We start from the raw sequence: 57,671 nt of genomic DNA, 5'->3' as shown, positions 1-57,671 counted from the left end.
AGCACGCACAATACTGCATGTAGGCTGGTTAATCCATGCACGATAAAGAACTCATTATCGCTAGCGTACACCGCAGCCGCTGCAATAACTGTTAGCAATTCAATAGAAGCCGTTAAATCTTCACCAATCTTAGGTAACCTTAGTGTCACCATCTTGTTAAGAAACTGTGCCATAGGCTCATCAGGGTTATCAAAAGTAATCAATCGCTGCTGAAATTTTCCTCTATTTAACTTTTTATAATCTTCAGTCTTACTCAATATATAAGCTTGTTTCGTCAGCTTAGCAGTTCTATCATCGGTTAGAATTTGCTTAAGTGCTTCGAGTATATTTGGCGCATCAGGTGACCATAGCTGACAAGGTTGATAGTTACTATGATTTGCGCCAGTTGCTAATGGCTGAAAGGCTGTGGCCATATAAGCTAGTCCTTCGGCGGCCATATCATTAGACTCTACATCGATTGCCCAGCCTGTATGAATGACTGGATGTAGCGCTGCTCCTGCTAGGCCTTCAGACAATGTAGGGTAGTAGCGTTTAAGACAAGCGCTTAAGCCTAGCTCTACTATTTTTGCATCAAAAAAGTCTCGATACGACTCAAAGCCAATACGGGTGGATTGCAAGTTATTGAGCCAGTTGACGTCTGTTATTTGTGTATAGTCTATCGGGTTATTACGAGGAGCCTCTAGCATTGCCAGCTCTCTTGCAGAGTTAACAGGGGTGTTGTCGCTAGAGTTATTAGTCGCTTTATTAGTATAAACCTCTTCCCACCACTGCATCTTCTCATAGTCAGCGCCAGCAGCGTCTAAGGCTATCCAATTATGAGTGAGATGATTAGATAGATAACCTCCATATTCAATGTGCCAGTTTCGACCACGCTTAAGCCAGACATGTAAATGTTCAGAATAATGGGGCGTTGAATAAAAGGCCATAGGAATTCCTATTTGTTGATAAGTCGATAGCACTAGCCGAGTAAATGAATTCATAAACAGTTATGCAAACTTAAGATATATCCTAATAGGGAATAGCTTATTAAATCAGCAATCAGCAATCAGCAATCAGCAATCATCTACAAGATATAGCCTAACCATAGTAAATCTCCTGCATAAAAAAAGCCAGCAACGTAAAGTTACTGGCTCTTTTTTAGACTTAAACTAGCTATGCTAAAGATTACTCTTCAGAATAGTCTTCGCTTTCGTCTGCTGCATCTTCTTCTAGATCTTCGTCATCGCCATCTTCAGATAGGATAGTAACTAAGATAGTAGCAGTAACGTCATGATGTAGTTGAATATCAACACTATATTCACCCACTTGACGTAAAGTACCTTCTGGAAGTTTGATTTCAGCACGGTCAACTTCTAGGCCAGAGTTGGTTAACGCTTCAGCGATATCGCGAGTACCGATAGAGCCAAATAGTTTACCTTCGTCGCCTGATTTTGCACGCATGATAACATTAACATCAGTCAAGGCATCAGCACGTTCTTGAGCTACGCTGACTTCTTGTGCTTCTTCAGCTTCAAGCTCAGCACGACGTGCTTCGAACTTTTCAATGTTAACTTTAGTCGCAGGCAAAGCTTTGCCATGAGGGATAAGAAAGTTACGTCCGTAACCTGGTTTTACATCGACAGTTTCACCGAGTCTACCAAGGTTGACGATACGCTGTAACAAAATAATTTGCATGAGTCATTCCTAGTTAACGGTTAACCCTGATGGTTATCAGTGTATGGTAATAGAGACAGATAGCGAGCCTGCTTGATAGCAGTAGCTAGCTGACGCTGATATTTAGTAGAAGTACCAGTAATACGACTTGGTACGATTTTGCCATTGTCACTGATATACTGTTTTAGCAATTCAACATCTTTATAATCGATGTGAGTGATGCCTTCAGCAGTGAAACGGCAGAATTTGCGACGGCGATAGAAACGTGCCATGAGTATTCTCCTTTAATTAGTCATCACTGTTGTTGTCGTTGTCGTCATTATCATCACGATCTGGACGACGAGTAGTAGCTTTGCGTGCGCGTTTTTCATCGGCATTCTTGGCTAACTGCGACTCTTCAGTGACAGCTTCGTCACGGCGCATAACTAGACTACGAATGATCGCGTCGTTATAACGGAACAATTCTTCAAGTTCAGCTAAAGTATCACCGTCAGTTTCGATATTGAAAAGGACATAATGAGCTTTGTGAATCTTGTTGATTGGGTAAGCCAGTTGACGACGGCCCCAATCTTCTAAACGATGGATAACGCCATTGTTGTCTTGAACCAACTTGATATAGCGTTCAACCATGCCGACCACTTGGTCGCTTTGGTCTGGGTGTACAATTAACACCACTTCGTAATGTCGCATTTGGACTCCTTACGGATTAGTAGCTATCAACCCTATGTTAATAGCAAGGAGATTTATAAAGTAAACCTAATATCAAAAAAATCAGCTAAAAAAACGAAAATCAGCTAAAAAAAATAACAAATAAGCTTAGTATATAAAGCGCCGTATTATAACAGTAACTGGCTATTAATACAAAGTTTAATAAGCGGCTACTGTTAAATATATATGAATATTATTTATTCAAGATAGTAGGGCTAGAAGCAAACTAAGCCACTGACCATAAAAAAGCAACGACTAAGCGCTGCTTTTTACTATCTCTTAGACTATGAAAGCTCTTGAGCTATAAACTCTTTGAAGCTATCACTTAGGGTGTTTAACTAACTGGCTACTATCAGCTTTAACTACTAAGGTTTTGGCTAGTTTATCATGCCAACCGATATTCTCTGGGCTTCTTGAGGCCATGTAGTAATGAATAGCAATAACCACAAATCCTAAAAAACTAGTAAAAGAAAATAACAAGTTATAAATAATAAACAGCATCAAAGTGCGAGTACCGATGAGTTTAATAAAAGAAGGCAAGCGGTGTGTGGTCTGATCCACTACTCGAATACCAGTAATAACCTTACCTAATGACTGACCCCGTAAAGTAATAAATATCAGCTGTAGAGCGAACAAGCCGAATACTAATACTTGCGACATCATCAAAGTCCCACTAGGAATAGCTTCCATTAGGGTCAAAGAATACTGATAAGCGGCGTCCATATTTTGGATGTTTTGAAACTTAGTATAGTCAACATCCATCTTACTCAAGGCCAATACTAAGGGAAATATAGCCAACAGATACATCAAAGCATTTATCGCTGTGGCCAATATTCGCGACATAATAGGCGCTAGTATGACATCACCGACTACCACGTCTTTCGTTGTAGCATTTTTGCCAGCGTTAGGCTTTTTCAATGACATATTACCAGAAGCATGCTGGCGATTGCTGGTCATATCTACTTTAGTATTCGGCTTTGACTCAGGCTTACCATAGAGTCTATCTATGGATATTTTTTTGCCATCCTGGCTCTTTGAGGGAGCCTTAGTTTCAGAGTCTTCCGGAAATATAGTGACATTATTAATAATAGAATCATTGGCAACGACTGTACTAGTGGACGTAATATTAGTAGGGCGATAGATCTGTTGATTGCCCGTTAAATCACCAATACGCTGCCACTTATCTAAGCCTTCATGCCATACCAAATCATCAAGCGTTACCTCACCAGAGGTCAGCATGATATTGAGCTGATCTAAGTTATAAGGACCGGCTTGGACATTATTTCGAGCAAGGAAAATCTGCATAATTGCCTGTATAGTTAGTCATATCTTATTTTATTATATTAGGGCGTATTTACTATTCACAAGTAAAATGATGATATCACTATAACTGAATACTAAATACGGCTTAGGGTTTGTTTGCTAAGGCATCAAAACTACCGATGCTTAGCAAACAAACCCTAATGGCTCAGTATCATACTTTGACGCTTTTAGCCGATTACTTTGCTTCTTCACCTGCTAAGAAGAACCAAGTATCTAGTACTGAGTCGGGGTTCAACGACACCGAGCTAATACCTTGCTCCATCAACCAGTAAGCTAAGTCTGGATGATCAGATGGACCTTGACCACAGATACCGATATATTTGCCTTGCTTACGACAAGCAGCAATCGCCATCGCCAATAATTTTTTGACTGCAGGATCACGCTCATCAAACAGATGCGAAATAATACCTGAATCGCGATCTAGACCCAAAGTTAACTGGGTTAAATCGTTTGAGCCGATAGAGAAGCCATCGAAGTGCTCTAGGAACTCTTCTGCTAATAAACAGTTGGTTGGTAGCTCACACATCATGATGACGCGCAGACCGTTTTCACCACGTTTAAGACCATTTTTCTCAAGTAACTCGATGACTTGCTTAGCTTCACCAACCGTACGTACGAATGGAATCATGATTTCGACGTTAGTCAGACCCATCTCATCACGTACGCGCTTAAGTGCTTTACACTCAAGCTCAAAACAATCACGGAAGTTGTCAGAGACGTAGCGGCTAGCACCACGGAAACCGAGCATTGGATTTTCTTCAGACGGCTCGTATAATTTACCACCTAGTAGGTTAGCATATTCGTTCGATTTAAAGTCTGACATGCGGACGATAACCGGCTGATCCATAAAGGCTACTGCTAAAGTGGCGATACCTTCAACCAATTTATCAACATAAAAGTCAATCGGTGAGGCATAACCAGCGATGCGCTCATTGATCGCTTGCGCCACTTCACGTGGTAAGCTATTCATATTGAGTAAGGCTTTTGGATGAACGCCAATCATGCGGTTAATAATGAACTCTAAACGTGCAAGGCCAATACCTTCATTAGGCATTTGGGTAAATGAGAAGGCACGATCCGGATTACCAACGTTCATCATGATTTTAAAAGCTAGATCTGGCATAGATTCGATAGAGTTAGTCTGAATTTCAAAAGCAATCTGACTCTCGTAGATAAAGCCAGTATCACCTTCAGCACAAGAGACAGTAACGTCTTGACCGTCAACTAGCAATTCAGTGGCATTACCACAACCAACGATAGCTGGCACGCCAAGCTCACGAGCAATAATAGCGGCGTGACAAGTACGACCACCACGGTTAGTGATGATAGCTGATGCGCGCTTCATTACTGGTTCCCAATCCGGATCAGTCATATCAGAAACTAAAACATCACCATCTTGAACTTTATCCATTTCGCTAATATCACTAACGATACGCACTTTGCCAGCACCGATACGTTGACCGATTGAACGACCTTCACAAAGTACTTTAGCATTGGTAGTGTTAATGACATAACGTTCCATAACGTTGCTATCTTGGCGGCTTTTGACAGTTTCGGGACGGGCTTGAACGATAAAGATTTCACCAGTATCGCCATCTTTTGCCCACTCAATATCCATCGCTTGACCGTAATGTTTCTCAATGGTCATCGCTTGCTTAGCAAGTGAGGTCAGCTCTTCAGTAGATAGAGAGAACTGCATACGTTCTTGTTTTTCAACATCTACAATTTTCACCGATTTAGCAGTGCTGCCTTCTTCGCCATAGATCATTTTTTTATGTTTGCTACCTAAGTTACGGCGAATAACGGCTGGCTTACCATTGGTTAGCAATTTTTTAGAAAGATAGAATTCATCAGGGTTGACTGCGCCTTGCACAACCATTTCACCTAAACCGTAGCTTGATGTGATAAACACCACTTGATCAAAGCCACTCTCAGTATCTAGAGTGAACATAACGCCAGCAGCACCCGTTTCTGAGCGTACCATACGCTGAATACCAGCAGATAGGGCAACGCCTTCGTGCTCAAAGCCTTTATGAACACGATAAGAGATAGCACGGTCATTATATAGTGATGAAAACACTTCTTTGATAGCAATAAGGACGTTATCAATACCACGAATGTTTAAGTAAGTCTCTTGTTGACCAGCAAACGAAGCATCTGGCAAATCTTCAGCAGTGGCAGAAGAACGTACGGCAACGGCGATATCTTGACCATTGCTCATTTCTTCGAACGATTGACGCACTTGTTGCTCAAGGTCACTTGGTAATTGCTGGTCGATAATCCAACCGCGGATTTTTTTACCAGTAGCGGCCAGCTTATTAACGTCATTAACATCTAAGTCTCTAAGCTCGCTGTTAATTTTTTCCAACAGACCCGTTTCAGTCAGGAAACGATTAAAGGCATCGGCAGTTGTCGCAAAGCCACCGGGGACACTTACGCCTAAATCTGATAAGTGACTAATCATCTCGCCAAGCGAAGAGTTCTTGCCACCCACCGTGTCAACGTCGTGTTTTCCTAGCTGATCTAGGTTGACTACAAGTGCTGAAGATTGCTCTGCCATGATAACTCCAGAAAATAAGGTTATTTAGTAAGGATTATAAGGGTGTGATTATACCGCTATATTTCGGTAATTTCGAGGGGTGAAAGCAAAAAACCCTTCAAAATGCTGAAATTTTTACGTTTTTTAGGTAAATTATGGTTCAGTGATTTGTTTTTCGTTAAAGTTATATGATAACGATGAGTATTAATTGATACTAGCTGGTTAGAGACAAGCGCTTATCGGCTAGCTAAAAAAGGTTAGCACGACAGTCGATTTATTAACAATATTTTGTTAGGGTTGATGCAAGGGTGTTGAACCTTTGCAAGCAGACATTGCTAAATCAGTAAATCAGTGTTTTAGGCTAGAGGCAAATCTAAGATAATGCCGATGCCTATAATACTGATGCTTAGAGTATCGATGCTTAGTTAGAATATCGATGCCTAGATAGTATAAGACCGTGCCAGAAATGCGCTCAATTAAGCTCAGTGTTTTGCCAGTTATAGCAACTTTGATTCCTATTGGGTCGCTATTACGGGTATAATGTACAGCATAAAATATCAAGCGCGCGTCGACAGCTGCGCCGAACAATAATTCAGCGATGGCTCAGTGATTATCCATTAATGGCGAGTCAATTTTTGGTTGGTTAAATAAAGTCTATTATTGAGGTCCTTTAGTTATGTATTCTAATAGTCCATCTGAACAGGACATGCCCACTATCCAAAATCGACATGCTTTGAGGTTAGATAACTCACAAACCATAAGAAGCGCGTTTTTTATCTCTGATGGTACCGCTATCACTGCTGAGACGCTTGGACGTTCTATTTTGAGTCAGTTTGCTTCGGTGCCTTTTGAGACTCGAGTATTGCCTTATGTTGATAGCTTAGAGCGTGCTGAGGATGCCGTACAGCAGATCAATATAGCCTATCAGCGTGATGGTCTATTACCATTAGTATTCGATACTATTGTCAATCCTGAGATTCGTGAAAAGGTCAATTCGGCGCAGGGCTGTAATCTAGATATGTATGAAGGCTTAATTGGTCGTATTGCTGAGGAGATTGCTGTCGAGCCTGATGGCCATACAGGTAACGCTCACGATAATGTTGATTCTGAAAACTATAAAGACCGTATTGATGCGGTACATTTCGCTTTAGATAATGATGATGGTGCGCGTACGCGTCATTATAGTATGGCTGATATTATTCTTATTGGTGTTTCTCGTTCGGGTAAAACGCCCACTTCCTTATATTTAGCATTACAGTTTGGTATTCGTGCAGCCAACTATCCACTGACCGAAGATGATTTGTATGATAATCAGCTGCCAAAATCTTTACGAGAGCATAAGGATAAGCTATTTGGTCTCATTATCAATACCGACCGTTTAGTAAAAATTCGTCAGGAGCGCCGTGCCGGTAGTCGCTATTCTAGCTATCAGCAGGTTCAGCAAGAGCAGCGTGCCATACAAGGTATATATATATCGCAAGGCATTCCAAGCCTTGATGTCTCAGAGATGTCGGTAGAAGAGATTGCTACTCGAATCTTGCAAATGACCGGTCTTAAACGCCGAATTGGGTAAGTTAGAATACTTGCTCAATATTAGCTTACAGTAAGTTAGGTTTTTCAAACCTAACTTTCATACCTAGTTTTTAACTACGGTTTTTAGCTAAAGCTCTTAAATACAGCCCTTAAATACGGCTTTTCAAAACCGCTCTCAGCTCTTAAATACAGCTTACCAAAAACAACTTTTAAGCAAGGTTTTAACTCACAAAAATGAGGCTTAATAGATAAAAGGGTAAGCTAAGCTGATAATACAGCTCAATGATACACCACTACTAATAAATCGCTATTAGCAATCTTATAGCTCATATTTTATTTTAAAAATTAAAGCGTAGAAATAGCAGTGTAGCTGCTACTTAAATGAACGAATGAATAAAGAGGACGAAATGGTAAGCAAACGCAAAGATGATGCCACTAATAACACTGGCAAAGATACGCAAACCGAAGTTTCTAATAACAACAACGGCAATGCGCCGATTACTATGCCTGAAAAAACCAAAGGCATGGATAAACAAGAAAAAATCGAACAAACTCATGAGCAAGTCACTGATGACATCATGCATCATCCTGATCTAGTCAGTCCGCTAGATGACACACGAGTCTATGTTAAATCAGGCTTTGGTAAAGATGCTGAGCGCTTAAAAAAAGATAAGCACGAGTATACTTACGACGTACTAATATTAGGAGCAGGTCCTGCAGGTGAAGCGGCTGCTATGAAGCTTACTAAATCGGGAAAAAAAGTCGCTGTCATTGATCCCCGTGATCAAGTTGGCGGTAACTGTACTCATGTTGGTACTATACCAAGTAAGTCACTACGCCAATCGGTGTTTAACCTGATTAACTTTCGTCGTGATCCGATGTTCACTAAGACTTTGGATTACCACCGAGTACCCCTAAATAAAGTACTAGCTAATGCTCGTCAGGTTATTCGTCGCCAAGTCACTACTCACACCCGCTTTTATGAGCGTAATCAAGTAGAAGTTATTCACGGCTGGGCCAGCTTCGTTGATGCGCATACCGTAAAAGTTGAGACCGAAGAAAGCGTCTTTGAGACCATCACTTTTAACAAAGCTATTATTACTGTCGGTAGTCGTCCTTATCGTCCTGACCTATTAGATTTTAATCATCCACGGGTCTTTGACTCAGATAAAATACTACAAATGGATTATGTGATCAGAAAAATCATAATCTATGGTGCAGGCGTTATTGGCTGTGAGTATGCTTCTATTTTTACTGGTCTTGGCTGCAAAGTGGACTTGATCAATAATACTGACCAACTGCTTAGCTATTTGGATAGTGAGATCAGCGATGCGCTTGCCCATGACTTTAGACAATTTGGGGTAGTCATTCGTAACAATGAAGAGATCGATCATCTAGAAACTCATGATGATTATGTTATTCTGCACCTAAAGAGCGGTAAAAAAATTAAGTCCGATGCTATTCTTTGGTGTAATGGGCGTTCAGGAAATACTGAAGGGTTGAATGTAGAAGCGCTTGGTCTTAAACCTAATAGCCGTGGACAATTAAAAGTCGATGATACTTATTGTACCGATGTAGATAATATCTATGCTGCTGGTGATGTCATTGGATGGCCATCTCTAGCCTCAGCGGCTTATGATCAAGGTCGTTGTGCAGCTGCATTTATGGTCGGTGATAGTGACGCAGAGCCAGTCTCTAGTGTACCAACTGGTATTTATACTATTCCTGAGATATCCAGTATCGGTAAAACTGAGCAAGAACTTACTGATGACAAGATTCCTTACGAAGTAGGACAGGCATTCTTTAAAGACTTGGCACGTGCTCAAATCATTGGTGAGCGTACTGGAGTATTGAAAATCTTATTCCATCGTGAGACGCTAGAGCTATTGGGTATTCATTGCTATGGTAACCATGCCTCAGAGATTATTCATATTGGTCAAGCGGTGATGAAGTGTAATGCTACGCTTGAGTATTTTGTCAATACTACCTTTAACTATCCAACGATGGCAGAAGCTTATCGGGTAGCAGCATTGAATGGTCTTAACCGCGTGTTTTAACCCTTAAAAAAGCCAATTTGATAGCAATAAAAAAGCGTCTGTATATTTTACAGGCGCTTTTTTTGCTTCGTGGTTAGGGTTTTTGTAGGATGGATTGAGTCATTCAAAAAGACAGGCTTTATACAAAATACAAATTTATCCGATAAGTAGCGTGAGTGCTAACCTACGGATATTAAGATCATTTACTGTTTTCACAGTTAGGCTGAGTACGCCAGCGAAAGATAAGTAAGAGGATAAAGTAAAAACTCCACAATCCTGCCAGCGCATAAAATCCGCTAGCTACTTGGGCAACGCTAGCACCCATTTGATTCATTTGCACTGACATATTTAACCCAGGAGTAGTAGGTACTAGCCAGCGTATGATCTGTAATACTTCAGGCAGCTGATTGGCAGGCCATGGATAGCCGCTAACAAAGAATATCGGTAGCGAGCTGAAGACTAATATCTGCAAACTACGTTCACGCTGGCGAAACCATAAGCCAAGTACGCAGCCAAGCGTAGCGACCGTTGGGCAAAAAATCGTCAAGAATAACAAGCTACCCAGTATATTCTGGCCGCGCGAATAATGATGCAGCTCAAACGCCCAGCCATAATAAAAGCAGCCTACAACGAAGCTGAGCATACTCAGCGCCATAATACGACCCAGCCAGCCGCGCACGCTAGTAGCATGACGACGCTGCTCATACCAAGTACCAACTAACATAGCTGTCGCCATCAGTAAGGTCTGCTGGAGGATCAATATAGCCACTGCTGGCACTACATAAGCGCCATATCCTTCGGTTTGATTATACAGCGGGATAATCTGTAGCGGCACCGCTTGAGTCTTACTGGCTGCTGTTGCTAGATAAGCGCCTTGGGCGACATTTTTTTTGACTTCGATACCAGCTGATACGGTACTTACCGCTTTTAAAAATCCTAACTGTACGTTCTTATTTAAAATAAAATAGCCGCCATTACCTAAGACGCTGACACTAGCGGCTTTACCTGACAACACTTGCCGCTCAAGACCGCTTGGAATAATCATATAGCCAGCGATATCATTAGACCAAATAGCCTCTTTAGCCTGTTGCTCATTAATAAAGCCTTGAGTATCTAACTGCGGACTGGCATTAGCATAGCGCACGATAGTACGAGATAGCTGACTGTTATCGTTATCGATAATGCCGACTGGCACATGGTTGACTACCTCACTGGAGTAGGGCCATGGATAAAAGAAACCGTAAATAACAGGGGCGATAAGCAGCATCAGCACCACACCGCTGTCCTTAAAAACATCTTTAAAGGTTTGCAAAAAGCTCGTCCAAAAAGTAGTTGGCGAGGAGACTTTATTCAGATTTTTAGCGTTTTTAGTATTGTTAGAGGCTGACATTAGCGTGCCCCCCAGCGTTGAGGATTTGCCAATGCACGTTTGCTAAGTAATGCGGTCAGCAACATAGCAATGATAGTGGCTAGCGCTAACCCATAAACGATAGACAATGAAACGGCGAGTGGGGCGTGCATTTGTAATTGTGCTATATGTAATTTGAGATAATAGGTTAAAGGTAGCATATCTGACCAATGCTTAGCGCTATCACTAATAGCAATATAAGGAAAAGTAACACCAGCAAAAGCATAGGAAGGGGCAGAAATAAAGCCAGTAGCCGATAAGCCTGCACGCAGTGAGAAAGAGGCTAAAGTAAAGATAGCCCCTAGCCAAAGCGAAAGCATCATTAATAATACTAAGCCAATATAAGTCGCTAGTAAGGAGCTAAGTGCAGTAGGATATTGCGGGGTGGCTAACCAAATTGCTAGGAGCGCCCAGAGACTATAAGCCAGAGCTGGCCAACAGTACTTACCGGCTAAACCTGCTAGCAATACTGAGATACTGACTGATTTTGTCACAGCTGCTATTGGCGCCGTTAGGTTAGTAAGGGCCGACTGGTCTTTTATATTATTGCCATTGCTCACTGAACTGCTTGTTAAATGGTCATTTGCTGAGTTTTCAGCGCTTAAAATACTATCTGTAGCTAAGCTCAATTTAGAAGATCGACCCTCTATAAAGCGATACCAACGGCCCAGTTGCTTATCACGTAGCTCGCGACCAATAGTCGTTGCACCAATCACCATAGCCAAAATATGCAATAACGCTGGAATAACCGTTGAGGCCAAAAACTGTTGATAGTTAGTCGCCGCATTGAAAAGGCTAGTACGTTGGATATTAATAGGTGAGTAGGCGATAGCGGCTTGCGCAGGAGAGATACCCTGTTTGACTAAGCGCTGAATCTCGACGCCTGCGGACAAAGTACCGGCTACTGACTGTACGCTTTTTTGAATAATACCCGAATGGGTACCGTATTGAGCATTAACTTGTAAGATGATAGGTGACGGCTTACCAGATAAAATATTACGCGAGAAGTTCTCTGGAATAATAACTAGTGCATAGACATCACACTGCAAAACCCCATCCTTGGCCGCAGCTGGCGAGTTATAGAAGTTAGCGATGGTAATGTCAGGACTAGCTTCTAAGTAGCGCACTAGCGTATTAGCCATAGGGCTTTGATCTTGGTCAATCACCCCAATAGGCAAGTCACTGATTTGAGTCTGCGAAAATATCCACCAAATCAGCAACACAGTTGCCAAAGGAATCCACAGCACCATTGCCAAATCCCATGGGTTCTTGGCTAAGAATCGCCGCTCATAAGCAGCACTACGCACAAAAGCTTGAGTCAAACGCATCATTTACTCTGGGGTCTGCTTGCTAGTCGATGGACTGGCCGCTTGCGGAGTAATACGTACGATAACACTCATACCTGAGCGAATACGCGAGTCTGGGGTTGTTGGTCGTGCTTTGACCTCAAAGGTGCGTACATCAAAGCCATCGTCATTATTGGTTGGTCGCCAAGTAGCAAAGTCAGATAAAGTAGAGGTTGCATAGACGGTAAATTGCTTAGTATAAGGGCGCTCAGTAGAGGACAGAGCAGGAATAGTGCCAGTGAATTGCTGACCAATGGCGAATTGATTAAGATAAGTCTCAGTAACGTTTAACACTACCCACTGTTTATTAGTATCGACTAAGGTTAGTAAAGGTACGCCTTGACCTATAACCTCGCCAGGACTGACAATCACACTATCTACAATGCCAGCAATCGGACTTTTTAAGTTGGCTTCTTGCTTAGCGACTAAGGCTTCTTCTAACTTAGCATCCACTTGCGCCACTTGCGCTGTAGCAGCAGACTTATCTTCACTACGCGCCCCTTCCATCGCTATATCATACTGCAAGCGGGCCGCTTCCGTTTGTGCTTGGGTGGCTTGGTACTGGGCAAATGATTCATCACGTTTCTGCCGTGCCATTAGCCCCTCCTCATACAGGCGACTTATACGTTGATAAGTGTTTTCTGCCAAATCAGAGGCAGCTTTGTTGGCTTGCCATGCCGCTTTAGCTTGCGCAATCTCTTGCGGGCGTGCGCCATTTTCTGCTTTATCCAGTTGACTTTGTGCCAACTCCTTGCCGGCCTGCGCTTGATTAATCTTGGCATTAATCTCTGGCGAATCCATCTCGATGAGTTGCTGACCTACCTCCACCTTATCGCCTTCGGTAACTAATATCTGTGCAATGCGGCCGGGTACTTTTGCGGCAATAGAAGTTTGCTGCATCTGCATTTGCCCTTGCAGAGTAATCACTTCTGGTTCTTTACTTTGGTTGCTTTTGAACAGTCCGTATGCGATCACGCCTAGTACTATTATAGCTAATAGTGCCAAGATAGTTTTTTTGACTAACGAGGGTTTTTTAGCCTGTCCCTTACTACGGTCATAGGCAGGCACTGTTTGCTCCGTACTATTAGGATCAGAGGTGCTAACCGTTGGTTCGTTATCAACGATGTCTGCGTCATTTAAGTGGTCAGATTCATCATGAGATTCAGGCATAATAGCGAACTTCCTAGAGCAGTAAAGTGGATAATAAAAGGGTTGTTACAAAAGATGAATAATTGTTTTATAGATAATGATTGCGCTATAAATAATAGTGCTAAGTTTTTCTAACAGCCTAGTATCCCCAGACAGTAAGTATGACTTTTTATAGTAGCTTTTCATGGCCTAATCAAGCATCTAGTACGGGCTCTAAGGGTAGACTCGAAAAGCATGGGGTCTAGCGTTTTCGGCAATCTCAAAGTTAAAAACAGCCCCAAGTGCCACGATAAATGCTGAGTAATATAACCACATCATTATTACTACCGCAGCTGACAGCGCACCAAACTCGGCACTATAATTATTAAAGTTTTGTACATAGATTGAAAATAGGCCAGATAGTAGTATCCAAAGAACAGTCGCTAACAGAGAACCTGGTACTAGTTGGCTTAACTTTACGGTTTCACGGTTTGGCGCAAAGCGATAAAGGCCCAAAAAGCTAAAGAATATGATAATAGTCAAGATCGGCCATCTGCTCCAAAGCGCGATAGTCTTTACCAATGGTCCAAAAGGAAAATAACCAGCTATTAATGGCAGCGCAGCGATAGAGGACAGCGCTATAATAAATACTACGAGCGCTGCAAAGGTCAGACCGATCGCTCTAATAAGACTTTGCAGAAAGTTGCGCTCTTCGCCAATATGAAAAGCAAGATTGATTAGAATGATTAAGTTCTTGATACCACGAGAGCCTGCATAAAGAGCTAACGAGGTTGAGACCACTAGGCTAAAGGTAAGCCGGGTAGTGGTGTTAGAGATAAGCTGACTCAAACGCGCATCAAGTACTTCATATACCGTGGTAGGTATAAAAGGCCGCAAAAATGAAATTTGTTCCTGCATTTCGACAGGCGAAAAAGCTAGGCCATAAATCAGCACAAATACGGCCATTACCGGAAAAATAGACAAAAAGCCAAAAAATCCTACACTGGCGCAATGTGCCCAGACGTTAGAGTTACTAGTATTGCGCCATGCCTGCAGAAGCATTTGCATCCATTTTGATATTTGGGGGTGTTTCATAGTCATAGTGTTGGCAACGCGGTAAAGTTATCAGGGATGATGATAAAGTTTTTAGAGCTCATCTTCTTAGCCTTCTAATATTCGATATAAGGGATAAGGTTACAAAAGTTTGGCAGTGCATTATAAGGTGCTGACTATAAGTTTGCTACAGGCCATATTATTGGCTATACAAAGCCGGTAGGCGAATATCAGCAGCATTCACATAAGCGTTAAATGCCAAAGGAGTACCGCAGCTTTGCATTAACGCGGCTAACCCTTGTACATAGTCATTTGCTGCTTGTGCTTGCTCAGTACGAGCTTTAAGTGACTTGGTTTGGGCTTGCACCACATCGACAGTAGTATTAATCCCTTCTTGTAGACCCAAGCGCCGTAAACGCAATACTTCAGCCGCTAAGTCAACATTGCTCTGTAGCGCTTGATAACGTGATTGCGCATTATTAACATCGTGCCAGTTTTTTTCGACTAGTAATAACAAATTATCACTAACTTCGATCTCTGATAAGTCCGCTTGACGTATCTTCGCGTTACTAGAGGCTAAGGTTGCGGTTTTATCCAGCCCACCCCAAAGCTTCCAGCTGGCTGAAATCCCAGTAACCCAGCTCGGGTCTCTTTCTAATTGACCATAGCCATACAGCAGCACGGTCGGCTTATATCCAGTATCGGATAAGGCATGGAGTTGCTGGGCCTGCGCACGTTTGGCCGCAACTTTTTGTAATCCTGGGTGATTGGTTAGGGCTAACTCCTGAAAGTAGCTGACATCAGGCAGTGGTTTGCTAGATACGAATAGCGGAGTAGTCGGCTTAATGCGGTAATTGGTACGTAGTAAACGCTGTAAAGCGATCATCGCCAAACGGGCATCATTATTGGCATTGATAGCCTCGCTTTTAGCGTCAGCAAGTGCTGATTGTGCCTCTAAGCGCTCCACACGTGATATAAAGCCTTCTTCAAACAAACTCTGAGCCATATGATCAGTCTGCTGCAAAGTACCGTAAGCATCTTCACGTAAATAGGCGGCAATGATAGCTAGCTGCGCCTTAAAGTAGCGCTCAATTAAAGTATTATAAAGCTGATTCTTATCTAAGATACTATCAGCAACCGCCTCTTGAGTGCGGGCATCTGATATTCCCACTAGCGCTTCTGTGCGCCCAGCGGTATAGACTGGCCAAGCTACGCCAACTCCTGCCCCTGTACGTGTTCCTGAGCGTTTGAATTCAAAAGAGTCTGGTAGACGATCGCCAACCAGTTCACCGAAGTTTGGCAGTTGGGGTAAATTGGGAATAGGGGGAATAATCTCACCAATATTGCCCCCTGCATTATTGACGCCATTAATGATGCCGTTCTTAATATCGGAGAGGTCTACATCTCCTTGTAGAGTATAAGCACTGGCTGAAACTTGCGCAAAAACAAAAGGTTTGTCAATAGTGCTAAGCGCATCCGTTTGATAGTTGCTGGCAGCAATGGCGGCTGCGTTAGCAGCAATTTTTGGGGAGACTTGCAGCAGAACTGCTTGGGCTTGCTCTAGACTTAACAAGCTAGAAACTTCCAAGGGATAGCTGTTTTCAATATACTTATCAGTGATAGGGTCTCTTAAAGTCGCCAGCGTACTAGTCGGCGCAACGTCTGCCTTATTAAGAAGCCGTGTATTATTGGCAGCACTCGGTAGTCTGTCAGCATGGCTATCATAATCACTGTCAGTAATTTGAGTAGTTGCCACTGGCATTACCCCGTCTTGTACGTCGTTATCATAGCTACTAGTACTGATACTAGGAAGCGCTCCGACAGAGCTACTAGCTGATGTTTGACTTGACGTTCCTGCTAGCACAATCAGCGCTATAGCAGCAGGGAGTGCAGATAAAGCAAGTTTCATAGTATGAGAAGCCGATAATTAAAAAGCGTAGGTGAATAACCAAGCGTACACTGTAGTGCGACAATCGTGACGGGTCAATGCTCATTAGTTTCTATTTACGCATTGAATAAAAATATCGATTGTGTTAGCTCAATAGTTGCAGCCTTAATAATAGCATTATTATTAACTAAGCCATAAAAATTTATTAGTAGCTTAGCATTGGGTTTTGCTACAGTGGCAGGCATAGCCAGTAATTGCTTTTAATGTACTCAGCGCTATTAATAATAGATAAAAAAATGAGGAGAAAATAATGGCAGGCTATATATTAGCATTGGATCAAGGCACTACTTCCAGCAGAGCTATCTTGTACGACGATCAAGCACGACCTATTAAAATAGTACAGAAGCCTACCAGCCTACAGACGCCAAAGGCCGGTTATGTCGAACAAGATGCTAGTCAAGTTTGGCAGACTCAAATTAGCTGTGCTCATGATGTGATTAACCAAGCGGGACTGCTAGCAACTGATGTGACAAGTATTGCTATTACCAACCAGCGTGAGTCTATCGTTATTTGGGATAAAAAAACGGGTAATGCTTTGGCACCAGCGATTATTTGGCAAGATAGGCGCAGCGCAGATTATTGCCAAAAATTGGCTGACCCTAGTGCTTACAAGGGTAATGCTGACTTGGAAAATCAAGTGCAGCGTATTACTGGATTACGTTTAGATCCTTACTTTAGCGCTAGTAAGATTGCGTGGCTGTTGGAGCGTAATCCGAAGATTAGGGCGCTAGTCAACAGCGATCAAATCGGGCAGGTTGCTGTAGGCACTATAGACAGCTGGTTGATTTATCAGCTAACAGGCGGTGAGCATGTTATAGATGTTACTAATGCTTCGCGCACTTTGTTATATGATATTCATAAGTTAGCTTGGTCAGATGAGTTGTGCACTGTTTTTAATATTCCGCAGTCCATACTTCCTAAAGTATTACCTTCCGATGGCGACTTTGGTAAAACGAAAAAAGGATTGTTTGCCAAACAAATTCCTATTCAAGCGGTACTTGGGGATCAGCAGGCAGCCTTATTTGGTCAAGGCTGTCTAGAGGCTGGCATGGCAAAGAACACTTATGGTACGGGTTGTTTTATGCTGATGAATATTGGCAATACTGCCAAAATTAGCGAGCATCGACTGTTGACTACGGTCGCTTGGCAACGAAAAACCAGCGCAAGCAAAGCAGACAGCTCATCTATTGGTCAGATTATGCACTCAGGTAAGCGCTTGCTACAAGCTTCAAATTTTAAGCCGGAGCGTGAAGTCACTTATGCCTTAGAAGGCAGCGTGTTTATGGCAGGAGCAATCGTCCAGTGGTTGAGAGATAACTTAGGCATGATTGAACAAAGTTGCGATGTCGAAACCTTAGCCCAGCAAGTACAGAGTAGTGAAGAGGTGGTATTGCTACCAGCCTTTACTGGTCTAGGAGCTCCCTATTGGCGCTCTGATATTAGCGCCAGTATTAGTGGGATGAATCGTGGCACTACTAAAGCTCATATTGCTCGCGCTGCACTTGAATCAATAGCTTATCAGACTTACGATGTACTAATAGCTATGCAAAAAGACAGTCCGCATCCCCTAACTGAGCTACGGGTCGATGGCGGTGCTGCTAATAATGATCTGCTGATGCAATTTCAAGCTGACTTACTAGGCGTGCCAGTACTGCGGCCACAAGATACTGAGATTACCGCTAAAGGAGTAGCTTTACTGGCAGGGCTAAAAACCGGCTTATATGATCAATCGACGATGTCGTCGTCTTGGAAGGTAGAGCGGATTTTTGAGCCAAACATGGCTAAAGATAAGCGAGATACTCATCTGGAGAAATGGCAGCGAGCGCTTAGAAAAGCCATGATGGACTAAGATGACAAGTAGCTCTAAGTAACGCCTTTTACTTTAACTGCTAACTAGTTATGCAACTTTGTCATAAGTACACAAGCTGTAACGCAAGATAATCGAGATGCTGACATAGATTACATAATCAATCTAGCAGTCGATATTATAATATCCCTATACTAATAAGGGTAATCAAGCATAAGCTGTAATAAGTAAAGCGTCTAAAAAATATAAAGATTATTGATTTACGCTTGATGAGTTCGTTTTTAATTAGCCTGTTTTGATAGGGCTTCAATTTTGTATAAATCAATAAATAATAAAGGGATACTATTATGAAAGACAATGACAATATCATAGATAACACTAGCCATAGAGTTGATGCTAATGGCCGTGTCATCACTGAAACTGATCATGTACTCACTAGCGATAATATGGAAGTCGCTGACAAAGAGCGCATTATTGATGATAATGCCCGTAGGATGGCAGACCCAGAAGTGGTCGATAGAAGAGTAGTCACTAACGACCCTAGCAATATTGATCGTAGTGAAGTAAAGCACATGTCAAAAGAAACTAGAAAAGATTTGAATGCCGACATTATCACTGGTGAGCCAGGTTCACATCCAGTAGGGACTACTGTAGGTGGCGTAGGTGGTGCGATAGCAGGAGCCGCTATTGGTTCTATGGCTGGTCCATTGGGAACCTTAATTGGAGGTGCTATTGGTGCGGTTGCTGGTGGTACTGCAGGTCATGCCTCAGCAGAGGCTATTGATCCGACCCGTGAAGAAGCTTACTGGCGCGCTGAGCATGCCAATGTAGGTTATTATAAAGACGGTTATGAATTTGACCGTGATATGCATCCGGCCTATGCAGTAGGTTATGCTAACCGTGCTCGCTATCCTGCTGATGCAAATTTTGATGATCATGAAGCAGATTTAAGACGTTCATGGGAAGAAGTCAAAGGGGAGTCACGTATGGAATGGAACGATGCACGCATGGCTTCACGTGATGCTTGGAATCGGGCAAGATAGTTGAGTAGCAAAACTAATACTCGTCGATAATTTATATTATTTATATATATTGGTAATAAGTGCTGAGTTAGATAAAAATAAGCAAGTAAATATTGTAGAATCTTAATTTTTTGTAAATTACTGAGACTAAATGTAGCCAATTAAGTGCGTAGATAATATAAGAATATTAGTTATGCTATGTTAAGGCCTCTAGGGAGAACTCTAGGGGCTTTTTTTATAGCTGTTGAAAATTATCAGCTCAGTAATCCCTAATTTCTTAGCACAGCAAAAACTATAATATAAATTAGCTACCTAGCCCTCAGTTAAAATTGGGCATGTTCATTGTTTGTTTAGATAGCTATTACTAGACGTGGTTTAGCGAGTCACATTACTAGTTTACTATTTAATCAGTTATAGACAATTTTTTATTACCAGCAGCGCCTTCTTGAGAATGTTCAACAAGCCCTAGAATAACTAATAATAAGACAACCAATAATAAGAGGTAATATATGACTCGTTATAAGAATTTAGAGGGCAATAAACAGTTCTATATTGCTACTGCTAACTTGCTCAATCTTGCTAATCCTAAGCGTATCTTTTATGAAAATGCACCTGCTTATGACCAGCAGACTTACCAGCACAAGATAACCGGTATTACTGAGCTATTGTCTAAGGCTCATGCTGACATTATTGCGGTACAAGAGGTTTGGGACAGTAAAGCAATCGAAGAGATCGCCCTGAATTTAGGTTTTAGCCCTGAACAAGTAGTTATTCCGCTAGCGAGTAATGATAGTGCAAGTTTACACACTAAGGGTCATGGCGCTCAAGGCACTCCAGCGGTAGGAATTATAACTCACTTCGATCAGCTAGAGAGCCAGTTACTCGAAGACGTAGTTACTGAGGCGGTGATAGATATTCCTGATATTGGACCTTATACTCGCTTTAAGCGCCCGCCATTGTTACTACGAGTCGATGCTTATGGCCAGCCTATTACTATCATTACCGCGCATCTCAAAAGCAAACGGGCATTCTTTTTGCGAGATGACAATGGACAGTTGCTCGAAGATATGGATGATCCTAATATCAGAGTCCGTGCTAAGCTTCGCAGTTTATGCATGCGCGCGGCAGAAGCTGCATCGATTAGAATGACAATTATTGAGCGCCTACTGCATACTCGTGAGCCGTTAATTTTGCTGGGTGATATGAATGATGTCACAGGGAGCGTAACTACCCAATTAATGGCTGAAACAGGAGAGGTAAACTATGATAAAAGTATGCGTGATGTCGCACTATTCGATGCAGCACGTATTCAGTCTCGTTACGGTTGGATGAAAGACGTGGCTTATACCCACATCTATCAAGGAATACCAGAAGTTATCGATCAGCTATTCGTTTCAGAAGAGTTCTTAGCTGATAGTAAATTCACTATTGGAAACATTGAGAGAGTAGATTATTTCAATGATCATCTCAAATGGGATTATCCAGATAGGGTTATCGATCACGGTATCGTACGAGCAAAAATAAGATTGGAATAGGCATCAAAGACATGATTAATCGGTACATTATCTGGTAACTTATTCATGCCCCTTGCTTGCCAATGTACAAGGGTTTATGATGCCCTGTATTGAGCGTGGCCACAGTTATATTTTCTTTATAAGCTACCATTAACACGCAAATTGAGTGTTGATGTTGCTCAATAACGGCTTAATCATAAAAAAGAGCATTAAACTAAGAGGTTTGTAATGAGTGACTATAAAGACGACAAGATAGAAGATGTATTAGTAGATTCGGAACTGGCAAAAAAGCTAGTGCCTAATAAATTCAAATTTACCAGTCAACAAGGTCGTATTCGCCGTCAAAAATTACTGATGGGTGCTAAAAAGCTAAGTGAGACCCAACCTATTAATGATATCACTTTGGCTGCAGTATGTGAAGAAGCGGGTATTCCGCGAGCTTCAGCTTATCACTTTTTTCCAAATATTGAAGCTATATTCTTAGCTTTACGCTTCTTGAATGCTATTGAAATTCTAGAAGTACTAGGCACAGTAGAAAATGTAAATTATGATAGATGGCAGGGATATTTGACCGCGTTGATTGAACGTTGTGTACGCATATTCCATGCTGACCAAACCAAAGCTAAGCTAATATACGATACTAATACGCCAGATTTTGAAGGTGACAGTTTTGGTGAAGATATCGATCATCAAATCGTAAAGCTAATCTATGAACGATTATCTGAGGGCTATGAGATGCCTAAGTATGATGATATACAAGATATTTTGTTAGTAACTTATAGCATTATAAACGGTATATTTACTTTATCTTATCGTCGTCATGCCAGTATCACTGATAACTATTTACAAGAAGCGACTACTGCTTCTATTGCTTATTTACGCTGTTACTTACCAGAAAAACTACCGCATAAAAACCGTTAAGCTGTGGTTATTAGCAATGGTTACGATAAAAATAAAAAAAGCCGACATGCTTATGTCGGCTTTTTTATGGCTTTTAGTTTAGTAAAAATAAACTATTCAAGGAGGCTATAAGCAGCCGATATTCTAGCCGCAGCAATCCCTTCTACAAATTAATTTTTTATTTCTGCTAATGTCTTAAACCTCTGCATTAGTTAAAGCCTTACTAGTTACTAATCCCTAGATGTTATTAGCGTCTTGAATAGGGGCTAAAAAGGATTGACCATGACAGCTATCATCATTAGGATCTAAAGAAGCATACTGCTTATAGTAGCGGTTAATTAACTGCTCAAGAGCAACATTTACCTTCGAATCATGCACATTGATATAAGATTCACGAGCCTGTTCAAGCCAGCGATCAGCTATTCTAAAATGAGAGCCCGACTGACTCGAACCATGCACACAGTGATCGGCTGCCGCCCATATCAAGCCAACTTCACTAAATGCTAACTCTTTGGGTGCATAATTTATACCGCCACTATCTTTTAAGGCCGTTAGTATAGCCCAAAGGTCAGGCCGCATTAATGCTGAGCTTGTAGGTACATCTGGGTTTAGCGCCAGATTTTGCTCAGTAGAAGTTAGCAGCGCTTGCAAAATAGTATCAGCGGCTTGTAGCGCTTGTGTTCCGGCAACAGAACGGCTATCTACAGTATCTTGGTAGCTAGCATAGTCGAGCCAAGCTCGCACTTTATAAATTAGATACTGTTGACGGGCTGCTTGCTCTACTGTACGGCTATGTAAGGCTTGCTCAGCTTGATAGCGCTTGAGTTGTAACCGCTTACAGTCGATAACAAGGCGATTTGCGCTTAAAGATTTCTGCGACTCTGCTGGTAATGCTTGTGTTTGGCTAGCACAAATGGCAGCTACTTCCTCAAAGCGGCCGCTGACAGCTGAGTCTGAGGTTGCAGCTTGCGCAGACGATGCAAAGGCGACTAATAGCAGCGCTGATAAGGTGTTAGTAGCGAATGATAAATGAGGATGATAAACCTTAGTTACTAAAGTTATAGGAGCAAACATAAAGTGGGCCTTACAGAACAATGATCAGTCCAGTATTATAGACTAGGCTCATTGGCTAAGCGATTATTTTTACCCAAGTCATTACGTTTAAACAACCCTTCATCAAATTTGAAGCGCAACCTAAAGTAAGCCCCTTTCTGAGTACTATCATCATAGGCGATATCTTCATCTTCAAAGCCCATCAAGTTATAGCCAAGCGATAACCATAGATTAGTCATAGGGCTATAGCCAACCTCAGCTCCTAGCATATAAGCCCGATCATCGGCTTTTGCATTCCAATAACTACCTGCTTGTAAGCCCAGATCCCAACGTTCGCTAAGATCATAAAGACCGCGAGTATAGACAGCATGAGCAGTGTTATCGCTAGTGATACCACTAGCCTGATATGCAGTATGTTTACCGGCATAGCGCCCAGACAAAGTTAAAGGCTGTGTTGGATGGTAGTTACCGTTCCAAGACCAAACTATAGCGTCTTTTTGATAAGCATTAGTACCCGTTTGGTTATCATCTAAACGATACTCAAGTTTAGCCAGCATATCAAGCTTATTACTATGGTAATCACGGTACGCAGCACCCAGTTGAAAGCGATTAACAGTACGGAGACCTTGAGTATGATCAGCGCGTGAGTAGATGTCTTTAACTAATAAAGTAATATCATCAGTATAGCGGTAAGCTATACCAGCACTGCCTAGTAAGGTGTCGCTAGCATTACCCCAGCGCTTCTCTAATCGACCTGACGCTTTATAGTTTTCTTTAGCAACATACTCAGCGCCGACCCCGACTGCCGTAGCACTATTATTAGCATCGCCTTCAATAGATACAATACGCTCAAATAAGGTATTTAAGGTTAAACCCGGTTGTAGATACCATTGGTTTTTTAGACCAATAGCCGCTTCTGCCTCACGGGCGCTGATGGCATCACGCATCCGGTATTCACTATAGACTTTTCCGTCTTTGGTATAATTAGCATCAACCCCGACTACAGTACGTTGACGCTCATCACTATCATCAAGCCCGTAACTACCAGATAAACTGTTGATTAGGTCATGACGCGCGTATAAGCGCCCTAAATTGCCGATAGGGGTCTCGCCACCGACATAAGTAGCATTAAGCCCGCTATTATCAATGTCTTGCTCATATTCTGCAAATACTAAAGCTTGGTTAAACTTAGGCAGTCGCGCTGTTAGACGAGCGCGAGCAGTAGTACCTTCGATATCTTCATCCACCGTACTCACACGGTTTAGCGCTGATTGATTGATAAGAGGATCATTGAATAGTCTATTACTAGTAACGTAAATGGCCTCAGTAGCCCGTTGCAAATTGCGTGAGGCGGCAGTAGCGTCTTGCTGGTAATAACGAATGCCGACTTCAGCAACGATGTTTTTGCTAAGCCGCTGTTCAATACTAGCTAAAACATCTTGGCGACTGGCTTGAGTAGTATGATCTTTAATAAGTATAGCCTCTAATTTTAACGCTGTTTTTTTGTCATTGAGTAGACGAGTCATCTCTACTCCTGATTCATTACGCCCAGCGCTAAGTGGTGAGGCAGCCGTGACAAAACCTTTATCAGCATCATTGTAATAAGCTTTGGCGCGAGTGTTCTTCTTATCATCATAGGCAAGCTCAATGCGTAAGGCATTGCCTTCAGTATTACTATTGTTTAATGACTTTGTACTTATTTGCTTGCTTGGTTGATCGCTTATCTGATTATTTGGTTGATAATTAGGATTATTGAAATTATCAGCAGTTATTTCTGCATTATTATCAATATATTCAGCTTTACTCATCGCATATTCAGCGACTAATTTGAACTTATCGTTGAAGTTAATGACACTGTTAATACTCGCCAGCTCTTCCTTGTTAAGAGGGTTATCACTGTTGACATAGCTACCACCGATAGCTATTTTACTGGTTAGCTGCTGCTTAACAGCAACACCGCCAACCCAATATTTCTCGCCCCCTTCATTCACTTCTACGCTGACCCGTAAATAGATAGGATTACCTTGTAGGTCTTGGCTAGCAATCGGAGATTTGAGATATAAGCTACGACTAATAGGATCAATCTCATAATCTGTAAAGCGAATTAAAGTTTTACGTAGGATGATGCGACTAGGATTATTGGCGGCGCGAGTGAGCACTGCAATAGTTTCAGAGTTTTCTAAAACTTGCTCAAAGTTATTAGCAAGAGGGTAGGGACCTGAGATACCTAAGCCGCGAGTCTCTTTAACACGCTGTGATGATCTAGTCTCAGCAGCAAAAGCTGTAACTTGAGTATTAGCATCTTCATACTGAGCTTTGGCACCCGTTAAAGTGCGGTGGTATTGACCAAACTTAATACCCGCATCACTGTTTATTTGGGTTTTTAGATCGCCATACATAGCAAATGAGCGATCTTTGTCAACGCGCACATAGAGCTTACTAGTAGATTGAGCATCAAAGCCTTTGGCTGATGAGTCACCATAGACTGGATAATATTCGCCCGGTTGAATATCACGGAATAAACGCTCGCCTTTATTGTCACTGTCATAAGCCAAGGTCAGCAGATAGTCACCGCGCACTTTACCTTTGAGGAACAGCGCTGCACGACCAGTCGTCGAATAGTCATCATGAGCAGCTAACTGATGCAGTTGTTTTTCAAACGCGCCTTGAGCGTCAGTGACTTGACTACCGTCAAAGTCTTTTAGCGACAGCGCTCCTTCAACGATACCCACTGCTATTAGTGGACGCAGCTTAGCAATGAACTGTAATGGAACTACTAGTTTGCTAGTCCCTATATCGATAACTAGCTGGCCTTTGCCTGGTACCTTTGGGGCTACAACTGGTATCAGTAGCTCAGCACCAGAGACAGTAAACTGGATTCCCGCTTTATCTTTACTACTATCTTTTAGATTAATGCGGCCAATATTAGTATCGATAGTAATAAGTGTAGGGGCCAAATAAGGACGACCATCAACATCTTTTAGACTAATAACAAGCTGGTATTCGCTGATACCATCCGCTTGTACTAACTGCTCTTGGGTACGATAGTCGATGGTTTGCAAGCTATCGGGTGTAGTCACTGTAATAGTTCTTTCAGAGATGGTTTTACCGTTAACGTCAGTGGCAACCCCGCGTAGAGTATTAAGGCCATGTTTTAAATCTACTGCATAAAAATCAAAAGCGCTAACGTTTTGCCTTTCTTGCTCAGCCGTTTTACTAATTTGATCGTTTGATACTGCTGCACCATTAGCATAGAGGGTGAATAATGACCCTAAAGGTGCTTGCACTTGGATGGTCTGCTTATAAGTGCTTAAATGCTGATCTTGGCTTAAATTAATAAAAGCAACATTATTATTATCTACTTGTTTTAGATACTCTTCTAGCAATTTTGTTGGTGGTTGCACGACTTTATTGACCGTCAGATTGATACGATCAGCGATAGGGTTGGCCATATTATTAACTATCGCTGAGTCACACTTGATACCTCGATCTAGGCTATCGTTTGATTTACAGCCACTAGCATCAATGTGGTCTCTATAATTACGATTATAAATAGGGTGTAGATCCAATTTACTTTTGACTGCTTGCTCGAGGGCATCGTTGCTAGCACCAATGGTTTTTCTGCGAGTTAGTAACTCAGCGTTGAGGCGCTCAGTACTAGTCCTGTCATCAGCAACGATAGCGAAGTCAGCTCGATGCAACTCACCATATTTTAGATCGACAAAGCGGCTACCAGCATCACCAGCATTGCGGTTACTTTGTGACACTAGCTCAGTAGCAATAGGGATAGTAGTGCGGTCTACTTTTAGGACGTGGGTCTTAGCGCTAACCCCATAGAAATTATATTTACCTTGTGGATCGGTCACTACAAAGTTACCGTTTTCCATATAGATACGTACCCCAGCTACACCAAGCTCGCCAGCGTCTTTTTGTTGGATGCCATCGCGGTTGATATCGTGGTAGACCTTACCGATGATAATAGCGTCAGTATTAGTCACCCCACGCTCAACTTCAATCTTCCACTGGGCTTCTCTTGAAGTGAGTAACTTACTCGTACTCAGCAGACTGTCACGACCAACAGCGACAGCACGGTTTATACCATCACCGCTTAATGAGGTAGACCCTATTAGCACTCTATAGGTAAAGGTTTTGCTCTCATTGACAGCAAGATCACCTAAACCTAAAACCTGATATTTGCCTTCGCGCTTAAACTCAGTAGTTCGGGCTTGCTTGATATCTACTCGGTTTTTTTTACTGCTCATACGGACACTATTTTCGACATAGTCAAAGCCCCGTGGCAGAGTATCTTTTAGCTGTACATCATAAGCGGTGGTTTTGCCGCTGTTAATTACTTGAATAGTGTAATTGACATAATCGCCAAACGATGCTGTTCTGACATCGCCTTTTTTAATGACTTGTAGGTTAGGGTTATTATCAATAATGTTAATCTGGCTACTAATATGATCAATACGGATCGGAAAGTCAGTTTCGACATTAGGTAGATCATTAGCGTCAGTGCCGACCTCAGGTGAGATACAAGCGTCCAAAGTAACGGTTAGCTTATCACCTTGCAAGGTTTGAATAATGTGATCAGTCAAGATAGCATTAGCGTTATTTTCAGTAGCTACTAACCGCTGATACTTGCCAGTGTTTTCGCCAGTCTCTAGGGCTTTTAGCGAGTATTTGTCACCAGTTAACGAGGAGGTGATAGTTATCCACGTTTGATCTTGCTTGTTGAGCTGTACATTACATTGTGCGTAGCTGGCTTGGATATAAATATCATTGCTAATTTGCGAGGTTTCTTTACTTTCCTCAAATTCAGCGGTAGTGAATTTGATATCAGGAGCTGCTATCTTTGGACTAGTTAACGTCACCCCATATTCGGCGGCTACAGCAGCAGCTTTGACTTGATAGGTATTAGAGGTGGAGCTTAAAGTAGGGTCAGTTTGGCCATCCATATTATAGCTAGTGTTATCGCTAGCATTGGCAATATTATGGATAATCTGTAAATCAGAATTTAGGGCAAGGTTTGGCACCACAACTGCCATTGCCATATTTGATTGCATAAGCAACATTGCTAATGACCGCGCAGAAATCTTCCTTATACGCAATGCGATACGGTTAGAAGGGGTCATTATGGGTTGAGTCATTTGGCGCTTATCCACCAAAACAAGAATGGCTGATTGATATGTTTCCGATAATTCATTGGCATTTGAGTCGTTATCAGAGGTTACATCTGCATTGTTTTAGGGTAAGGGGGCTTGCACTTGTTGTGATACTGCAATAACCACTTCGCTAGACTTTACTGGTGGTGAGTAGTATTACCCACTTTATAGTCGGCACTAGCCATGTTGTTTATTTTTATATCTATTATGATCGGGTTGCTGCTAGCAAGCGCCATAGCGCTAGTCATCCTAGTACTGCTGCGATGCTAACAGACAAAAGGCTTTGGTTAAATAGGTTTATTCTTCTATAGAGGTGTAATATTAGGAGTCTAAGATTAGATGAGTGGCTATAGTCAGAAACTAAAAGGTAATAGAATGGGTAAGGGGTTAAGATATATGGCTGTCAGTTTTTAAACGGCCGTTAGTTATTCAATAATAGTATTCAAAGCCACGGCAGCAGATTTTTGTGCTGGTAATAATTTGATATCCCAACGTAATGTACGATATTCAGAATAAGGAATCTTCACTAGCTTGCTATCCACTTTGCGCAGCAAGGGCATATCAGCATAGTTTTTGCCATCGATACTGGCTTGGGCGCTGGCAGGTGAAGCTTCTCCAGTAAAAGTCATGTTAGCAGGAATAGGGAGTACTACTGTTAAATTCTTGATATCTTTATTAATAATATTGGAGTAAGTGGCTTTATATTGGATAACAGAGCCTTTAGGCGCAGTACTTACAGGCGTGTAAATGACTTTACCGGCATCATTAATTATTACTTGGGTGGCTGTCAGCTGCATTCTCAAGGCCTGATCAGCATGAGCTGCACTGAGTAAAAATGCGCAGCCTAAACTAGCGACTAAAGTGTTCTGCAAAGACTTTACGTATGTCATCCGATATTTCCTATGAGATCATTCTATTGAGATAATACTAACTTTATAGTAGCTGCTAGTGAGTTTAAAACTGAAAAACAGATTAGTTTTGAACTCACTGTTAGGGCGTTTTGAACCTTCATAACTAAACACTGCTGATAGCTAAAATTATTTTAGTTATCGTGACAATCGACAGTAAGAAAAAGGCATTGGCTATATACTTTTAAGTTTCAATCGCCTAAAAAACAGTCTCTGTCAGTGCTATGGTCGAAGGTTCAATGCGCCCTAGGCATAAATGATGGCATTGACAGAAATTTATTGATTCTTAAAGATCATTTTTACAAAAGATAAACATAAAGTCACTATAAAGTAGACAGGCGGTAGCTAGAATTGTTTTGAAGGTAAAAGGGTGGGCGATAGGTGAAAATTTAGTTGAGGCTCTGAGGTATAAAAAACGGTAGACAATAGAGTAATGATCAGTGTCGGTGCCTGATAATATTAAGCTCGAGTATTATCAATTAGTTAAGTTATACAGGTAGTCCATAGGTAGCTTGTCAGAGCAATAAGTCTGCCATGTAGACTCAGAGTATTAGTCTGTAAGAGATTGGCTTAAACGAAATTTCGCTTAGCAAGAAGGGTTAGTGGTTAGCAGGCAAGAGCTTGCTAAATAGCCTTAGACTAAGCCGGACTAGACCTACTATTCATCTGATAAATACTTATCAAAATAGTATTTATTCGCAACTATAACTAATGACGTAAGGATAGTTTATAATAGTGAGCTGCGATATTTTATAGTTTTAGATTTCACTATATAAAGTTAGAGTTTGCCCACGATATGTTATAGTCAACTAACCAAATAAATACTTTGTTAACTGGTGATAACAGTTGGCATTTTTGTGGATTCGCCGACAAGCTTCTACTTTACCGGATCATCAGTTCTCACCAATGATATTAGCTTAGCTCTAAACCCTTTAGATATAGCCCGCTTATATTGCAGATAACAGTATTTAGTTTTATAGTTAGCCTTTATAGTTAGCCTTTATAGTTATGTTAATACAGCTGCTTTTTTATCGCTGTCTCAGCATGGCTACTTATGTCACCTCTAGTTAGACCTATCACTTTTGACAACAAGCACGCTCATATGGCGTGATTTGTTATTTCGTTGGACAATGGGTTGCTTAAATGTAGCAAGGACGTCGCTAAGCCAACTATTGTCTCATCATACTATTCAATAACACCCTGTTATGATGCAGGGAAGATTGATTTAAAAGGATATTTACCGATGAATTATTATAAGGATGCTGACAGCACCGAAACTCAAGAATGGCTGGATGCTTTTGAGTCCGTGATTAAACATGCTGACAAAGATCGTGCTCAATTCTTACTAAAAGCGTTATACAACATGGCGGTGCAAGAAGATCTACCGTTTAACCGTTTGGACACCGCTTACATCAATACTATCGCTGTTGAAGATGAGCCAATGTATCCAGGCGACTTGTCTATCGAGCGTAAAATTCGCGCTTTGATTCGCTACAATGCTCTAGCTATGGTAATGCGTGCCAATAAAAATGATGACGATTTAGGGGGTCACTTAGCGACATTCGCCTCTAGTGCTACTTTGTATGAAACCGGCTTTAACCACTTTTTCCGTGCAGCCAGTGATCACTTTGGCGGCGATATGATCTATTACCAAGGTCATTCAGCACCTGGTATCTATGCTCGTTCTTATTTAGAAGGTCGCTTAACTGAAGAGCAACTGGATAACTTCCGCCGTGAAGTAGGTGGTAAAGGCTTATCTAGCTATCCGCATCCGTACTTAATGCCTGATTACTGGCAGTTCCCGACTGTATCTATGGGTCTAGGCCCGATCATGTCGATCTATCATGCTCATGTGCATCGCTATATGGAAAACCGCGGTTTACTCGAAAAAGAAGGTCGTAAAATCTGGACTTTCTTAGGTGATGGCGAAACTGATGAGCCAGAAAGCTTAGGTGCCATCTCGCTGGCCGGTCGTGAAAAGCTGGATAACCTTATTTGGGTAGTTAACTGTAACTTGCAGCGTCTAGATGGTCCAGTACGTGGTAATGGCAAGATCATCCAAGAGCTAGAGTCCGTATTCCGTGGCGCAGGCTGGCGAGTGATTAAAGTCGTTTGGGGCGGTAAGTGGGATAGCTTACTGGCCAATGATCATACTGGTGTATTGAAACATCGTATGGAAGAAGCGGTCGATGGTGAGTATCAGCTGTATGAAGCCCGTACCCCTGAGTTCACTCGCAAAGAGTTCTTTGGTAAATATCCTGAGTTAGAAGAGATGGCTGATGCGCTATCTGATGATGATATCTCACGCTTAAATCGTGGTGGTCATGATCCGATGAAAGTCTATGCCGCTTTTAGTGAAGCTATGAAAACTAAAGGACAGCCAACCGTTATCTTAGTTAAAACAGTTAAAGGCTATGGTTTATCTACTCAAACTCAAGCAGTTAACAAATCTCATCAAGTTAAGAAGCTTGATCAAGAAGCCTTAATGTATTTCCGTGATCGCTTCGATTTGCCGTTTACTGATGAGCAGTTAGAGACCCTACCGTTTTATCGTCCTGCTGAAGACTCAGCGGAAATGAAATATCTAAAAGGTCGCCGAGAAGCCTTAGGTGGTCATCTACCTAATCGCCGTAGTGGACATATTCCATTGAATATTCCAGATTTGTCTATCTTTGATCGGGTATTGCAAGGTAGTAAAGGCAAAGAGCAGTCGACTACTATGGTCTTCGTACGTCTGCTATCTGCGATGCTAAAAAATAAAGATATCCAAGATCGCGTAGTGCCTATCGTCCCTGATGAAGCGCGCACCTTTGGTCTAGAAGGTATGTTCCGTCAATTGGGTATTTACTCTGCTGTTGGTCAAAAATATACCCCAGAAGATAGTGAAGCTTTGATGGGTTATAAAGAAGCCATCGACGGTCACATGTTAGAAGAAGGCATCAATGAAGCGGGTGCGATGAGTACTTGGATTGCTTTAGCAACCAGCTATTCTGTGAACGCCCTACCTATGATCCCTATGTATATCTACTACTCAATGTTCGGTTTCCAGCGTGTTGGGGATCTTGCTTGGGCGGCAGGCGACTGTCAAGCACAAGGCTTCTTGTTAGGCGCGACCGCTGGTCGTACTACCTTGAACGGTGAAGGCTTACAGCATCAAGATGGTCATTCACAAATCTTGTTCAACGTCGTGCCTAACTGTGTGACTTATGATCCTTGCTTTGGTTATGAGCTAGCAGTAGTAATGCATGATGGCCTGCGCCGGATGTATGGTGAAGGCGAGCGTGTTTATTATTACCTAACCTTGATGAATGAAAACTACGATCAGCCTGCTATGCCAGAGGGTGCTGAAGAAGGTATCAAACGTGGTATGTACCTGTTAGAAGATAATGGCTCAACACAAGTGCAGCTATTAGGTTCTGGGGTTATCTTACGTGAAGTACAAAAAGCGGCGCAGATATTAAAAGATGAGTTCAATATCACCGCCAACGTTTGGAGTGTGACCAGCTTTAACGAGCTGACTCGTGATGGTATGGCTTGTGATGATTACAACCGTCTGCACCCTATGGAAGAAGAAAAAGTTTCGTGGATCACTGAGCAGTTAGCCCCACATGAAGGTATCGTGGTAGCAGCAACTGATTATATGCGCAACTATTCAGAACAAATCCGTGCATGGTTACCTGATAGTCGTCCTTATACGACTTTGGGTACTGACGGCTATGGTCGCTCTGATACTCGTGAAAACCTACGTAGATTTTTCAACGTTGATGCGGCGCATATTGTTGTCGCCACGCTTAAACGTTTGGCCGACGAAGGTGAAGTGGAAATGCGCTTAGTAAAAGATGCCATTTCAAGCTTGGGTATTGATGTAGATCAGCCACCTGCTTGGCAGCAACAGCCTTATTATGACCATTCTCCAGATGCACCAGCACCAGCAGCTGATAATGTGAATCCGACTCCTGTACCTGAGTTTGTCAGTGAAGACGATGACGAAATCTCTAGTGAAGGCCGTGCTGAAGATCAAGCCGATGCCGAGCTATTAAACGATGATGACGTCAAAGAATAAAACCTATAAGACGAACATAAGACAAGGAGAAATAGGATGGAAATTAAAGCCCCCGATTTGGGTGTCGATAGTGCCGAAGTCAGTGAGATTATGGTGCAAGTCGGTGATGTCATTGCAAAGGACGATAATATCGTCTTATTAGAGTCTGATAAAGCATCGGTCGAAGTACCAAGCTCAGCTGCTGGAAAAATCACTAAGATCAATGTTGCTATTGGCGATCAAGTTACTGAAGGCACTGTACTTATTGAGCTTGATAGCGAAGCTGACAATGCTGACAATGCTGACCAACAGGTAAGTACTGAAGAAGCTGAACAAGTGCCTAAAGAAGCGGCAACCAATAAAGCTGATACTGATACCTCTGCTGCTAACGAAAAAACGGATGATGCTAGTGCGGCTACTAAGCCTAGCACTTCAGAGTCCGCAGCTGAAGAAGCGACGGCGACTACTTATGCGCTACCAGATTTAGGTGTTGATGAGGCAGAAGTGTCTGAGATTATGGTCAACGAAGGTGATATGGTCACTGCTGATCAGTCAATCTTGTTGATTGAGTCTGATAAAGCCTCAGTTGAAGTACCTGCGCCAGTAGCCGGTAGAGTTGAGAAGATATTGGTAAAAGCTGGTGACATGGTAGCTAATGGTCAAGACTTTATCGTTATCGTTAGTAGCGCAGCTGGCGCTAGCAATGAGCAAGCTGAAGCCCCTAAGGCTAAAGAAGCTACAACTTCTAAACAGGCTGCCACGCCGGTAGCGCAAACCACAGGGGAACCAAAGCAGGCCGCTGTTAAACCTGCTCCTGTGGTCAATATCGCGCCTAACAATACCACGGCTAGTAAATTAACAGAAGCTCAGGTAAATGTTAAGTCAGCGGCAGTATATGCAGGTCCTGCGGTACGTAAGCTTGCTCGTCAATTAGGGGTAGATGTCACTCAAGTTAGTGGCAGTGCGCTCAATGACCGTATCTTGAAAGAAGACTTGTTTGCGTATGTCAAAAATAGTCTGACTGCTAAGCCAGCCGCTGCAAGCGCTGTTACTGGTAGCGCAGCGCGGGCAAGCTTGCCTACATTGCCAGATATGAGCAATGCTGAGATTTGGGGCGAGACTGAAACTCAAGACCTTACCCGTCTTCAGAAAGTTTCGATACCGCAGCTTAATTACAATACCTATCTGCCACAAGTTACCCAGTTTGATCTCTCAGATATCACCGAGACGGAAAAACTACGTGGTGAGCTTAAAGGTGGTATGAAAGCGCAAGGTATTGGCCTGACTATTTTGGCTTTTATTGTCAAAGCCACGGCTTATGCTTTAACTCAGCATCCACGCTTTAACAGTCATTTAAGTGATGACAATACCCAAGTTATTTTGCGTAAGAGCGTGCATATGGGGATTGCGGTAGCTACAGATGATGGTCTAATCGTACCGGTTATTAAGAATGCTCAAGACAAAGGTATCAAGCAGATCGCTATTGAGATTGGTGAGCTGGCTGTAAAAGCTCGCGATAAGAAACTAAGTACTAAAGATCTACAAGGTGCTAGTTTCACTATCTCAAGCCAAGGTATCTTAGGGGGTACGGCCTTTACTCCTCTAGTGAATTGGCCGCAAGTGGGTATCTTAGGCGCTTCAGAGGCGACTATGCTGCCGCATTGGAACGCTAGTAAGCAAGCCTTTGAGCCACGTTTGATGTTGCCGCTATCTTTATCATATGATCATCGAGTCATTAATGGTGCTGATGCTGCAGTGTTTACTCGTTATGTGGCGAGTCTGCTGGCTGATCCACGTCGTATCTTGCTATAGAGCGGCTAGCTTTGTTTAACTAAACAAAATATTTTATTAAGAGACTGTCTACGGATGGTCTTTTTTTTGGTGTTGGTTTTATCCGTTTAGCGTTAACGGTCCTTGATAGTAGACACAAAGAAGCCAGCTATTATGCTGGCTTCTTTTACTGCGATTGTTAGTAATTAGATCACTATATTAGACCGTATTAGAACTGTTTTACAAAAGCAACGCCATAGACCCAAGGGCTGATATCAATTTGGCCAATATCATTACCATTTAAAGTAGCATCAGTTTTTATGTCCATATAACGGGCATCGATACGGAAAGCTTCAGTAGCAGCAAATGGGATATCAACACCGATATGACCCGCTACACCGACGCTATCGTCAAGATCTAAGTCACCACCAGTAGAAACTCTTTCTTTAAAGAAAGTAGTGTAGTTAACCCCAACACCAACAAATGGTTTTAGGTTCATAGGCATATTATAGCCATCGAAATGATACTGTAATGATAAAGTAGGTGGTAAGTGTTGAGTTTTACCAGTGAGTTGATTACCCAGATTATCGGTTAAGGTAAAGTCATGATGAAAAGGAATCGCTGCTAATAGTTCGATACCAACGTTATTAGCGATAAAGTACTCACCACTAATCGTTGGACGTACATCACCGTCAACATCAACCGCATAATCAGTGCCACCGGCATTGACAGTGCCGTTATCATTTTTAGGGTCAACATAGTGGGCACCAGCCGCCACTGACCAAGTACCAGCAGGTACAGCAAAGGCAGTAGTCATAGTAAGTGCAGTGGCAGCGGCTAAAACTAGGGATTGTAGTTTCATCGGATTAAATCCTTAACAAGATAAATGATTTTCAGTAATTATGGATGAGGGATGACATCGGTTACTGAGAGATAGAGTTACTATAAAAAGACAACTAGTAGCTCATAATTACTATTATACATTAAATCCCTACAAATAGTAATGATTTAAGAACAAGCCATAAATAAAGCTATGGATAACAAACAAGCCCTAAACAATTCTTTAAAGATTATTTTTATAGGTAACTGCTTATATAATCTAAAACCATAATTTTTCTAACTTCATAAATACTGTAAAATACTTTAGCTAAATCAATGTTTCTAAATTTGTAACCGCTCTTGACTGCATAACGGTTCAGGAAACCAATAAACAAAGGGTAAGTAATATGACTGGATACTGCAGTAACTCCCCTTTACGCTGCAATAACGCCCGCTTAATGCTAATAATGTCTGAGGACGATAATTGTTGTCCTGATTGTGGCTTGTCTTTAATACCTACTAATAATTTGAGCAGCAGCTCCTATAAAGAACAGCAGTTTATAGGTATAGGCTTGGCTAGCATTGCAATACTGTTATTGATACTGACCTATATTTACTACGCAAATTTTGTATAATTGAGAAAGTGATTAGTACCAATAATCAAAATAACTAGGTTAGGGCGTATTGGATATTCTAGTTCAGGCGCAATTTTACTCAATTACTGTCTACTAATTATCAATACAACAGTACATTAAGTAGCATTGAGAGTTGCTAATCAAATTCATCTTGGTATTATGATTAAAACCTAACTTAGGGTCAGCATGTTATTCCAAGCTATAAAGCGTTCGCGGCATTTTGTTTATAATATTTTGCAAAATGATGAACATGACACTTTGTTTAGTCGTTGTGTTGACTACTTTTTGATTTTATTAATTATGACTAATGTAGCGGCAGTCATTGCTGAGTCAGTCGATCAATGGTATTACCCTTACCAACAGTATTTCACTTGGTTTGAGCGCTTTTCTATCGTGGTTTTCTCCATTGAATATCTATTGCGGTTATGGAGCGTTGCTGAAGCTAAACCTAATAACACCACTTGGCGCCAACGTTGGCAATGGTTAAAGAGCCCATCAGCTTTAATCGATCTAATCGCTATTGCACCAGCATTCTTAAACTTCTTTGTCAGTATCGATTTAAGGTTTTTACGCATACTACGCCTGTTCCGTATTCTTAAGCTTACTCGTTACTTTGCTTCGATGCGCATTTTATTGGTGGTCATTAGCAAAGAGAAGGGGTCTTTCCAAGCAGTTATTTTTATACTCCTCATTATGATAGTCACTGCTTCTAGTGGTATTTATTTAGTGGAGAATCATGCTCAGCCTGAAGAATTTGAATCGATACCTAAAGCTATGTGGTGGGCGGTGGTAACTTTGACTACAGTAGGCTATGGCGATGTGACACCAATCACTAATGCGGGTAAGTTTTTAGGTGCTGTGATTACTATTTTGGGGGTAGGCTTAGCGGCATTACCAGCAGGTATTTTAGCTACTGGTCTCGCCAATGAGCTGGAGCAACGTCGCGATGAGATTGAGCAACAGTTTCGTGAGTTTTTAGTAGATGGTGATTTTGACTTAGTACAGAATCAGACTATGATTGATAAGATACGTCGTGATTTAGGATTAGATAAAGAACAAGCGCAGGCAATTGTGCTGCAAGTACTACGTGAACAAGCACTTGAGCAACGCGAAAAAGAAGTGCGTAAAAAGAATTTCTGTCCTCACTGTGGCGAGGGCTTAGACTAAGGCCTCTCATCAGCAAATAGCCGTTAATAGCTAATGATAAGTAGCTAATGGTAGAAGATATAATAAAAGGGCTAGCTTCTAATCAATAGAAACTAGCCCTTTTGCTTTTTATAGTCAATCAACGCTATAGCCTAACTAGTTAACAGTTAATTAATGGACAGCTAAAAATTATTAGCTAACTGATAGTGGTGATAGCTGCACGGGTAAGGCACGCGCGAGCTCATGAGCCACTTCTTGTGCGGCGTCAGAAAGATTTTTAGCTGGTAGCGGCAGATTTTGTAAGGTTAAATGCCAATCATCTACTTCACGGCGTAAACTGGCTACCCATAAAGTATGACAGTCCCCAGGCAGCTGTTTTAAATTAACTTCAAAAGCACGGTTGCCTTCATCATCGCTCAAATGGATTTCGCCAGCATGAACCCTTTTGAAGGCTTGCCCATAATAGGAGTTAGCAATCATGGCAATATTAGTGATATTAGCTGGTATTTTATCCAAATAAAGACGAATTTGTTCTTGGTCTAATGGAGAATGATACAGCGCTTGCTGACCGCGATCTTTACCGTTGAGACTATCGCCTTGGTGACGTACCGACTCAGCCTCATCACGCAACTGTTTAAACCATACTAGATCTTTAATAGTGCACTTATCATCATAGAGCACACAAGCAATATCAAGATCTAACGCCCCTTGGTTTTGCCTAAAACGTTTCATTTTATCTTTACCTTCAGGTTTAGGAGGAGAGAAGTCAAAGTTCAACGAAAAAAACAAAGTTTTGGCAGTCAGACCAAGCGCAGACAAGCTATCTGATAATAAAGGTGAAGGAGTAGAGGTCGTCATAATATTCCTTGCTAAAGCTGATTTATTTTAGTTGCTATTGATTTTACTGACTATTGATTTTAGTAGGTACTGGTATAGACAGGCATTTTTATAAAGAAGCTTTTAGTGCGCTGTTATTCCAAATCTATATCAGAGACCGCTTGATAAAGTAGTTGGGGCTTGGCGGCTAATAACCCTTTACCGAACCCACGTAACCACCATACTAGCTGTGAGGTCAAATTGATGGTTGCCGTTATCGTTAGCGTATCGTCATCATTCATTATCACCGTTTGATCATCGCTTAATTTACTTTCAGTCAGACTTCTACCAGCCTTTTGAGTGAAATGTAGCTCAATGGCGCTGTTCTTTCCGTGATCAGGCAATTGGCTAAGTAGAGGGTGGGTAAAGCCCATGCTGCCCGCATCTAAATAGCTATCTAGTTGGAAATTGTCAGGAGTTTGTGCTGCTGTTTCTAACAGCTCAACACTGGCAAAGCGGTGCAGAGCAAAAGTACGAATAATGGCTTTTGAATCATCAGTACGAGTGGCTAATAAGTAAATAATAACTCCGCGCTGAATAATAGCAATAGGATTGAGGGTATATTCGCTAGCTTGCGATTTATTGCTACGGGTATAACAAGCTTGAATCTGCAATTGGTAAAAAAGGGCATGATAGATGTTGTCTTTACTATGCAAGTCTATATGCGGGGCAATCAGCGGTTGAGTAGCCGGTTCGATGCGTACTCTATCAATCCAAGAATGGGTGACTTTACTGTTTTTGAGCTGTCGTCGTGCCAGATCAAACCAAGGAAATAACTCATCTAAAATAGCGGGCGGTAATAACTGGGTAAGATTGGCCTCAACCATATTAAAAGCAACCGCTTGTGATAAGTTCATATGCGGTAAGCTCTGTAATGGAGCATCATCACACCAACGCCACCCTTGCGGATTGGCATTATTTTTTTCGATAGGAAAGCGTTTAGCTAAGGCATTGAGGTCTCTTTGTACTGTGCGCAAACTGATATCAAAACCTGCCAACATGAGCTGCTCATAAATATGAGTAGTGCCTACCCAACGATTGCGCTGCAGCTGCGATAACACTTGCCATTGACGAGCAGTAGTGGCAGCCCCATGGCGATTGGCCGCATTCTTACGGCTATCACTATCTTTGCTATTATTGGTATTGTCAGCACTAATAGTATTGCTATCTTGCTCAGTCATGAAGAGATTACCTTTATAGATTAATCTTGCTTAGCGCTAGGTGATTTTATCATCGCAGAAAATTTCAGTAGCGTCTAGGCTAGATTACTGACCTTTTAGCTTAAGCGGAAGTGTTATCTGCCGTTGCGTGTGGCTGTTCAGAATGCATATGACTTTTATCGTTCTCAGCTTTACCGTGGTTTTTTTTACCTAAGTCAGCCGCTCTATCTTCAGGTTTTTGTTTAGGCTTTTTCTTATTTTTAGCTTTTTTCTTTGCCGCCTTCTTTTTCTTAGACTTTTTATCTTCTAGATCATCGGCATTAGCATTGGCTTGATTTTCATCCCATAACATCAAGCGCTGTAATACTTTACCAAATAAGGTGTCTTTACGATAGCGGCCTTTTTTGTTCATAGTATCGATAGGTAGTCCAGTCATTAGCGTCAGCGCTTCGCTAAGAGTATTGACCCCATAAACATAGAATTGTCCGGCTGCGACTGCCTCAATAATATCATCACGTAACATCAAGTGCTTGACGTTGGCCATTGGAATCACTACCCCTTGTTGACCAGTTAAGCTTTGCTCACGACAGGCATCGAAGAAGCCGGCTATCTTAGCATTAATGCCGCCAACCGCTTGGACTTCACCCAACTGGTTCATCGAGCCAGTAATAGCAAAGGCTTGGTTGATAGGGACGTTGGCCAGTGCTGAGAGCAGGGCACAAGCTTCGCTAACCGTAGCGCTGTCACCATCGATATGAGCGTAACTTTGTTCAAAGGCTAAGGAGGCACTAAAGTTCAACGCATGATGCTGACTGAACAAGGCACGCAGATAGCTAGTCATAATCAGCATACCTTTGGCATGCAAGCTGCCGCCCAGTTCGACATCACGCTCGATATCTAAAATATCACCAGTACCAATATTAGGCTGAATCAAGGCGGTCAAACGTGCGGGCATGCCAAATTCGCTATCAGCATAGCTGACTACGGTTAGCGCATTGACTTGTCCGACAGCTCCGCCATCAGTATTTATAAGTTGCTGACCGTTTTTGAGCTCCTGCCAATACAAGTCACGCAAGTATCCTGAGCGCTCATCCATATCAGCGATGGCTTGGATAACATGGCTAGCGGTGACTATCTCCTGATCTTGTAAGCGGGCATGGCGGTTGGACTCATGTAATAGCTTGATGAGACGATCACTATGTAGGCTCAAGCGGTTTTGGTCTTCAGCTTGTAAGCTTAAGTGTTCTAGTAAAGTAGCTTGTGCCTCACTATCAAAAGGGCAAAGGTCAGCATAATCAATAATATCAGCCATTTTAGCGACTAGCGCTAATTCGTGCTCGCTAGTACGGATGACATCATCATGAAAGTCAGCACGAATCTTAAACACCGCATCAAACTCAGGCTCAAGCTCTAATAACTCATAATATAAATCAGCTTCTCCTAACAGGATTACTTTTATATCAAGCTCAATAGGCGATGGTTCTAGCGATAAGCTACCAGTCAATGCCAGAATTTGTTCAAGGCTTGATAGTTTTATTTTACGAGTCTGCAAAGCACGCTTTAGCCCTTGCCAAGCATAGGGATGCTCAAGAACTTGGCTAGCTTCGAGTAATAAATAACCGCCATTAGCACGATGCAAAGCTCCAGCCCGTATCATACTGACATCAGTAATAACCGTCCCTGATTGTGTGACTTGCTCAACATGACCTAATAGATTGAGATGAGTGGGTAAGTTCTCAAAGATAACGGGTACACCCTCATCAGGCTGGTGACTGACCATAACGTTCACGGTATAACGGCTAGGCGTAGCCCCCAATACTGCTGCGACAAATTTCTCATCATCGGCATTAACGATACGCTCAACATGAGTAATCATATCGGCAAGCATCGTTTTTAAATAGTCTATTACTAGTGGCTGAGCCGAAAACTGCTCATAAATAGGGATGAATAGAGGCTCAAGAGCACGCTGCGCTATGTCACGATGTAGCGTTTCAATGCTAGCGTTGGCTTCATCTTCTAATTGCTCTAAAGTGATAGTCAGCTGGCTAAGACGCTTTTGCATGTGGTTTTTTTGGACGAAGTTGTCCAGCTTACTCTCGTAACTTTGCTCAGTTACTGACTCAGCAGTCATGGCATTGTCAGCTGCCGAGCTATCAGTCGAAGTTGCTAGCTGGCTAGGATGGACAAAGACTGCTTTATTATCATAAGGTCGAAAGCTCAGGGTTAAGTCATAAGCTTTGCCTTCAGCATTGAGTGCATCATAAGCTTGGCTTTCTTGCTGCTGAGAGGTATTGTTAATGGCTTCTATTTTACTTTGATAGTGATCGCTACGGAAACGTTGATTCAAGCGCTTGCTGGCTTGTTGCCACAAGGTATTGACTTGCTGCTTTAATAGTAGCCCTTGTCCCGTATGCAATCGTAAGGCCAAAGGCTTACGTGGGTCAGTGAAGTTATGCACATAGACCCAATCATCAGGCGTTGGTGCATCACTAGCGATGCGTTGTAGCAAACGAGTGATAATAGTGCGCTTACCTAAGCCATTCTCACCAGCAGCGAACACATGATAGCCACTAGCATTAATATCTAAAGCTGTCCGTAAGGCTTTAATAGCACGCTGCTGACCAAAACCCACGTCTAGATCATCTGCCGTACGAGTGTCTGTCGGCAGTTGGCTAGGCTCAGTGTAGCGTTTTAGATGCTCCTCTGAGATAAAGCAACGGTCATTGACTTCTGCCAAAATAGGATGCGGTAATGACTCAGCTGCCGAACTCACTTCAGCGGCTATAGTTTCTGTTATAGCTGTATCATTAGTGAGCCTATCATTAATATCAGTGTTAGCTGATGTTTGGGTCATCGCGGTGTAAGGCTGTTCAATCATAAGCGGTAAACTATCTCAAAATTTGTAAAGCTTAATAGATAAAGCTTGCGTTGTTAAGGTTTAAAAGTCGTAGCGTTAAACATTGAGCAAGTAAAACTACTATAGAGGCTAAAATCAGTAGGTCTACTAATACGGTTTTTAGCTTGTAAAGAGGATTAAAACCGAATAAATCGTCAATCTAAGCGTAGATAGTATAAGATGTCGGACATTGAGGCAATCTGCAACTATTCAAGGGGCAGCCTGCATGATAAAATAGTCGGTTCACGTGTCAAAACAGGATAACTCGTTGTATGTCAGCTTCTGCTAATGGCGCTATTAAAAGCCCTTTTACACCCTCGAATAATACTACCAATCAAGCAGCGAGTCAGCAGGCCAACATGGCTATCGACACTACTGGGTTTGTAAAAATTGCTGCACAACTGCCTCATTTAGCTGATATATTAGCGCAAGCAGTACAGTCGCTGGGTTTGTCATTAGATCATAACCAGCAGCGTCAATTGTTGTTGTACTTAGACCAGCTATTGCTATGGAACAAAGCTTATAATCTAACTGCTATTACTGAGCCTAAAGAGGCCTTGATTAAGCATGTTATCGATTGCTTGGCTATTATAACGCATTTGCCAGCTGGGGCTTTGTTGGATATCGGTACAGGCGCTGGACTACCAGCAGTTATTATTGCTATTTGTCAGCCTGAACGCCAGTGTAGCGCTCTCGATAGCAATCAAAAAAAGATTCGTTTTATTAAGCAAGTCAGCAGTGAGCTTGGTCTACATAATGTACAGCCTATTGCGGCACGTATTGAAGCCCATGAAGGACAATATGAAGTGGTAACTTCTAGAGCTTTTGCTAGTTTGACTGATTTTGTATTGGCTGCTGAGCCCAAGCTAGCTGCAAGTGGTCATTTATTTGCGATGAAAGGAAAAGCGCCAACCACTGAAGAGTTACAAGCGTTAAATCAACAGTGGCAAATTGAAACTATTAAGTTAACGGTTCCTGGTTTAGACGACAGTCGGCATTTGATTGAACTATCTAAAATAGGCTAGCGCATGCTACGGCCTGTTCAATAGGTCGACTAACCAGCTTTTGCTGATAGCCCGTTTTATAAGCTGTTTTTAACGATAAAGTTAGGGTGATACTACTAAGTGCGCCGCTGTAGAGCAACTATACTGCCGAGTAGAATAAACCTATTAATAATAAAACAGGCGCTAGTGATAAGCGCCAAATTAATCAAATTGAGTGAGTGTATGGAAATCATAGCAATTGCCAATCAAAAAGGCGGCGTTGGTAAGACCACAACGGCGGTAAATTTGACGGCCAGTTTGGCGGCCAAGCGCAAGCGTGTACTGCTGATTGACTTAGACCCACAAGGCAATGCAACCTCAGGAACAGGCTTGGACAAGAACGATTTGGAGCTGACTATAGCTGACGTTCTGCTCGATGGGGTTTCCTTGCAGCAAGCCACCGTCAGAAGTCCAGCAGGTTTCGATGTAATCGGTGCCAATCGTGAGCTGGCGGGTATGGATATTACCTTGATGGGGCAGACCAATAGTCACGAATTATTAAAGACAGCTATGCAGGTATTAGTAGCTGATCAACAGCAAGCGCAAAAAAAGGCCTATGATTATATTGTTATGGACTGTGCGCCCAGCTTGAACTTGTTGACTATTAACGCTTTGATTGCTACTGACAGCGTGATTATTCCGATGCAGTGCGAATATTATGCACTAGAAGGTTTAGCCGATCTATCGCAGACTATCGAGCGGTTGACAGAGCTGAACCCACCTCTATATATACGCGGTGTAGTCAGAACCTTATTTGATGCTCGTAACACTTTAGCCAACGATGTTTCTGCTGAGCTACAAGCCCATTTTGGCGATATCATGTACAAAACCCATATCCCAAGAAATATTCGTTTGGCAGAAGCGCCTGCCCATGGCATGCCGATATTGATGTTTGATAAAAGCTCAAAAGGGGCGATGGCTTATCAACAACTGGCAGCAGAAGTGATTAAGCAAAGCCCAAAAAAACCCGCTAAGTAATGGGTTAAGTGGCGAACATATTTAGCAGTAACTACTGTAGTCATTAGTAAGCCGTTATTAACCAGCAAGCGGCTTTTATTTTAGTATTAAAGGATAGGTAATCATGGCGAAAAAACGAGGTTTGGCTGCCAATCGAGGTCTAGATGCCCTATTGGGATCAATCAAAAAAGAAAAGCAAATCACCGCCTCTGCTTTACGAGATGATAGGGTTGTGCATCATGACCTAGCAGTAGAAGAAACCTTGCCAGCTACAGCATTAAGTGTCTCGTCAGAGGCTATTGACTCTAAGCCTACTAAAGGTAGTAATGGGAGCGCTGAGCAGTCAGCTGTTGATACAATAAGTACTAAAACCGAAACTAAAACTGCAAAGGCCGCTAATCGCACTCGTACAGTACGTAATAGTGGTGCTAATAGTAAAGCTAGCACTCTTAAAGTACGTAGTCAGATTGATACTGGCGCTAGTGAAGATCAGATCAGTCTGATACAGATTGATGTGATGAAATTGCAAGCAGGGAAATACCAGCCCCGTCGTGATATGAGTGAGACTGCATTGGCAGAACTAGCTTCTTCTATTGAGCAGCATGGGGTGATGCAGCCTATTGTTATTCGACCCTTGCTAGCAACTGAAGATAAAAGCACGGCTATAGTTACTCACGAAATTATTGCTGGTGAGCGGCGTTGGCGTGCAGCAAAAATGGCAGGTAAAGCGGTCATTCCAGCGATTGAACGAGCGTTGTCTGATGAGTTAGCTATTGCCTTAGCGTTGATTGAGAATATTCAGCGTGAAGATCTATCGGTGATTGAGCAAGCCGCTGCTCTACAACGTTTCCATACAGAATTCGGCATGAGTCATGCGATGATTGCCGAAGTGGTTGGTAAAGCCCGCACTACAGTATCGAACCTACTACGGCTTAATCAGCTCCATGACACAGTTAAAGACCACTTAGCTAATAGCGCTTTAGATATGGGTCATGCTCGCACGCTATTGGCCCTATCCTCAGAACAACAACCGATTATTGCCCAGAAAATTATTGATGGTGGTATGACCGTGCGTGAAGCTGAAAAATTGGTTAAATCTATTTTACAACCCCCAGTAAAAGCTGATCCTGTGGCGGCAGTAGTAAGCCATGACGCTCAGCGTATGACTCAGCGTCTGACTGACGCGTTGGGAGCAGAAGTTAAGCTTAAGCATAAAAAAGATGGTCAAGGTAGTGTGGAGATATTTTTCCATGATCAACAGCAACTAGTCGCTTTGATTGAACAGTTGGCGGCACAGCATTAACCTTCTCAATGATAAATATTTTGACTAACAGATAACTATCTCATTAAGCAGTAGTAGCAGTAAGATGTATGGCAGGCAAGCTAGGGTTTTTAAACTTAAATACTAGTGCGGTATGCCTGTTGGCTAATTGATGCCACTATAAGCTCTAGTAAGCTACTGTAGAGCAGCATTAATTATCGCTAGTGTTGACTGATGATTGTTCAACACCGCGTAGCCTTTATATATAATTGATATATAAATACTAGCTACTGCTAAATATTGTCAATAACCGTTATATTGAAGCAATATAGCGTAAATAGTGGAATGCTACAATCTAGTGCTTTTGCTAACTTTATGTCTTATAGTTTATTTGGTTAATCCTAGACTATTAGTCATAATTTATTAATTGTATAAGTCACTCGCTATTGCTGTGGTTTGCATTGGACTAACCACCTTATATAAGTGAAAAACTCACAAAACATTATTTAAACTGAGGCTTTTATGAGCCAATCTTTGCAAGCTAATATAACCAAAACCTCTGCCGATAAGATGCAAGAGTCTGGGTCACCGCTACCGTTACCTCCTAAGCATAAAACTCTATTCCGTCTGTTAGCTTATCTAAAGCCGTATTGGTGGGCACTAGTATTGACGATCATTGGTTTCGCTATCAATGCCGGTACTGAGATTTGGATTGCTAAACTATTGCAATACATCACTGACGCTATCAATCAGAATGACCAAGCGAAACAAAATCTGTTTCCGCTGATTATTGTGCTGTTATTCTTCGTACGGGGTGTGGGTAGCTTTTTGGGTAACTATTATACGGCTTTAGTATCGCGTAACTTAGTCTATGAGCTGCGCGTGCAAGTGTTTAATAAACTGTTGCGCTTACCTAGCTCGTTTTATTTAGCCAATCCTTCTGGTACTATTTCCTCTAAACTTATCTTCGACGTTGAGCAAGTCACCGCAGCTAGTACTGACTCGATGAAGACTCTGCTGCGTGATGGCTTGACAGTAGTAGCGTTGATTGGCTTTTTGCTATATAGCAACTGGCGTTTAACCTTAATTTTATTTTTAGTGTTACCGCCTATATTATGGCTGATTCGTTTAGCCTCAAAACGCTATTTGACCCTCTCAAAAGATATTCAACAAACTATGGGTGATGTTAGTCATATTACCAATGAGGTAGTCACTGGTTATCAAGTTGTCAAAAATTATGGCGGTCAAGCCTACGAAGCGCAACGTTTCGATAATACTTCTAAGCGCAACTTGCGCCAAGGCATGAAGATAGTAGTAACTAATAGTATCAACACCCCAGCTGTGCAGCTATTAATGGCGATAGCGATGTCGGTGGTGGTATGGTTAGCTTTACGCCCTGCAGTGATTGATAATATCTCAGCGGGAGAATTCATCTCTTATATTGCTGCTGCAGGGTTACTCAGTAAGCCAGTACGCTCGTTAACTGATATCAATCAAAAGCTGCAAAAAGGCCTCGCCGCTGGTGAGTCTATATTTGCGCTACTCGATGAGCCTGAAGAGCAAAATACTGGCGTGCTCAGTCCCACACTTTCCGGTGAGATTAAGCTGGATAAAGTCAGTTTGGTTTATCCTGATTCAACTATTGCCTTACAAGATTTTAGCTTAGATATCCGTGCTGGCGAAACCATTGCGTTGGTGGGCCGAAGTGGTGCTGGCAAGTCCTCGTTAGTTAATCTATTGACTCGTACCTTGAACACCACTTCAGGGCAGATCACTATGGATGGTATGGCTATTGAAGACATCACTTTGGAGAGTCTGCGCTCACAGATTGCTATGGTCAATCAACAAGTAGTATTATTTAATACTACGGTATTTAATAATATTGCTTATGGTAGTTTGGCCAGTAAGTCGCAAGCTGAGGTAGAACGAGCTGCCAAAGATGCCTTTGCTCATGACTTTATTACTAAGATGCCCCAAGGCTATCAAAGTGAAGTCGGTGCCGAAGGCTTACAATTATCTGGCGGTCAGCGTCAGCGCTTATCTATCGCCCGTGCTTTGCTAAAAGACTCGCCTATTCTTATATTGGATGAGGCTACTAGTGCTTTAGATAATGAGTCCGAGCATTATATTCAACAAGCCCTCGATAACGTTATGAAAGATCGTACTACCCTAGTGATTGCTCATCGTCTGACTACTATTGAGTCCGCCGATCGCATTGCAGTACTAGATAACGGTAGGATTGTGGAGATTGGTACTCATGACGAGCTATTACAGAATAAGAGCTATTATGCGCAGATGTATGAGCGTGACTTTAAGTGATGGCATGGTTAAGTAATGAAACTGTCAAATAATGAAACGCTATTACAGTTAAAGGTCTATAACCTTTTAAGAGTGCAACAAAATATTAACTGAGCAAGTGACCAACCGGATAATTGAGTGAGAGCTAATAGATGAGTCTGGAGACGGCGATTACTAAGGCATGGCAACGTCAAGCGCTTTGGCTATGGTTACTATTGCCCCTTAGTTGGCTGTATGGTTTGCTGAGTCTAGTACGTCGTCAAGGCTATAAGCTTGGCTGGTTGCAGAGCTACCGTGCGCCTATTCCAGTAATGGTAATTGGTAATATTACTGTTGGTGGTAGTGGTAAGACTCCGCTTATTATGGCGTTAGTTGATTATCTACAACAGCATAAGCTACGAGTGGGTGTGATCAGTCGTGGTTATGGTGGCGATAGCGATAAGATGCCAGCTCTAGTGACTAGGACTAGCTTGCCAAATGAAGTAGGGGATGAGCCTAGTTTAATCGTCAGTATGACTGAGGTGCCGATGGCGGTATGCCCTAATCGACAACAAGCCATTGCTATTTTATTGCAAGCGCATCCTGACTTACAGCTAATAATCGCTGATGACGGTTTGCAGCATTATGCCCTGCAGCGAGACATAGAGTGGATAGTAGTCGATGTGGCTCGCGGCTTTGGTAATCAGCAGCTACTACCTACTGGGTTTTTGCGTGAGCCGCTGGCAAGACTGAATGGGGCGACTGTTATTGAGCATAAAAAGCTCGATAGTGCTGACTCTGAGTTCACCGCTCATCATCTAACTATGCAGTTGCAGCCGAATACTTTGCGGGCGTTGCGGGGCAGTTCAGTCGCTAATAATTGCAATGAGCAATCTTCTTCGCTGATAATACAGAGTGAGGCGCCTGTAGCAGGTAGCACTGTACATGCGGTTAGTGGTATCGGCTATCCGCAGCGATTCTTTGCTACTGCTGAGAGCTTAGGGTTAGTAGTGATCGCTCACCCTTACCCTGACCACTATGACTTTGAGTTGGCAGATTTATTGCAGTATCAGCAGTATCCTATCATTGTCACTAGTAAAGATGCAGTAAAAATAAGCGTGCTATTGGCCGATCACCTGAGTATGCCCGCCTCAACGGTAAGCAAAACTGACATTGAAGCTTTGCTTGCTAGAATTTGGGTATTACCAGTGACTGCTAAGCTATCGGCTAGTTGCTATGATGAGCTACAGCAGCAATTAAATAGTCTGGGGCTGAAGCTATAGTCAGTATTGATCGAAATGCAATTATTTACAATAGCTCGCTGCCACTATCATCATTTCAAAAAACAGATTTAAAAAAACAGATCTCAAAAAAATAGGATTCAATCATGTCGATCGTCTCATCGCCTGCTAAGACTCATATCGTCATTCCTGCGCGCTTTAAAAGTACCCGTCTACCTGGTAAGCCATTATTAGCTATTCACGGTAAACCAATGATACTTTGGGTCGCTGAAAAAGCAAAATCGGCAGATTTCGCTGATGACATGTGCATTGCTACTGATGACTTACGTATCGCTGAGGTTTGTCGTGATGCTGGGTTTGAAGTGGTAATGACTCGTAGTGACCATATATCTGGCACCGATCGTCTGGCAGAAGTGGCCGCTATAAAGGGTTGGGCACAGCAAGATATTGTCATCAACATGCAAGGCGATGAGCCTTTAGTACCCCCATCATTGTTGCAGCAAGTCAAAGATTTACTAGTACGAGATGAAGCTAGTGTTATGGCAACTTTGTATGAGCCGATTGAAGATAATGAAACCTTTAGACGACCTTCAGTAGTTAAAGTAGTAAGCGCTACTTACCCTATTAGCTATCAGTCCGGAAATAGTCCTGATAGTAGTACTAACCGTATTGAGTACCAGCGGGCACTGTACTTTAGCCGCGCCCCAATTCCTTGTGATCGTGATAGTGCTTTGGCAGAAAACCCAGAAGTAATAGCAGCAGCACCACAAAATGCTAAGCGTCATTTAGGCTTATATGCTTATCGAGTCAGCTTGCTGCAGCAGTTTGTACATTGGCTACCTACCGCCTTAGAAACCCTAGAGAGCCTAGAGCAACTACGCGTTTTGGAGAATGGGGGCGCAATTGCTATCCAAGCGGCAACCCTCAAGCTGCCAGCAGGAGTAGATACTCAGGAAGATTTAGAGCGCTTAAATGCTATGAGTTTAGCTGACTTTAAAGACTATACTGGCCAGTAAATAGCCTAAGTAAATATCTACTTTATTACAAATACTAGTATTTAAGAGCATCACTATAAACATTAATACTAGTCAAAAAAGCTAGTAGTTAGCGGCGTAATATATTTTGTATTTAGCTAGATTAAAAGAATAAAGGGATATCAAGCGTGGACGAGATCACCGACGACATTTATTTTGCAGAGCTATTACCTTGGCAACACCAATTATGGCAGCAAATAACAGCACGAGTGTTGTCGCCATCATCAGCTTTACCACACGCCTTATTAGCTGCTGGCATGCAAGGTATGGGCAAGCGCGCTTTTGTCTGGCGATTAGTGGCTTGGCTATTATGTCGAGAGCGTGATCAACATCCAGCTGGCGCTTGTGGTCATTGTGTCAGTTGCCAGTGGCTCAGATCAGGTACCCATCCAAGCTTACAAGTACTGCCATTAGCGCAAATGCCTATTAGTGTGGCGAGCGCCAACAGCAGTCAAGCCGCTGAGCTAGCAACTAAAACCAGCAAAAAGTCAGCCAAAGCGATTGCTAAAGCTTCCTTCACCATAAAAATTGACGATATTCGTGCCTTGCAACCTTTTATCTATCAAGGTGGGCAGGGTATACGTATTTGTGTCTTAGATTATGCCGAACAGATGACTATTGCTGCTGCTAATGCTCTACTAAAAACCCTTGAGGAACCCCAAGCGCAAGTGCATTTGTTCCTAATTAGTGATACGCCAACTCAGCTGTTACCTACTATTAAGAGTCGGGTGCAGCAGCTGCCATTGCAACAAATAGAAGCTAGCGCTGCCCAGCATTATGTTACCCAAGCTCTAGGTAGCACTATTAACCGTGAAGCTATTGGATCTTCGCAAATAGCGCAGTTATTGCAGTTGGCTAATGGCGCTCCGTTAGCGGCAATAGATTTAGCGCAAGCCGCTTGGTATAGTAAGCGCGTGCTTTGGCTAACCACATGGCAAGCCTTACGTAGTGGCAAACGTAGCGCTATAGCAGCTAGTGATTACTGGCAGAGTCAGCTGGATATAGCCGATTTTATAAAGTTGACTGAAATGATGATATTGGATATTCAGCGGGTCTGTTTAGGGCTAACAAGCAGTCAGCAAGATATAGAGTTGCCAAAAGTTATCACCACTTATCAGCCTAGTGAGGCTGCGCTTGAAGCTATGCTGTACCAACTACAGCAAGTGAAGATAGCTCTACAACAAAATGTGCAAGAAAAATTCGCCTATGATAAGCTGATGCAGCAGTTAGCACAGTTGTAAGCTTATCTATGCTAGTCAAGCACAGCAGTAAATAAGTATTTTAATGATTAAGGCTGGTCATAAACCAAGCTTAAACCTATCTTTTATATTAGGAGCTAACGATGGTAATGCCAAGTCGCGGTGGAATTATTAGTTGTCATATTACAGATATAGCAATGCTGTACGCCAGCTACTTATCTTTTGTAGATAATGGGGCATTATTTGTAGTAAGCGAGCGCATTCAGCAATTGGGTGATGAAGTATTCGTTGCCGTGACACTACCTAATTCTAGTGAGCGGTTGCCGATGAATGGCAAAGTGGTTTGGCTCAATCGCAAGGCTCAGGCCAATCGTCCGGCAGGTTTTGCGGTACAAATAGGCAAAGATGTTAGTGGGCAGAAGATCAAAAACGAAGTTGAGCATTTACTGGCCGGTAAACTTGATAGCCAGCAAGCGACTTATACTATGTAATTGCTAATTGCTGACTATTAGTCCTAAATATTAGATAGCTGCTAAATACTAGTTAGTTTGTCAGTATATAAGTTAGTAAGGGCACTATGATCTACAGCTTAGCAGCTATTATTTATTTCGTCCAGATGATGAAGAAATAATAACTGTTTTATTGGCTAAAAATGCTAATAGCGTGGGGGTACATACATATCATCAGGAATAGGTTCACGATAGTATTCATCATCACGCTTGCGTTCAGGCAGTTGAACTTCATCACGAGGGACATCGTCATAAGGTATCTGCTCTAGTAGATGAGCAATACAGTTAAGACGGGCACGTTTTTTATTATTACCCTCGACTACCCACCAAGGAGCTTCTGGAATATGGGTACGCTCAAACATAGTCTCTTTAGCTTTAGTATAATCTTCCCAACGCCGACGAGATTGTAAGTCCATCGCTGACAGTTTCCATTGCTTAAGCGGATCATGAATACGACTCATAAAGCGTGAATGTTGCTCATCATCAGTGATCGAAAACCAATACTTGACTAAGCGGATACCTGAACGTACTAGCATGCGCTCAAATTCTGGTACCGACTGAAAAAACTCCTCATACTGTGCATCGGTACAAAAGCCCATCACTCGTTCAACACCTACGCGGTTATACCAGCTGCGATCAAATAATACAATTTCACCTGCCGCTGGTAAATGAGCAACGTAACGCTGAAAATACCATTGAGTTTGCTCACGTTCCGTAGGGGCAGGCAAAGCTGCGACTCTACAAACACGTGGGTTTAAGCGCTGAGTGATACGTTTGATAGCACCGCCTTTGCCAGCTGAATCACGTCCTTCAAAGATTACTACAATACGCTCACCGCGATCAACTGCCCAATCTTGTAGTTTTATCAGCTCGCGCTGTAGGCGCACTAATTGTTGAAAATAAGTGCGGCGATCAAGCTTTTCTTGTTCGGTCATGACTAGCCCGTCAAAACGAGAGTCATTTATGTAGTCATCTATCTCGTTTTCGAGTTCTTCATCATAAGCATCGATCAAGTCCTGATGCATCTTACGGCGTAGCTCATCATCAAAAACTTCCTTATCCATTCGTTCAATGAAGTTATCACATTCAGCGGCGCTTAGTTCGCTAAGCTCTTTTGTGGTCAATGATTTTGGATCAATAGATGAGGGTATCTTAGCCATAATAAACTCCTAATAGCGGACTTAGACTTAGTCTATGGTTTTCAGCTCTACTTATATAGTATACCTTCAAAGCTGCTGGGTAATAAGCGCTTGTCTGTTAACGCCTAATTAATATAACTATCAAGCGATGACAGCTCCAACCATAAACAAAAAAATACCCTCTAATCCGGCGATTAAAGGGTAAGTAACAGTAGGCGAATATTCTATCCTAGAAGCTTACTTCTCTAAGATACAAGTAACTCCTTGGCCACCAGCAGCACAGATTGAGATTAGCGCACGGCCTGAGCCTTTTTGATCAAGTAGCTTAGCAGCAGTGGCTAATATACGACCACCCGTAGCAGCAAAAGGATGTCCGGCAGCAAGTGATGAGCCGTTAACGTTTAATTTACTACGATCTATCGAGCCTAAAGGTGCATCAAGACCTAAGCGCTGTTTACAGAAGCTTTCATCTTCCCAAGCTGCCATAGTAGACAATACTTGTGAGGCAAAGGCTTCATGGATCTCATAGAAGTCAAAATCTTGTAGAGTCAGACCTGCACGCTCAAGCATACGTGGCACTGCATAAGCAGGAGCCATCAATAGGCCTTCTTTATCACCAGATTTACCAATGAAATCTACCGCTGCGGTCTCTTGATGAACGATATAAGCTAACGGCTTAAGTCCACGCTCTTTAGCCCAATCTTCATTAGATAATAGTACACAAGAAGCACCATCAGTTAATGGGGTTGAGTTGGCCGCTGTCATGGTTGGATTGGCATTATTCTTACCAAAGGCTGGCTTCAACTTGCCCAGTTTTTCTATAGTTGAATCGGGACGTAAGTTATTATCACGAGTTAAGCCCTTATAAGGCGTTAATAAATCGTCAAAGAAACCTTCATCGTAAGCACGTGCTAAGTTTTTATGACTGTTAAAGGCTAGCTCATCTTGGTCTTCACGGCTGATATTCCACTCAAGCGTAGTAATCGCTTGATGGTCGCCCATAGATAGGCCCGTACGTGGCTCACCATTTTGTGGCGCATCGATTAAATCTTTCGGATCAAACTTGCTTAATGCTTGAAGACGCTGCTTCATGTTTTTGGCAGAGCCCAGCTTTAATAGGACTTTACGCAAGCCGTCACCAATAGCAATAGGAGCATCTGAGGTAGTATCAACACCGCCAGTGATGGCTGAATCGATGATACCCAAAGCAATTTTGTTCGCTGAAGCGAAGGTTGCTTGTACGCCTGTACCACAAGCTTGTGAGATATCATAAGCAGGTGTTTGTGGATTTAACGCTGTATTTAGGGCGGCTTCGCGAGTCAAGTTAATATCACGGCTAAGCTTAATTACCGCACCGGCAACTACTTCACCTAATAACTCATCTTGTAAGTTATAACGCTCGATTAAGCCGTTAAAGGCCGCAGTAAGCATATCAGTATTACTAGCCTCTGAATAAGCACCATTAGAGCGTGCGAAAGGAATACGGTTACCGCCTAAAATAGCTACACGATGCTGACCTGAGATCACTTTTGTAGTGCTTTTCTTAGCGGCAGGGCTCTTGGTGGCAATACTTTTATCAGTAGCACTTTTATCAGTAGAACGCTTAGTCGCAGAACTATCAGTAGCGGTAGTTTTTTGTTGCTTGCTATCCTCTTTTTGTTCTGGTTTCGGCTCTGATTTCTCTGCTAGTTTTTGCTCTTCTTTATTATCGCTAGCTTTTTTTAGTTGTTTTTCATCATCACTGTTATTGTCAGATTTTACACTGGCTCTTTCATCAGCATCTGCTGTATCAGGTGTCTTACTATCTTTATCAGTGTCAGCTGCGCTTGATTTCGCTGCTTTATCAACACTCTCAACAGCAGTATTTTCTTCTAGCTCTTTAGCTTCATTGATTAATTGGTCTTTTAGTTTGGCTTTTTTAGCCGTTTGATCATTTTCAGTAGTTTCTTGCACCGGTTTGCCAACAGCATCAACAATATCAGTAGCTTTTTTGAGCTCAGCAATAGAGTCGTAATGGGCGCTATTATCTTTATCTTCAGCTTTTGGGGTGGTAACCGTTTTACTAGCAGTAGCTACGGCCCCTTTTTTTACTACGGTACTGTCGATGACTGGACTATCTTTTGGGTTACTCATAATAGGTTCCTTAGGTATATATATAGTTAATTGTACAAAGTTAAAAAGTGCAGGCTGTATATCAGGTTATATAAAAAATATATAAAGCTAATAAGTCATGCGCTATGCTTCTAGTTTTCTAAAGTAAACAGTAGTATAAATAAGGGCGATACGCTTAGCATCATAAATTAACTGGTCAACAGTAAATTACTAGCATCAAGCCATTAAGTATCCAATATTTTGCTTTGCATACCGTATTATTAATAGTAGACCAAAGATGGCTTGTTAAAAACGTTCATAAGCCAAAATAAGCATAATAGTCGGATTAATGGAATAGGAAACGTTGAGCAGCATTAACAATGGTGAATATTATAGTTGCCTATAATAATAAGTTTTTATCATGCTATTGTAGGTCTTTAGCAAATCGAGTAACGGCTGTAGTGCTATAAGTAACTATAAATTAACACTGCAAAAAAATGATCCTTAGTAGAGAGTAAAAGTATAGCGCTACAGAACTACTCAGTATCTATAACCAAAGTTGCATAATGGCAGTTTTGATAATATATTGTTATCGTTATTCACATAAGCTATAACCTATAGGCTTGATTTTAACACAAGCCTTGCTAAGGTGATGATAAGCTAGTGGGCTATCTTGTATACTGGTTTGTTTACAGATTGCTATAGACAAGGCTGTTTTTTGGACATGTATAGTAGGGGCGTGTATAGTTGATAAAGTTTAAAACTCACTCACTAGTATTGATTACTCAACAGCTTTATTTAGCAGTAGTTGCTGGCAAAAGTTGCATACGCCCCAGTAACCGTAACGAGTAAAAAGTTGTTTATCAAAAAGTTGTACAAATTATTATTATAATTATCTGGGTTTTGTCGCTCTTGTGAAATATAAATTTGCTAAGCTATCTGCTATTAGCCGTATAAATTTTTCAGTATTTAACAGAGTCTAACCATCACCTTTATATGTTCAGCCTCTTAATTCTCACCCTTTTAATCTCAACCACAGGATTATGTTATGTCAGACCGTTATGGTAATTTTGTTAAATCGTCTATTGGCAAAAAAGTTGCAAAAAATTTAGGATTACCACTACCAGTAGGTTTAGATAGATTTGAGAGTGGTCAGCGTTTGGTACGTGGTAGTGCGCTGATTGGTTCAGCCACCGGCGATGATAGTCGTGTCAGCCAAGCTATTGCCGGAATTTTATCAGAGCTGCACGTCGAAGTTTTTGTTAATAGCGACGATGGTATCAAAGAGGCGCTTGCTGATGCTGGCGTGGAAGCTAAAGCCAGCACTAGTGGTGAAGACAAGTACAAAGTTCTATTGTTTGACGCTAGCAATATCAGTAACGCTAGTGAGCTTAAGCAAGTTTATGAATTCTTTCATGCCGTTGCACGTCGCGTTGAACGTTCAGGACGAGTAGTAATTATCGGTCGTCCACCAGAAGCTGCCGACGATATCGAAACGGCATTGGCTCAACGAGCACTTGAAGGTTTTATCAAGTCAGTAGGTAAAGAGTTCAAACGCGGTATTACTGCTCAGCTTATTTATGTGGCCCAAGGTGCTGAACAGAATTTAGATTCAACTTTAAGATTCTTTACTTCAGCGCGCTCAGCTTATGTATCAGGTCAAGTGATCCGAGTGGGTAATGGCACCGCTATCGATATCGATTGGACTCAGCCGTTAGGCGGCAAGACTATGCTTGTGACTGGTGCCAGTCGTGGTATTGGTGAAGCTATCGCTCGGGTACTAGCTCGTGAAGGAGCACACGTTATTTGTTTAGATGTCCCACAACAACAAGCGGACTTACAAAAAGTAGCCAGCGAGATTAGTGGCTCAACTTTATTGGTTGATATTACTACTGATGATGCTGGAGAGCAGATCGCAGATGCAGCGCAAAAGCGTGGCGGACTGGATGCTATTATCCATAATGCTGGCATCACGCGTGACAAAACTCTAGCCAATATGGATGAGCAAAAGTGGGATATGGTTATTAATATTAATTTGGCTAGTATTGCTAAACTTAATAAATATCTGCTTAGCCATGACGTTGTCAATCAAGATGCCCGTATAGTCTGCGTTTCATCAATTTCAGGCATCGCTGGTAACTTAGGTCAGACCAACTACGCTACCTCAAAAGCTGGCGTTATCGGTTTAGTAGATGCTACTGCTAAACAGTTAGCAAGTGGTGATAAAGGTATTACTATTAATGCAGTAGCACCAGGTTTTATTGAGACCCAAATGACCGAAGTGATTCCTTTTGCTATCCGTGAAGCGGGTCGCCGGATGAACTCTATGAGTCAAGGTGGACTACCAATAGATGTTGCTGAAACTATCGCTTGGTTAGCTTCTCCAGCTTCTGGTGGTCTCAATGGCAATACAGTACGGGTCTGTGGTCAAAGCTTGCTGGGTGCATAGTCTTACTGCATCTAGCTAAATGGCTCTAGTAATAAATGCTTGCTAAAAATTTGTTAATTAATATTGATAAAGCTGCCTGTGGG

Annotated in this window: 38 protein-coding genes (1 of these 38 only partly in view); 18 read left to right on the top strand and 20 right to left on the bottom strand. The window is 42.1% G+C overall.

Annotated features, from left to right (window positions below):
• The 6 genes from KPY62_RS02940 to ppsA form a co-directional block, all read right to left on the bottom strand.
• A protein-coding gene (locus KPY62_RS02940) for a questin oxidase family protein (protein ID WP_216580743.1) crosses the window boundary here: on the bottom strand, positions 1-980 show its 5' portion. Its footprint begins 382 nt before the window's first position; 980 of the gene's 1,362 nt are visible here — the first part of the coding sequence; the start codon lies at positions 978-980; its stop codon lies beyond the left edge, outside the window.
• 184 nt (positions 981-1,164) lie between these two features.
• Positions 1,165-1,674 carry a 50S ribosomal protein L9 gene (gene rplI, locus KPY62_RS02935; protein WP_216580742.1) on the bottom strand — a complete coding sequence of 170 codons (510 nt, stop codon included), beginning with the start codon at positions 1,672-1,674 and terminating at the stop codon, positions 1,165-1,167.
• Positions 1,675-1,694: 20 nt separating this feature from the next.
• On the bottom strand, positions 1,695-1,925 hold the full coding sequence (gene rpsR, locus KPY62_RS02930) for a 30S ribosomal protein S18 (protein ID WP_010198808.1): 231 nt from the start codon (positions 1,923-1,925) through the stop codon (positions 1,695-1,697).
• A 16-nt stretch (positions 1,926-1,941) separates the two neighbouring features.
• Entirely contained in the window at positions 1,942-2,343 is a 402-nt protein-coding gene (gene rpsF / locus KPY62_RS02925; protein ID WP_201622258.1) for a 30S ribosomal protein S6, read from the bottom strand.
• 339 nt (positions 2,344-2,682) lie between these two features.
• Positions 2,683-3,666 (bottom strand): RDD family protein, encoded by a 984-nt coding sequence (locus tag KPY62_RS02920; RefSeq protein ID WP_228730546.1) that lies wholly within the window; start codon positions 3,664-3,666, stop codon positions 2,683-2,685.
• A 193-nt stretch (positions 3,667-3,859) separates the two neighbouring features.
• Positions 3,860-6,244 carry a phosphoenolpyruvate synthase gene (gene ppsA / locus KPY62_RS02915; RefSeq protein ID WP_216580741.1) on the bottom strand — a complete coding sequence of 795 codons (2,385 nt, stop codon included), beginning with the start codon at positions 6,242-6,244 and terminating at the stop codon, positions 3,860-3,862.
• 685 nt (positions 6,245-6,929) lie between these two features.
• Between ppsA and KPY62_RS02910 the strand changes: the two genes are divergently transcribed.
• Positions 6,930-7,796: a pyruvate, water dikinase regulatory protein gene (locus KPY62_RS02910; protein WP_228730719.1), complete on the top strand. Its 867-nt coding sequence runs from the start codon at positions 6,930-6,932 to the stop codon at positions 7,794-7,796.
• Positions 7,797-8,163: 367 nt separating this feature from the next.
• Positions 8,164-9,813 (top strand): Si-specific NAD(P)(+) transhydrogenase, encoded by a 1,650-nt coding sequence (gene sthA, locus KPY62_RS02905; RefSeq protein ID WP_228730545.1) that lies wholly within the window; start codon positions 8,164-8,166, stop codon positions 9,811-9,813.
• 178 nt (positions 9,814-9,991) lie between these two features.
• On the opposite strand, the gene KPY62_RS02900 is transcribed toward sthA, so the two are convergent.
• From KPY62_RS02900 to KPY62_RS02880, 5 genes are all read right to left on the bottom strand, one after another.
• A complete protein-coding gene (locus tag KPY62_RS02900; protein WP_216580739.1) occupies positions 9,992-11,182 on the bottom strand; it encodes an ABC transporter permease in 1,191 nt (396 codons plus the stop codon).
• Entirely contained in the window at positions 11,182-12,528 is a 1,347-nt protein-coding gene (locus KPY62_RS02895; protein ID WP_216583084.1) for an ABC transporter permease, read from the bottom strand. Before KPY62_RS02895 ends, KPY62_RS02900 begins: the two co-directional genes overlap by 1 nt.
• 3 nt (positions 12,529-12,531) lie before the next feature.
• Positions 12,532-13,716, bottom strand: a complete 1,185-nt coding sequence (locus KPY62_RS02890; protein ID WP_216580738.1) for an HlyD family secretion protein — start codon at positions 13,714-13,716, stop codon at positions 12,532-12,534.
• A 192-nt stretch (positions 13,717-13,908) separates the two neighbouring features.
• A complete protein-coding gene (locus KPY62_RS02885) occupies positions 13,909-14,775 on the bottom strand; it encodes a YihY/virulence factor BrkB family protein (RefSeq protein ID WP_216580737.1) in 867 nt (288 codons plus the stop codon).
• 151 nt (positions 14,776-14,926) lie between these two features.
• Positions 14,927-16,636, bottom strand: a complete 1,710-nt coding sequence (locus tag KPY62_RS02880) for a TolC family protein (protein WP_216580736.1) — start codon at positions 16,634-16,636, stop codon at positions 14,927-14,929.
• A 289-nt stretch (positions 16,637-16,925) separates the two neighbouring features.
• On the opposite strand from KPY62_RS02880, the gene glpK reads away from it, so the two are divergent.
• The 4 genes from glpK to KPY62_RS02860 all read left to right on the top strand — a co-directional run bounded on the left by glpK (position 16,926) and on the right by KPY62_RS02860 (position 21,939).
• Entirely contained in the window at positions 16,926-18,524 is a 1,599-nt protein-coding gene (gene glpK, locus KPY62_RS02875) for a glycerol kinase GlpK (protein WP_216580735.1), read from the top strand.
• Between the two features lie 452 nt (positions 18,525-18,976).
• Complete coding sequence (locus KPY62_RS02870) at positions 18,977-19,525, top strand: hypothetical protein (RefSeq protein WP_216583082.1); 549 nt, start codon at positions 18,977-18,979, stop codon at positions 19,523-19,525.
• A 488-nt stretch (positions 19,526-20,013) separates the two neighbouring features.
• The gene (locus KPY62_RS02865; RefSeq protein ID WP_216580734.1) at positions 20,014-21,039 is read left to right on the top strand and encodes an endonuclease/exonuclease/phosphatase family protein; all 1,026 of its coding nucleotides are present in this window, start codon (positions 20,014-20,016) and stop codon (positions 21,037-21,039) included.
• Between the two features lie 207 nt (positions 21,040-21,246).
• The gene (locus KPY62_RS02860; RefSeq protein ID WP_216580733.1) at positions 21,247-21,939 is read left to right on the top strand and encodes a TetR/AcrR family transcriptional regulator; all 693 of its coding nucleotides are present in this window, start codon (positions 21,247-21,249) and stop codon (positions 21,937-21,939) included.
• A 216-nt stretch (positions 21,940-22,155) separates the two neighbouring features.
• Here the strand turns inward: KPY62_RS02860 and KPY62_RS02855 are convergent, their stop codons facing one another.
• The 3 genes from KPY62_RS02855 to KPY62_RS02845 form a co-directional block, all read right to left on the bottom strand.
• Positions 22,156-22,992: a hypothetical protein gene (locus KPY62_RS02855; RefSeq protein ID WP_228730543.1), complete on the bottom strand. Its 837-nt coding sequence runs from the start codon at positions 22,990-22,992 to the stop codon at positions 22,156-22,158.
• A 35-nt stretch (positions 22,993-23,027) separates the two neighbouring features.
• A complete protein-coding gene (locus KPY62_RS02850; RefSeq protein WP_216580732.1) occupies positions 23,028-28,121 on the bottom strand; it encodes an SdrD B-like domain-containing protein in 5,094 nt (1,697 codons plus the stop codon).
• 440 nt (positions 28,122-28,561) lie between these two features.
• Positions 28,562-29,026, bottom strand: coding sequence for a hypothetical protein (locus KPY62_RS02845; protein WP_216580731.1), 465 nt, complete (start codon positions 29,024-29,026; stop codon positions 28,562-28,564).
• A 1,261-nt stretch (positions 29,027-30,287) separates the two neighbouring features.
• Between KPY62_RS02845 and aceE the strand changes: the two genes are divergently transcribed.
• Entirely contained in the window at positions 30,288-33,107 is a 2,820-nt protein-coding gene (gene aceE / locus KPY62_RS02840; RefSeq protein ID WP_201622246.1) for a pyruvate dehydrogenase (acetyl-transferring), homodimeric type, read from the top strand.
• Between the two features lie 36 nt (positions 33,108-33,143).
• Positions 33,144-34,898 (top strand): 2-oxo acid dehydrogenase subunit E2, encoded by a 1,755-nt coding sequence (locus KPY62_RS02835; protein WP_216580730.1) that lies wholly within the window; start codon positions 33,144-33,146, stop codon positions 34,896-34,898.
• A 187-nt stretch (positions 34,899-35,085) separates the two neighbouring features.
• Here the strand turns inward: KPY62_RS02835 and KPY62_RS02830 are convergent, their stop codons facing one another.
• Positions 35,086-35,718, bottom strand: a complete 633-nt coding sequence (locus KPY62_RS02830; protein WP_216580729.1) for an OmpW/AlkL family protein — start codon at positions 35,716-35,718, stop codon at positions 35,086-35,088.
• A gap of 778 nt (positions 35,719-36,496) precedes the next feature.
• On the opposite strand from KPY62_RS02830, the gene KPY62_RS02825 reads away from it, so the two are divergent.
• Complete coding sequence (locus KPY62_RS02825; protein ID WP_216580728.1) at positions 36,497-37,477, top strand: ion transporter; 981 nt, start codon at positions 36,497-36,499, stop codon at positions 37,475-37,477.
• 171 nt (positions 37,478-37,648) lie between these two features.
• Here KPY62_RS02825 and KPY62_RS02820 read toward each other — a convergent pair whose 3' ends face one another.
• From KPY62_RS02820 to KPY62_RS02810, 3 genes are all read right to left on the bottom strand, one after another.
• The gene (locus KPY62_RS02820) at positions 37,649-38,314 is read right to left on the bottom strand and encodes a TerD family protein (protein ID WP_216580727.1); all 666 of its coding nucleotides are present in this window, start codon (positions 38,312-38,314) and stop codon (positions 37,649-37,651) included.
• 113 nt (positions 38,315-38,427) lie between these two features.
• Positions 38,428-39,513 carry a helix-turn-helix transcriptional regulator gene (locus KPY62_RS02815; RefSeq protein WP_216580726.1) on the bottom strand — a complete coding sequence of 362 codons (1,086 nt, stop codon included), beginning with the start codon at positions 39,511-39,513 and terminating at the stop codon, positions 38,428-38,430.
• A 100-nt stretch (positions 39,514-39,613) separates the two neighbouring features.
• Positions 39,614-42,370 carry an ATP-binding protein gene (locus KPY62_RS02810; protein WP_228730542.1) on the bottom strand — a complete coding sequence of 919 codons (2,757 nt, stop codon included), beginning with the start codon at positions 42,368-42,370 and terminating at the stop codon, positions 39,614-39,616.
• A gap of 377 nt (positions 42,371-42,747) precedes the next feature.
• On the opposite strand from KPY62_RS02810, the gene rsmG reads away from it, so the two are divergent.
• The 8 genes from rsmG to KPY62_RS02770 all read left to right on the top strand — a co-directional run bounded on the left by rsmG (position 42,748) and on the right by KPY62_RS02770 (position 51,891).
• Complete coding sequence (gene rsmG / locus KPY62_RS02805; protein WP_216583076.1) at positions 42,748-43,413, top strand: 16S rRNA (guanine(527)-N(7))-methyltransferase RsmG; 666 nt, start codon at positions 42,748-42,750, stop codon at positions 43,411-43,413.
• A gap of 201 nt (positions 43,414-43,614) precedes the next feature.
• Complete coding sequence (locus tag KPY62_RS02800; protein WP_201622227.1) at positions 43,615-44,409, top strand: ParA family protein; 795 nt, start codon at positions 43,615-43,617, stop codon at positions 44,407-44,409.
• A gap of 103 nt (positions 44,410-44,512) precedes the next feature.
• Positions 44,513-45,691: a ParB/RepB/Spo0J family partition protein gene (locus KPY62_RS02795; protein ID WP_216580725.1), complete on the top strand. Its 1,179-nt coding sequence runs from the start codon at positions 44,513-44,515 to the stop codon at positions 45,689-45,691.
• A gap of 528 nt (positions 45,692-46,219) precedes the next feature.
• Positions 46,220-47,968 (top strand): lipid A export permease/ATP-binding protein MsbA, encoded by a 1,749-nt coding sequence (gene msbA / locus KPY62_RS02790; protein ID WP_416384051.1) that lies wholly within the window; start codon positions 46,220-46,222, stop codon positions 47,966-47,968.
• 131 nt (positions 47,969-48,099) lie between these two features.
• Positions 48,100-49,209: a tetraacyldisaccharide 4'-kinase gene (lpxK, locus tag KPY62_RS02785; protein WP_216580723.1), complete on the top strand. Its 1,110-nt coding sequence runs from the start codon at positions 48,100-48,102 to the stop codon at positions 49,207-49,209.
• Positions 49,210-49,313: 104 nt separating this feature from the next.
• Positions 49,314-50,183: a 3-deoxy-manno-octulosonate cytidylyltransferase gene (kdsB, locus tag KPY62_RS02780; protein WP_216580722.1), complete on the top strand. Its 870-nt coding sequence runs from the start codon at positions 49,314-49,316 to the stop codon at positions 50,181-50,183.
• A gap of 137 nt (positions 50,184-50,320) precedes the next feature.
• Entirely contained in the window at positions 50,321-51,442 is a 1,122-nt protein-coding gene (locus KPY62_RS02775; protein ID WP_416384050.1) for a DNA polymerase III subunit delta', read from the top strand.
• 101 nt (positions 51,443-51,543) lie between these two features.
• Positions 51,544-51,891 (top strand): PilZ domain-containing protein, encoded by a 348-nt coding sequence (locus KPY62_RS02770; protein WP_216580721.1) that lies wholly within the window; start codon positions 51,544-51,546, stop codon positions 51,889-51,891.
• Positions 51,892-52,055: 164 nt separating this feature from the next.
• On the opposite strand, the gene ppk2 is transcribed toward KPY62_RS02770, so the two are convergent.
• Together ppk2 and KPY62_RS02760 are read right to left on the bottom strand one after the other, a co-directional pair.
• Positions 52,056-53,069 (bottom strand): polyphosphate kinase 2, encoded by a 1,014-nt coding sequence (gene ppk2, locus KPY62_RS02765; protein ID WP_228730540.1) that lies wholly within the window; start codon positions 53,067-53,069, stop codon positions 52,056-52,058.
• 216 nt (positions 53,070-53,285) lie between these two features.
• Complete coding sequence (locus KPY62_RS02760) at positions 53,286-54,617, bottom strand: acetyl-CoA C-acetyltransferase (RefSeq protein WP_416384049.1); 1,332 nt, start codon at positions 54,615-54,617, stop codon at positions 53,286-53,288.
• 1,570 nt (positions 54,618-56,187) lie between these two features.
• Between KPY62_RS02760 and KPY62_RS02755 the strand changes: the two genes are divergently transcribed.
• Complete coding sequence (locus KPY62_RS02755) at positions 56,188-57,588, top strand: 3-oxoacyl-ACP reductase (RefSeq protein ID WP_216580720.1); 1,401 nt, start codon at positions 56,188-56,190, stop codon at positions 57,586-57,588.
• The last annotated feature ends 83 nt before the right edge of the window (positions 57,589-57,671 follow it).

The organism is Psychrobacter sp. TAE2020 (assembly GCF_018919485.1).
Classification (GTDB): Bacteria; Pseudomonadota; Gammaproteobacteria; order Pseudomonadales; family Moraxellaceae; genus Psychrobacter.
Note: the sequence above shows the minus strand (reverse complement) of the source record. Positions and strands in the feature narration are given on the sequence as shown.

Bases quoted from the DNA above. Each gene is read 5' to 3' on its own strand.
- ppsA (WP_216580741.1), bottom strand. From the start codon at position 6,244: ATGGCAGAGCAATCTTCAGCACTTGTAGTCAACCTAGATCAGCTAGGA.
- KPY62_RS02895 (WP_216583084.1), bottom strand. From the start codon at position 12,528: ATGCGTTTGACTCAAGCTTTTGTGCGTAGTGCTGCTTATGAGCGGCGA.
- KPY62_RS02810 (WP_228730542.1), bottom strand. From the start codon at position 42,370: ATGATTGAACAGCCTTACACCGCGATGACCCAAACATCAGCTAACACT.
- rpsF (WP_201622258.1), bottom strand. From the start codon at position 2,343: ATGCGACATTACGAAGTGGTGTTAATTGTACACCCAGACCAAAGCGAC.
- msbA (WP_416384051.1), top strand. From the start codon at position 46,220: ATGCAAGAGTCTGGGTCACCGCTACCGTTACCTCCTAAGCATAAAACT.
- rsmG (WP_216583076.1), top strand. From the start codon at position 42,748: ATGGCTATCGACACTACTGGGTTTGTAAAAATTGCTGCACAACTGCCT.
- KPY62_RS02800 (WP_201622227.1), top strand. From the start codon at position 43,615: ATGGAAATCATAGCAATTGCCAATCAAAAAGGCGGCGTTGGTAAGACC.
- ppk2 (WP_228730540.1), bottom strand. From the start codon at position 53,069: ATGGCTAAGATACCCTCATCTATTGATCCAAAATCATTGACCACAAAA.
- rplI (WP_216580742.1), bottom strand. From the start codon at position 1,674: ATGCAAATTATTTTGTTACAGCGTATCGTCAACCTTGGTAGACTCGGT.
- lpxK (WP_216580723.1), top strand. From the start codon at position 48,100: ATGAGTCTGGAGACGGCGATTACTAAGGCATGGCAACGTCAAGCGCTT.
- KPY62_RS02830 (WP_216580729.1), bottom strand. From the start codon at position 35,718: ATGAAACTACAATCCCTAGTTTTAGCCGCTGCCACTGCACTTACTATG.
- sthA (WP_228730545.1), top strand. From the start codon at position 8,164: ATGGTAAGCAAACGCAAAGATGATGCCACTAATAACACTGGCAAAGAT.
- glpK (WP_216580735.1), top strand. From the start codon at position 16,926: ATGGCAGGCTATATATTAGCATTGGATCAAGGCACTACTTCCAGCAGA.
- KPY62_RS02825 (WP_216580728.1), top strand. From the start codon at position 36,497: ATGTTATTCCAAGCTATAAAGCGTTCGCGGCATTTTGTTTATAATATT.
- aceE (WP_201622246.1), top strand. From the start codon at position 30,288: ATGAATTATTATAAGGATGCTGACAGCACCGAAACTCAAGAATGGCTG.
- KPY62_RS02795 (WP_216580725.1), top strand. From the start codon at position 44,513: ATGGCGAAAAAACGAGGTTTGGCTGCCAATCGAGGTCTAGATGCCCTA.
- KPY62_RS02910 (WP_228730719.1), top strand. From the start codon at position 6,930: ATGCCCACTATCCAAAATCGACATGCTTTGAGGTTAGATAACTCACAA.
- KPY62_RS02880 (WP_216580736.1), bottom strand. From the start codon at position 16,636: ATGAAACTTGCTTTATCTGCACTCCCTGCTGCTATAGCGCTGATTGTG.
- KPY62_RS02755 (WP_216580720.1), top strand. From the start codon at position 56,188: ATGTCAGACCGTTATGGTAATTTTGTTAAATCGTCTATTGGCAAAAAA.
- KPY62_RS02870 (WP_216583082.1), top strand. From the start codon at position 18,977: ATGGCAGACCCAGAAGTGGTCGATAGAAGAGTAGTCACTAACGACCCT.
- KPY62_RS02885 (WP_216580737.1), bottom strand. From the start codon at position 14,775: ATGACTATGAAACACCCCCAAATATCAAAATGGATGCAAATGCTTCTG.
- KPY62_RS02865 (WP_216580734.1), top strand. From the start codon at position 20,014: ATGACTCGTTATAAGAATTTAGAGGGCAATAAACAGTTCTATATTGCT.
- KPY62_RS02900 (WP_216580739.1), bottom strand. From the start codon at position 11,182: ATGTCAGCCTCTAACAATACTAAAAACGCTAAAAATCTGAATAAAGTC.
- KPY62_RS02860 (WP_216580733.1), top strand. From the start codon at position 21,247: ATGAGTGACTATAAAGACGACAAGATAGAAGATGTATTAGTAGATTCG.
- KPY62_RS02890 (WP_216580738.1), bottom strand. From the start codon at position 13,716: ATGCCTGAATCTCATGATGAATCTGACCACTTAAATGACGCAGACATC.
- KPY62_RS02845 (WP_216580731.1), bottom strand. From the start codon at position 29,026: ATGACATACGTAAAGTCTTTGCAGAACACTTTAGTCGCTAGTTTAGGC.
- KPY62_RS02850 (WP_216580732.1), bottom strand. From the start codon at position 28,121: ATGACTCAACCCATAATGACCCCTTCTAACCGTATCGCATTGCGTATA.
- KPY62_RS02770 (WP_216580721.1), top strand. From the start codon at position 51,544: ATGGTAATGCCAAGTCGCGGTGGAATTATTAGTTGTCATATTACAGAT.
- KPY62_RS02920 (WP_228730546.1), bottom strand. From the start codon at position 3,666: ATGCAGATTTTCCTTGCTCGAAATAATGTCCAAGCCGGTCCTTATAAC.
- KPY62_RS02820 (WP_216580727.1), bottom strand. From the start codon at position 38,314: ATGACGACCTCTACTCCTTCACCTTTATTATCAGATAGCTTGTCTGCG.
- KPY62_RS02835 (WP_216580730.1), top strand. From the start codon at position 33,144: ATGGAAATTAAAGCCCCCGATTTGGGTGTCGATAGTGCCGAAGTCAGT.
- KPY62_RS02815 (WP_216580726.1), bottom strand. From the start codon at position 39,513: ATGACTGAGCAAGATAGCAATACTATTAGTGCTGACAATACCAATAAT.
- rpsR (WP_010198808.1), bottom strand. From the start codon at position 1,925: ATGGCACGTTTCTATCGCCGTCGCAAATTCTGCCGTTTCACTGCTGAA.
- kdsB (WP_216580722.1), top strand. From the start codon at position 49,314: ATGTCGATCGTCTCATCGCCTGCTAAGACTCATATCGTCATTCCTGCG.
- KPY62_RS02855 (WP_228730543.1), bottom strand. From the start codon at position 22,992: ATGTTTGCTCCTATAACTTTAGTAACTAAGGTTTATCATCCTCATTTA.